Consider the following 54,745-nt stretch of genomic DNA (forward strand, 5'->3'; position numbering starts at 1 on the left):
CTCAGCCTGCAGCAGCTCGGCGCCACCGTGCACCAGGTCACGCTGCGCGAGGACGGCATCGACGTCGACGAGCTGCGTGCGCTGCTCGAGTCGGGCGTCCGCCCCAAGCTCGCCCACATCATCCCGAACTACCAGAACCCGGCCGGCCTCACGCTGTCCGAGGAGAAGCGGCGCGCCCTGGTCGCCCTGGCCGTCGAGTTCGAGTTCATCATCTTCGAGGACGACCCGTACGTCGACATCCGGTTCCGCGGCGAGGCGCTGCCCTCGATGTTGTCGATCGACACTGACAACGTCGTCGTGCACGCCTCCAGCTTCACCAAGACGGTGTGCCCCGGCGTCCGCGTCGGTTACCTGGTCGGCCCGGCCGCGCTGATCGACGCGATCGCAAAGAAGGCCACCAACCTCTACATCTCGCCCGGCATGGTGTCCGAGGCGATCGTGCACCAGTTCTGCATCTCCGGCGACATCGAGCGCTCGGTCCAGACGGTCAGCACCGCGCTCGCCGAGCGGTCCTCGCTGCTCGCCGACTCGCTGCGCAAGCACATCCCCGGCGCGGTCTTCACCGAGCCCGACGGCGGCTACTTCCTCTGGGTCGACCTGCCCGCCGACGTGGACGTGGACAAGCTCTTCCCGGCCGCGATGAAGAAGGGTGTGGCTATCGTCAAGGGAACGGACTTCCTACTCGAAGGCGGGAAGAACTCGGTGCGCCTGGCGTTCTCGGCGGTCACCGTCGACCAGATCGACGAGGGGGTCCGCCGCCTGGCCGAGGCCATCGACGAGGTCCGCGCCTGACGATTCTCGGCACGCCGGGCGGGTAATCCGATCCCGTCCGGCGTGCACCTTTCGGTGAGCTAGCCTGCTCCCCGTCGTGCGGTGAGTGGGGAGGTCATCATGAGCGAGCGTGAGTCCGGCACATGGAGCCGGAGCAAGCCGCTGTCCCGGGCCCTCGCCGCTCCGGTGCGGGCGATGAACCGGTTCCTGGGCACGGCCGACGGCCACGCCGACGGCGCCGGGCCGCGCAACACCGGCAACGCGGTGGTCGACTGCGGGGTCTACGCGGCCGGCGTCCGCCTGCCCGGCCATTTCACCCCCGACGAAGCGCTGCAGCTGGCCTGCTCCCGCGACGACGCCTTCGTCTGGCTGGGCCTGCACGAGCCCGGCGAGGAGGAGATGACCGCCATCGCGAAGACCTACGGCCTGCACGAACTGGCCGTGGAGGACGCGGTGAAGGCCGAGCAGCGCCCCAAGCTGGAGAACTTCGGCTCGGTGCACTTCTTGGCCATGCGCACGGCCAAATATGTGCCCCACGGCGAGCTGACCGAGACCTCGCAGGTGGTCGAGACCGGCCAGATGATGATCTTCATCGGCGAGCAGTTCGTGATCACCGTTCGGCACGGCGACGCCTCCGAGCTGGGCACGGTCCGGGCCGACCTGGAGAACGAGCGGGCCGTGCTGCTGGAGCAGGGTCCGTGGGCGGTGGCCTACGCGGTGACCGACCGGGTCGTCGACCACTATCTGGTCGTCGCCGACCAGGTCGAGGCCGACCTCGACATCATCGAGGAGGGCGTCTTCACCCGCGGCGCGGGCAGCCCGATTCAGGCCATCTACCAGATGAAGCGGGAACTGGTGGAGTTCCGCCGGGCCGTGGTGCCGCTTCAGCGCCCGCTCGCCACGATCGTCGCCATCGTGCCGAAGCGGATCGGGAAATACTTCCGAGACGTTCAAGACCATCTGACGCGTACGGTCGAGCAGGTCTCGTCTTTTGATGATCTTTTGAATTCGATCCTGCAGGCCCGGCTCGCCCAGGTCACGGTCGACCAGAACAACGACATGCGGAAGATCGCCGCGTGGGCGGCCATCGCCACGGTGTGGACGGCCGGCGCCGGCGTCTACGGCATGAATTTCCGGCACATGCCGGAATTGGACTGGCTCTACAGCTACCCGGCGTGGTGGGCGATCATCCTCGGCGTCTCGGTCCTGCTCTACCGGGCGCTGCGCCGTAACGGCTGGCTGTGAGGGCCTGCCCCCTGGATATCGACGCGCACCCCTAAAGTGATGGGGTGCCGTCGCGTCAGGATCAGCTGCATTCGTACCAGTACTCGCTCCAGCGGGTGGTGGCCGCGCTGGTCACGCATGACCCCGACCCGTCCAAGTCGCCCTTGCGCCGGGCCGGCACGACGGCTCTGGTCAGTCTGCTGATCGCGAGTCTCGCCGTGCTCGGCGCCACGATCTACGGCGTCCTCACCGGACACAGCAATGTGGAGCCCAACGATCCGAGCGTGGTGTTCCAGGAGAAGGGCTCCGGCGCTCGCTACGTCTATCTCGAGTCCGACGCCAAGCTGCACCCGGTGCTCAACTACACGTCCGGCCTGCTGCTTTCCAGCAGCGAGGAGCCGAAGCTCAAGAGCATCGCGGCCGACAAACTGGCCAAGATCCCGCTGGGCCCCCCGCTCGGCATCCCCGACGCCCCCGACTCGTTGCCGGGCACGGACGACCTGATCGAGCAGCGCTGGTCGGTCTGCACCGACAACAAGGGCGACCAGGGTGAGGCGCGCAGCACGCTGCTGGTCGGCGACAAGCTCACCGACGGCACGGTCGCGATGGGCGCCGGCGAGGCGCTGCTCGTCAAGGACGAGTGGGAGACCGACCTGGTTTATGAAAACCGCCGTTTCGTCATACCGCGTGACCGTCTGCTCGCGACCGCGCGCGCCTTCGACTGGGCCGGGCAGGACCCGTGGCCGGTCTCGACCGCCTGGCTCAACGCGATTCCGCGCGGCCCCGATTTCGTGGCGCCCGCGATCAAGGAGCTGGACACCGAGTCGCCGGTCGGCGATCTCAAGGTGGGCCAGTTGGTGACCGGCCCGAGCAAGGCGGTCTCGGTCCTCCTGCCGGACGGCTCGGCCGACCTCAGCCCGATGCTGACCAAGCTCATGCAGGCCGCCGGCCGCGGCACCCCGCTCGACATCGGCGACGAATACCTGACGATGAAGGCGTCGAAGACCAAGCTGATCGACTCGAACGCGCTGCCGTCCGCGGTGCCGACCCTGCACACCGGCACCCCGGGCGTCGCCTGCATGACGCTGCCGGTCGACAGCAAATCGGGCGATGGCCTGCGGATCGACCCGACCGTGCCGGCGGGTGAGGCGGTCGACACCACCGGCGCCGAGCCGAACCGGATGCTGGCTGACTTCGCGCACATCGCGCGTGGCCGGGGCGTGGTGGCCGAGGTCGCGGCCACACCGAGCGCGCCGGCCGGCACCGGGACGGTCATCATCGTGACCGACACCGGGCGCACCTATTCGCTCGCCGGCCGCGACCTGCTCAAGAAGCTGGGTTACGCCGATGCCAAGGTGCAGCGGATCCCGTCGGCGCTGATCTCGTTGCTCCCGGCGGGGCCGGCCCTCGACCCGGCGCGTGCCCGGGAGAGTGAAGCCAAGAAGCAGTGAGCGCACGACTCAGGGCGGGTCGCCAGATCGGCGCCCGCCCGAGTCGAAAAGTTGCGTTACCGGGGGCTTTGCTTGGCCGGATCCGGCACAGTGCCGTTCGGCGTGGTGTAGGTCGTCGTCGGCTCGACCGGCTCGAAGGCCGCGTCATCGGCCCCGCCAACCTGCGCGGCCGGGTCGTACTCGTCCCACTGGGCGGCCTTGCGGCGCTTGGCCACGTACGCGGCGCCGACACCGACTGCGGTGCCGAGCAGCGCGAATCCCAGCAGACGCGAACCGCGATGGCCCTGCTTGCGGCCGATCGCCTTGTTCGCCCGCTTCTGCAGCTTCTGCGCATTGCGCTTGTTCTGCTTGGCGGACTTCTTGGCCTGCCGCTTGCTCACCTTGCCGGCCTGCCGCACGTTGTCGCTCGCGGCCGCGACCAGCGGCGTGATCGTGGCGACAGCGCTGTCCCAGCCGCTCGACGCCTTGTCCTTTGCCTTGGCAGCGGCCGGCTGAACCCGGTCGACCGCCGCGGCGAGGGTCGGGCCCACGGTCGCGCTGGTCTCCTGAGCCGCGAGCGTGGCCGCACGCTTGAAGTGATCAACGCTCTGGCCGAGCTCGGTCTTCATCTGCCGGCTACGGCGCTTGCGGCGCATCGTTGCGAACACCAGTGCCCACCTCCCTGTGGTTCTCTCCCACGTCATGGTGCCCTCTATGGGTACCCCGGCGCTGCCGGATCAAGCACATGGGGGAGGATCCGAAATGCAAGAGAACTGTCCCATCGCCCCTTAGAGGTACCCGAGGGACGACCGCGACAACGACAGGAGTACCCGTGGCTGAGACTCTTTACGCCACCCTGCACACCAACCACGGCCCGATCCGGCTCCAGCTGTTCCCGGACCACGCCCCGGCGACCGTGCGCAACTTCGTGGAGCTCGCGGAGGGCACCAAGGACTACGAGGACCCGCGCACCGGCCAGAAGGGCAGCGGACCGTACTACGACGGCACGATCTCGCACCGGGTCATCGCCGGCTTCATGATCCAGCTGGGCGACCCGACCGGCACCGGCCGCGGCGGCCCGGGCTTCAAGTTCGCCGACGAGTTCCACCCGGCGCTGAGCTTCGACCGGCCCTACCTGCTGGCCATGGCGAACGCGGGCCCGGGCACCAACGGCTCGCAGTTCTTCATCACGGTGGCGCCGACCCCGCACCTCAACCGTCGGCACACCATCTTCGGCCAGGTCGCCGACGAGGCTTCGGCGAAGGTCGTCGACTCGATCGCGACCACCAAGACCGGCGCGGGCGACCGCCCGGTCGAGGACGTCGTCATCGAGCGCGTGGAAATCGAGCGCGTGCAGGACTGACGTACCTTTGTACGCATGAGTGAGGCTCCCTCGACGGCACCGGTCTGCTATCGCCACCCGTCGCGGGAGACCTACATTCGGTGCACCCGCTGTGACCGGCCGATCTGCCCGGACTGCATGAACGAGGCGTCGGTCGGCCACCAGTGCCCGGAGTGCGTGGCCGACGGCCGCAAGACCCAGCGGTCGGCGCGGACCGCCTTTGGCGGCAGCCGCGCCGGCCAGGCGGGTTATGCAACCCGGGCCCTGATCGGCATCAATGTCGCCGTGATGATCGTCTCGGCGCTAGCCGGGGGCGCCAAGGCGATCGCCGGCTCCGGTGGCTGGTTCGGCCTGCTCGGCTCCGCGACCTCGGTGACCCGCTGGGGCGAGGTGCTCGGTTACGCGCCGTACACCCTCGGTGGTGAGGTGCACGGTGTCGCGGCCGGCGAGTGGTGGCGGCTGGTCACCGCTATGTTCCTGCACTACGGCGTGTTGCACCTGCTGCTCAACATGATGCTGCTCTGGCAGTTGGGCCGCTATCTCGAGGCTCAGCTCGGCCCGGTTCGGTTCGCCGCGCTCTACCTCCTCGCCGGTCTCGGCGGCAACGTCGCGGCGTACGTGTTCACTCCGCAGAACCAGCCGGCCGCCGGCGCCTCCACCGCGGTCTTCGGTCTGGTCGCGGCCATGTTCGTGGTCAACCGGCGGCTCAAGCTCGACGTCACCGCGCTGATCCCGCTGCTGGTGGTGAACCTGCTCTTCACGTTCACCATCTCGAACATCTCGGTGGCCGGGCACCTCGGCGGTCTCGTCGCCGGCGCCATCGTGGCCGCCGTGCTCGCCTATGCGCCGGCTGCCCGCCGCACCCCGGTGCAGGCGATCGGCTGTGCCGCGTTCTTCCTGGTGTTGCTGGTCGCGGCGGTGGTCCGCACCCAGGCGTTGCTGGCCTAGGCTGGGGTCGCCCGAAGGTCAGCCAGGGCAGTGGCAACTTCATCCGGCAGAGCGCCCAGATCGTTCGCGCTGAAAACGTAGATCGCGTCGCCGGCGTCCAGTTCGAGCGTCTCGCTGCGCAGACCGCGGTGGGTGCGGCTGTCCACGCGTACCCTCTCGATGGCTGACCAGGGCAGATGCCGGCGGCGAGCGAATCCCGCCACCACCGTCACTCCGGACGGGTCCGCCGCCAGGCGGACCGGCGCCAGCAGGTCCCGCAGCGTCCAGACGAGAAGCCCGGCCGCGGCGACCGCGGCGATTCCCCAGCGGACCGGGTCGACGCCACCGAAAGCGGCGGCCAGCACCACGACCGCGACCGCACCCATCAGCTTGGTGACCGGCAGGACCGGCTTGATGCGCCACTGCATGCGACCACTATCCCAGTCGCAACCATGGAATGGCTTACGCAAAGATCGTCAAAATTCTGTAATTCGACATTCATCGGATAGGGGCCGCTGCTTCACTGCCGGAACCACCGTTGGGAACTATATGGACGTCTTCTCCCGTACGTTCCTCCCCGCGGCCGCCGAAGCCGGTGTGACCATCCCCACCGTCAGCCGGCACCTGCCGATCATCCGCCGCTGCATCGACCCGGACGACACAACCGTGCTGGTCAGCCGGTGTTACCGGCCGGAAGCACCGATGGCCGGCGAATTCATGATGGTGCTCACCCACCGGCGGCTCGTCGTGACCCAGGAAACGAAGGTCTTCCATCGGTTGCGGCTGCACCTCAACGCCCATCTCCGGCACCTGAGCAACGTCACCTGGAACCCGGATGTGAACCACTCCGCCGTCGAGGTGACAGCGACGGCGGTGGACGGGGTCCGTGAGCGTTTCCGGCTGCGGCTCGCCGAGCCGGCCGCGGTGCCGCACTGCGCCGAACTGTTGCAGCACGTGTTCCGGCCGGCCCGGGCAACCGTGGCCATCGCCGCCTGACCCTCACCACAGGAACTCGGCGATCCGCGCGCGGAGGCCGGCCGCATCCAGGCCGTGCGCCCGCGCATGGTCCTGCCACGTGCCGTAGCGGTGGATCTCGGTGCGGCCGACACCCAGGTGCAGCGCCCGGTGCGGCACGTCGCTGAGCGCCTCGGCCACCTGCCGGGCCGACGTGCCGGCCAGGTACGGCTCGACCATGACCAGCTCGCCCTCGGCGAGCAGGCGCAGTCCTTCGGCGTCCAGCGGGCGTGGCGTGTTCGTGTACGCCACCGTCACGTCCAATCCCTCGGTCGCCGCCAGCACCGGGTCGAGCATCGGCCCCACCGCCACGACCAGCGGCCCGCCCCGCCGGATCACCTGAAGCCGGCCACCGTCCGGGTGGGCCTGGCCGTTCTCCTGCTCGCTGAGCCGCACGTAGACCCGGTCGTCGTGCCGGGCCGCCGCCCGCAGCAGCGCCGGAACCTCGTCGTGGTGGCCGGGCACGTGCACGGTCCAGCCCTCGAGCGTGTCCAGCAGCTCCACGTCACCCGGCGACTGGTGGGTGTATCCCGCGGCCGAGGCGTCGAACGACGCGCCGATGCTGACCAGCACCGCGCCCGAGCCCTGATGCCCCAGATCGAGCTTGATCTGCTCGTACGCGCGGTCGATCAGGAACGGGGCGTACGAGTGCACGAACGGCCGCATCCCGGTCAGCGCGAGCCCACCGGCCACGCCGGTCATCAGCTGCTCGCGGATCCCGACGTTCAGCACCCGATCGGGGTGCCGGCGCATCGCGGGGGCGAAGGCGTCGGAGGAGATGTCGGCGAGCACCACCGCGGTCCGTGGATCCGCGGCCAGCAATTCAAGAGTTGTCTCGACGAACGTCTCGCGCATCATCAGTTGCTCCACTTCGGTTCGACGGCGGCCACGATCAGGTTGGGCCGGTCGTGGCGGCGGGACAGGGCGTCCTCGATCTGCTGGTGATCCCGCCCGTCGATCACGGACGTGATCCAGCCGGGGAATCGGGCGGCGATCCCGCCGGGCCAGCCGTGCGTGGCCGACTGGTTGTCGATCACGATGGCGGTCAGCGGCAGCTGGATGGCCCCGGCGTACGCGATCGCCTCATGGTTGGCGCCCTCGTCCAGCTCGGCGTCGCCGAGCAGCACGAACGTGCGGGTGTCGAGGAAGCCCTGGGCGCGCAGGCCGAGCGCGGTGCCGACGGCGAGACCGAGGCCGTGGCCGAGTGATCCGCTGCCGATCTCGACGCCCGGGATCCGGGTGCGGTCCGGGTGGTGGCCGAGCGGGCTGTCCCAGCCGCCGAGGTCGTCGAGCCACTCGGCCGGGATGAAACCCTTCGCGGCGAGTACGGCGTAGTAGGCGGCCGGCCCGTGCCCCTTGGAGAGCAGGAACCGGTCGCGGTCCGGCGCGTCGGCGGTGGCCGGGGTGTTCCGCAGCACACGGTCGTAGAGCACCCAGAGCACATCGAGCGTGGAGTACGAGCTCGGCGAGTGCTTTTCGTCACCGGCCAGCCGGCGGATCAGTGGCCGGAGCGAGTCGGCGGGCAGAGCGGTAAGAGTCATGGGGATAGGCTGCAACTTAAAGTTCACTTGAACTCAAGGGCCTTCGTTCTGGAGCACAGCATGGAGACTCTCGCCATCGGCGACTTCGCGGCGCGCAGCGGTGTGGCGCCGTCGGCCCTGCGCTATTACGAGCGCGAGGGCCTGATCAGTTCCACCCGAACCGGCGGCAACCAGCGGCGATACCAGCGCTCGGAGCTGCGGCGGGTGGCCTTCATCAAGATCGCGCAGCAGGTCGGCGTGTCCCTTGAGGAGATTCGCGAGGCCCTCGCCGAGCTGCCCGAGGGCCGCACGCCGACGAAGGCGGACTGGGCGCGGCTGTCGGCGCACTGGCGCGGCAAGCTCCAGGAGCGGATCACCATGATGGAGCGGCTGCGCGACCAGCTGACCGGCTGCATCGGCTGCGGCTGCCTCTCGCTGCAACGATGCAACCTGATCAACCCAGCCGACCGCTTGGCGGCGCGCGGCGCCGGCCCGCAGATGATCGTGAATCCGCCGTAGTCCATTCGGATGATCAACTTTTCGCCCGCCGACTCTAGGATTCCGACGTGCTGAAACGGGGATTGCTGATTGCCGCGGTCGTGCTCGGTGGAACGGCGGTAGTGCCGGCCGCGATGGCGTCGGCCGCCGTGACCCTGCACGGCTCGATCATGGTCGAGTCGAACCCGGTCCTGCCGGGCTCCACCTACGAGGTCATGGTCGGCTTCTCGACCGTCGAGGCGATCGGCCGCCCGGTGCAGATCGTCCGCTCGGACGGACTGCAGGTCGGGCCGACGACGATCCCCGACGGTGTCTTCGAGTTCCCCGACACGGCGCCCACGACCGAGGGATCGCTGACCTACACCCTGTCCATTCCGGCGGACGCGGACGTCGACGCCTTCACCAGCTCGATCACGGTGCAGGTGCAGGGCGCGCAGCCGACCACGCTGACGCTGAACCACAACGGCGCCTTCTACAACTACGGCACGACCGTCTCCTTCACGGCGCAGCTGGGCCGGGGCGCCTTCGCCCCGGTCGCGATCTATGCGGACCCGGCCGGCACGGACCCGAGGCGGCTGCTGGCGAGCCGCAACGTCGACGGCAACCGCAGCGTCACCACCTCGCTCAAGCTGACCCGCAACACGCTGGTCACCGCGGTGTTCGCGGGCGACAGCTACAGCAAGCCGGCGACGGCCTCGGTCATGGTCTACACCCGAGCGAGCGTGTCGACGGCGGTTTCGAAGCACTACAAGACCAAGGGCGCCTATTACGTTTTTCACAAGAAGGCCAACCCGGTTTTCGGTACGACGATGACCGCCTACCCGAAGCGCAAGCAGTACCTGGTGGTCGAGTCCTACTCGGGCGGCAAGTGGCGAGCGGTCAAGACCGGCTACTACGCGCTGACCGGTGCCGGAAAGTCGACGGTCACGTTCACGAACAGCCGCAAGACCGGCGTCCACTACCGGGTCCGGGCCGCCTACCTCAACGTCAAGTCCGGGGACACGGTCAACGCCACGACGTACGGCGCTTACCGCTACTTCACCTTTACGAAGTAGCCGACATTCCCGACTGGTCCGACGGGGCGACATGGCACCCGGGACGCGACTATCGTGCTTCCCTGTTGATCATCAACGGGGGAGCACGTATTCCATGAGATCTCAACTACGCCTGCTCGGCGCCGCCCTCCTGGCCGCCGGCCCGCTGTCCGACCCCAACGCCGACCCGGTCCGCTGCCGCAACCGCGCCGCCGAGGGCGCCCAGCCACCGAGACTCCAGCCGCGCTCGAACCGCCCCATCGGCGGGCCGGCCTGCCGGTAACCGCAATCCATGAAGGCCCCGCCATCAGGCGGGGCCTTTGCTTTGCGCGAAACCGCCCGCTCGGGCGGATGAGCTGCGGAGGGCGTGGGATTCGAACCCACGATGAGTTTCCAGTACCGGCCCACACGCATCCTTGATGTCGGTGCCTCCATTGCCACCTGAGACACCGACATCAAGGAAAAGGGAAACCGGCCTGACCCGCAGTGCCGACGGGCGGGAGCGATCATCGGGCCTGACTGCTAGACGCGGACTGGGATTGCTGAGGAGGCGCCCAGCAGCTTTCCCGAGGCGTCCAGGGCCTCGGCCACGACGTACTCGGGCGTGCCGTTGACTGTGATTGTTGTTTCGAAGCCGGACCGGGCCGCCTCGAGGTTGGTCGTCAGGGCTCCCGGCTGGGTGCCTGAGCGGGCTCGCCACTTGCTCACCTTGGTGGCGCCGTTCCAGCTGGCGCTGACCACCACGTTGCTGCCTACGACGGTCAGGCCCAGGGCCGGCTGGTCCAGCGGCGCGCCGGTCCAGTCCACCTTGTATGCGCGGTAGGACTGGTTGTCCAAGGGGATGTGGCCGGCCAGGCGGACGGTGCCGTCGGCATTGTGTTCGGTGAAGTACGGCATCTGGCCCCAGCCGATGAACGAGCCGCCGTCGGCCAGCTCGCGGAAGTTGCCCTGGGTCGGGGCGGAGATCTTGTCGGGGTGCAGGTATTCGGCCACGAACTTCGCCGTCTTCGCTGCCTCGTCCAAGCGGAGGACCAGGCCCCGGGAGTAGTCGCGGACCTTGGTCACGCCGGCGCCGTTGTCGAAGACGCTGTATGTGCCGTCCCGCCGCTGGCGGAAGTCGTGCTGCCAGGCGAAACTTGCCTTCTCCTCGATGGTGAAGTCGGTCTTCTTGCCGCCCAGCCGCCAGATCACCGCGCCGGTCGTTTTGTCCAATTTGTACGTGGTCCACGTGTGCCGGGACGAGATGATGATGTTGCCGTCGGCGGCTACCCCGACCGAGTTGGCGTGGAAGTAGTCGTAGGGCAGGTGCGCCGAGTTGCCCACCGGCAGGGGTGCGTAGGACTCGTCGAGGCCGACGTGGTCGCTGGCCCGCCACTCGAACAGCTTCTTGCCGGTGGCGATGTCGATCTCCTGGATCACGCCGTCGTGCAGGACGCCGTCGGTTGGGCCGCCTACCGGGCTCAGGTCGTACGGAATCGGGTCGTACACCCAGAACAGGGCCGAGTTCCGCGCCGTAATGACGAAGTCGTGCTGGTCGGCCTGTTCGGTGCCGGCCGCGCGCACCCGGGTGATCTCCCGGTACGAACTGTCGGCGAGCACGAACTCGCCCTGGCCGACGCCCTGCCCGCCGGTGCCGCCGATGGTCCCTTCCCACCAGGTCAGCACCGGCTGGTTGCGGTACTGCTGCACCTTGAAGTCGATCGCCACGGTCGCCGGGTCGGGCACCTTCTTGAACCAGATCGGCGAGCCGTTCTCGTCCACCATCAGCGGGCCCCACAGCCCGGTGCCGGAGGCCGGCGAAAGGCAGATGTAGCCACCCACGGTCCCGTTGGCCGGCGTCGTGATCGTGACGTCCGGCATGGTCCGCAGATCGGGCCGGGAACGGTACTTGGCGGGTGCGGCCGTCGTGGGGGCCGGCTCAGCCGAGGATTGGGGGGAGCGGATCGCGTAGCCCACCCCGCCGCCGGCGACCCCGACGAGGGCCGCACCACCCACGCCGAGCAGCAGATTTCTACGGTTCACTCGATTCAGCATTCCCCGGCGGCGGGCTTTCTACCTGTGCGTGCGCTCAGAGTTCGCTGTGACTTCCCGGTATATCTCGACCAGCCGGGCGGTCAGCACATCCGGATGGAATTCGCGCAGGTAGCGGCTCCGGGCAACCTTCGCGAGACCGGCTGCCTCGTCGCGGGCGACCGGCAGGGCGGCGGCCAGGGCCGCCGCATCGGGAGACACCAGCCAGCCGGCGCTCTCGCCCTCGTCCCCACCGATCAGGTACGGGATCCCGCCCACCGCCGTGCCGAGGACCGGCCGTCCGTCGGCCATCGCCTCCAGGATCACCGTGGGCAGCACGTCGTTCCAGGTCGGCACGGCCAGCACGACCGCCGCCGCACGGCGGGCCGTGGTCATCTGCGAACGGTCCAGGATCCCGGCGTAGGTGACGTCGGCACGCTCCGCGGCGGCCTGCTCGGCCAGCGGCCGCAGTTCGCCGTCCCCGGCGATCAGCAGCGGGCCCAGCGAGCCGTCCGGGTGCCGCCGCCACGCGTCGAGCAGCAGGCCGAGGCCTTTTTCCGGGGAGAGGCGGCCGCCGTACAGAAAGCCTTCGCCCGGCGCGGTCGGCTCGCCCGGGTCGGGGTACGCGTTCGGCTTCACCACGATGTGCTCGTCCGTGATGCCGTAGTCGCGCAGGTGGGCCGCGATCCGATCGGTGAGCGCAATGTACTTCTCCACCGACCGCCAGGTCGGCCGGTGCACGGCCAGGGTGGTGGCCATCAGCGCGCTCTGCGCGGCCGAGCCCCGGTAGCAGCGGTGCTTCACGGCCGGCCAGCCCAGCAGCTTGCCCCGGCAGTCCTGACAGTTGTGGCCGTCCCGGAAATACAGCCCGGAGGAGCACACCTGACGGTAGTTGTGCACGGTCTGGATCACCGGCACGCCGTGCGCATGAGCCGTGCGGATCACCCAGGGCGAGAGCAGGGGGTACGGGTTGTGCAGGTGCAGCACGTCCGGGCGCTGTTCGGCTAGCAACCGGGCCAGGTCACGCTGGGCCGGGCCGCCGTAGATCGGGGAGATCGGCAGCAGCGCCTTCTGCACGGCCGGCAGCTCACCGATCGAGTCCGAACTGCGCAGGAATGGCAGCACTTCGACACCGGCCGCCCGCAACTGGGCGATCTCGGTGTCCACGATGACGTTCTCGCCGGAGGGGATAGCTTCGCGATACCGGTTGTGCGCAACCACGACCTTCACGCGTAGAGACGCTACCGTTGATGCCGTGCCGGAACTTCCCGAGGTCGAGGCGCTCGCGGCCTACCTGCGCGAGCGGGCTGTCGGCCACACTGTCGAGCGCCTCGAGGTGTCCTCGTTCAGCGCGCTGAAGACCTATGACCCGCCTGCCTCCGCCGTCGCCGGGATGAAGGTCCGCGACGCCGGTCGGCACGGCAAATTCCTCGACCTCGGCCTCGGCGACGACCTGCACCTCGTGGTGCACCTCGCGCGGGCCGGCTGGCTGCACTACCGCGACGCGTTCAAGTCGCCGGCGCCGCTCAAGCCGGGCAGCGGGCCGATCGCGCTGCGGTTGCGGCTCGACGACGGTTCCGGGTTCGATCTGACCGAGGCCGGCACTCAGAAGTCGCTCGCCGCCTACCTGGTGCGCGACCCGGCCGAGGTGCCCGGCGTGTCCCGGCTCGGGCCCGACGCGCTGGCGGTCTCCGAGGGCGAGTTCGCCGAGCGGATCCGGTCGCGCAACGGCCAGATCAAGGGCGTGCTGGTCGACCAGGAGGTGCTGGCCGGCATCGGAAACGCGTACTCGGACGAGATCCTGCATGTCGCCAAGCTGTCGCCGTTCGCGCTCACCGGCAAGATCACCGACGAGCAGATGACCGTTCTCTATCAGGCGATGCGCGAGGTCGAGACGGACGCGGTGGCCCGCTCGGTCGGGCAGAAGGCGGCCACGCTCAAGGGCGAGAAGCGCGCCGGGATGCGAGTGCACGCCCGCACCGGCCTGCCGTGCCCGGTTTGCGGAGACACCGTGCGGGAAGTTTCCTTCGCCGACAAGAGCCTGCAGTACTGCGCTACGTGTCAGACCGGCGGAAAACCGCTGGCCGACCGCCGCCTGTCCAAGCTGATTCGATAGCGGTCTTTCGTAACGCTTTGTAATCGATTGACTCGGTGCGGTACTGCCTGCGCGACGCACGCTCCCTAACACACGTTCCATCGGTATAGTGGCCCGGTCCCAGGCAACCCGCGAGGGTCGACCGGGTCGTGGCCGAGGAGGCCGGGGCCCGACAGCTCGTGGCAGTGCGTAATCTTTTCCGGATGCGGGAGGACGTAGGCGAAGTGACTACCAGCCTGCATCGCCCGGTTACCGACAGCAGCCGGAGCAAACCCGTGCCGTACGACAGCTTCGAGTGGCAGCAGGAACAGCCGCCGAGCAACGGCGTACCCCGATCGGCCTGGAATCGGACGCACAAGCGCCTTTCTCGCTGGCACCGGCCGTACACCTTGGCCCTGGTCATTCTTGATCTTCTCGCCGTTCTGCTGGCGAGCTATCTCGCATCGACCCTGCTGGAGAAGTCGAAGTCCGGTTTCGACAACCGCAGCCTCGGCTTCCTGCACGGCGCCGATCTGTTCTCCTTCTTCGCGTACCTGGTGCTGCCGCTCGGCTGGCTGATCCTGCTCTGGGCGAACGGCACCTACGACCGCCGCTACCTGGGTCTGGGCAGCGAGGAGTTCAAGCGGATCGTGCGCACGTCGGTCACCGTGGTGGCCTGCGTCTCGCTGCTCGCGTTCGCCACCAAGACCGGCCTGTCCCGTGGCACGGTCGCGATGGCCTCGGTGAGCGCTCTCTTCTTCCTGCTGACCGATCGGGTCGCAGCCCGGCAGGTGCTGCACCTGGCCCGCCGCCGCTACGGCCACGGCGCGCACCGGATGATCCTGGTCGGCACGCTGCCCGAGGCGCTCGAGGTCTACACGGCCGTCACGCGCTCGCCGGCGGCCGGCCTGATTCCGGTCGCCATCCACCTGACCGACGGCTACGCGGCGGCCCGCGGCCTGGAGACCCCGGTCCCGGTCTATGCGACCCGTGACGTGATGTCGCTGGTGCGCGAGGTCGGCGCGGACACCATCGCGGTGTGCGGCTCGGCCAGCGCCGAGCCGGGCGAGCTGCGCCGGCTGGCCTGGCAGCTCGAGGGCACCGGCGTCGACCTGGTGGTCGCGCCGCAGCTCACCGACATCGCCGGCCCGCGCGTGCACATCCGCCCGATCGAGGGCCTGCCGCTGCTGCACGTGGAGGAGCCGACCCTCTCCGGCCCCGGCTGGCTCGCGAAGAACCTGCTGGACCGGGTGGCGGCCGGCCTCGGCCTGCTCGTGCTCAGCCCGTTCCTGGCGTTCATCGCGCTCGGCATCAAGCTCTCCGACCGCGGCCCGGTCTTCTTCCGGCAGCCCCGGGTCGGCCACGAGGGCCGTACGTTCCGGGTCTGGAAGTTCCGGACGATGTATGTCGATGCCGAGGAGCGCAAGGCCACGCTCGAGGAGCTCAACGAGTCCGACGGCATGATGTTCAAGATGAAGGAGGATCCGCGGATCTTCTCCTTCGGGCAGAAGCTGCGGGCCACCTCGATGGACGAGCTGCCCCAGCTGATCAACGTGCTCAAGGGCGAGATGTCGCTGGTCGGGCCGCGCCCGCTGCCCGCCGACGACGGTGACTACCTGGGCGACGTGCGCCGCCGGCTGCTCGTGCGCCCCGGCATGACCGGCCTGTGGCAGGTCTCCGGCCGCTCCGACCTGAGCTGGGACGAAGCGGTCCGCCTCGACCTCTACTACGTCGACAACTGGTCCCTGACGTACGACCTAGGCATTCTCTGGCGCACGATCTGGGTCGTCCTGAAGCGCAAGGGCGCTTACTGACCACAGGCGGGCGGCTTTCGCCGGGTCGAGGGCGTAACTCGCGACCCCACGGCGCACACCCGGGGTGTACGCCTCGGCCACCTGGCAATCCTCGAAATAGCGACCGGTCACCCCTTCGACCAAAGGCGAAGCAGCCAGCAGTACGGACGTGGCCGCACCCTGTTCGATGTTCTTGATCGACACACCGCTCGAGCCGGCCGGGTCGAAGGTGGCGGGCGGCGCGGCCAGGTGCCGGCCGAGGTTGGTCGAAGCGATCCGGCCCGGGTTGAGCGCGTTGACCGCGATGTGGTCGGCCGCCCAGCGCTTGGCCGCCTCGACCGCGAACAGGATGTTGGCCGTCTTGGACTGGCTGTAGGCGGCCCACGGGTCGTAGGGGTGCCGCTCGAAGTTGATGTCGTCGAACAGCACTTCGCCGTTGACGTGCCCGACCGAACTGACCGAGACCACCCGCGCGCCATGCGCCGCGGCGAGCGCGTCGTGCAGCCCGGTCGCGAGCGCGAAATGACCCAGGTGGTTCGTGCCGAACTGCAGCTCCCAGCCCTGCGCGGTGCGCATCTCGGGCGTCGCCATGACGCCGGCGTTGTTGACCAGGATGTGCAGCGGACCGGCCCACTCGTCGACGAACCGGCGCACCGAGGTCAGATCCGCGAGATCGAGGGTCAGCGCGCGCCCGCCGATCTCCGCGGCGACACGGCGGCCCGCATCGAGGTCGCGAACCGCCAGGGTGACCTCGGCGCCCACGCCGGCCAGGGCTCGCGCGGTCGCCACGCCGATCCCGGACGATCCGCCGGTGACGATCGCCCGGCGGCCGCGCAGGTCGACGCCGGCGATGACGTCCGCGGCGGTGGAGGTGGCGTTGAAAGGCGTCATGCTCCCACTCCCTTGCTATCGTTTAACCGGACCGAGGTCCGCTTAGCCCCGAGCTTAAGCGGACCCCGGTCCGTTTACCAGGGAGTGGCATGAGAGCTGACGCACAGGAAAACCACGAGCGAGTGCTGGAGGTGGCCGCCCGCGCCTTCGAGCGGGACGGAACCGGCGCGTCGCTGAAGGCGATCGCCCGGGAGGCCGGCGTCGGGATCGGGACGGTCTACCGGCGCTTCCCGACCCGCGAGGCGCTGGTCGAGGCCGTCTACCGGCAGGAGGTCGACCAGCTCTGCGCCGCGGCCGATGAGCTGACCCTGCGCGCATGGATGGAGCGGTTCATCGACTTCATGGCCACCAAGCGCGGCCTCGGCGAGACACTCCGGGCGGCGCTGACCTCGGAGGAGGATCGTCAGGACACGCGTGATCGGCTGCGCGCGGCGATCGCGACGCTGCTGACGAGCGACGACAGCGTGCGGCCCGGGGTGGATGCGAACGATCTGTTGATGTCCCTCGGCGGCATCACCTTGATCGCCGCCGAGGAACACCAGCGAGACCTAGCTTCCCGATTGCTCGACCTGCTTACTCACGGCTTGCGCCGTCAGCTGTAGTTACACGTGCTCTTGTAGGACGAAATCGTGGTGTCGGTCGGGTTCGGGCACAGGAACTGGTCGTAGCGGGTGTCGTTGTCGATGAACCGCTTGAACCAGGAAATGCTGTACTTCGCGATCGTCGTGTTCGCCGACGTGGGCGCGCTGTGGGTGGCGCCTTTCAGTTCCATGTAGGCCTTGTCGAGGGTGCTCGGCAGGCTGTTGTAGAACGCCAGACCGTGCGACGACGGCGGCGCGGTGGTGTCGTTCTGCCCGGTGACGATCAGGGTCGGCGTCTTGACCGTCGTCCAGGTCTTGGTGCTGTGGTAGGGCGCCATCGGCACGCTCGCCTTGATGGACGTGCGGGTCTTGGTGGCCGACAGGGCGCCACCGCCACCCATCGAGTAACCCATCACGCCGAGCCGGGTCGCGTCGATCCGGCTCTTCACCGTGCTGGTCGTGGTCAGGTAGTCCAGGGCCGCCAGCAGCTGCGTGCCACGCGAGTCGGGCGAGTCGTAAACGCTGTTCGTGTCGATGATGAACACGACGAAGCCCTGCGACGCGACGCGCGGGCCGAGCCACGCCACCGCCGACTGCACGTTGGTGAAGCCGGGCACGAGGGCGATCGCGCCGAACGTGCCGACGGTGGTGCTGGTCGGGTAGTAGATGGTGCCGCCGCCGAAGCCGCTGACGCTGGACTTGGCGACCGTGACCTTGGCGGTCGCGAACGAGCCCGTGGTGGCTTCGATGCTCGCCTTGGTCGGAGCGGGGCCGCGCTCGTACGGGTTGGCGGCCAGAACGGGTGCGGTGGGCGCCGCCACGAACGCGAGGATCATGGCGAACACCGCGATCAGGGCGTTACGGACGGCACCCCTTTTTCGCCGGGTCGGTGTGAACATCTAGCTCTCCCCAGGTTGTGGGCCATGCTGTGAGGAATCCACCGAGGCTTCTGGCCTCGCTGGATCGATGTTTCTCGATGCTGTTAAAGATTGTTACCACCTGGTAATCCCAATTGGCTCCCTGCCAACAAGTTATGGCTGTGTTTCGGGGCCATATCCTCTGGCGCATGGCGGGACAGGCAGGGAGCGCTCTCGCGGTCGTCGCGGTCATCGCCGCGCTGGCCGCCGCCGTCGTGGCCGTCGTGCGGCTGCGAGCCCGGCGCGGCATCGCCACCGCCATGCAGCGGGCCACCTACGACGTGCTGCACACCGCCGCCCTCGCCGCCGAGCCGTTGCGCGGCGGGCTCACCACCGCGACCGCCGGCAAGGCGGCCCGGCACCTGCGGGCGCTGGTCGGCGCGGTCGGCCTGGCCGTCGACGACGGCGAGCGCTGCCTGGCCTTCGACGGGCGTGGCAGCCACCACCGCGAGCAGTTCACCGCCGCCGCTCAGCGCGCCCTGACCACCCACCGCTCGGTCGTGCTCGCCGCCGCCGACCTGCCCTGCGACCGGGTCGACTGCGTGGTGCGCGGCGCCGTGGTGGCGCCGCTGTCCGGGCCGGACGGCCGGGCCACCGGCGCCCTGGTCGCGGTCGCCGACGACCACCCTGCGCCGGGGTTGGTGCAGGCCACCGCGGAGGCCGCCCGCTGGGCCGGTTCGCAGATCGCGCTGGCCGAGCTCGACTCGTCCCGCGAGCGGCTGGCCCGGGCCGAGGTGCGGGCGCTGCGGGCGCAGATCAGCCCGCACTTCATCTACAACGCGCTCACCGCGATCGCCTCGTTCGTGCGCACCGACCCGGAACGCGCCCGCGAGCTGATCCTCGAGTTCGCCGAGTTCACCCGCTATTCGTTCCGGGCGCACGGCGACTTCACCACGCTCGCCGAGGAGCTGCGGTCGATCGACCGCTATCTCACCATCGAACGGGCCCGCTTCGGCGACCGTCTCCAGGTGCGGTTGCAGATCGCGCCCGAGGTGCTGCCGGTCGGCCTGCCCTTCCTCTGCCTCCAGCCGCTGGTGGAGAACGCCGTGCGGCACGGCCTGTCCCGCAAGCCGGGCGTCGGTATGGTGAGCATCGAAGCTCGTGACGCGGGCGCCGAGTGCCACATCACGGTCGAGGACGACGGTGTCGGGATGGATCCGGCGGTGTTCGCCCCCGGCATCCCGGACACCGACGACGGGCAGCACGTCGGCCTCACCAATGTGGACGAGCGCCTGCGGTCGGTCTTCGGTGATCGCTTCGGGCTGGTGGTCGAGACCGCGCCCGGCGCGGGGACGAAGGTGAGCATGCGAGTGCCCAAATTCCATCCGGGGGTCCGAGCTTGAGCCTTGTCGTCCTGGCCGTCGATGACGAGCCGCCCGCCCTCGACGAGCTGGCCTATCTGCTCAACGCGGATGGGAGGGTGGCGCACGTGCACCGGGCCGGCGACGCCACCGAGGCGCTGCGGGTGCTGCGCGACACCGAGGTGGACGCGGTCTTCCTGGACATCCGGATGCCCGGCCTGGACGGCATGGAACTGGCCCGCATCCTGCGCCGCTTCGCCCGGCCGCCGGCGATCGTCTTCGTGACCGCCTACGACGACGGCGCGGTCGACGCCTTCGACCTCGGGGTGACCGACTACGTCCGCAAGCCGGTGCGCGCCGAGCGGCTGGGCGAATCCCTGCGCCGGGTGGCCGGACTGCGCCTGGCGCCCACCCCGGCCCCGGCGCCACCGTCGGACGAACCGGCCATCCCGGTCGAGCTGGCCGGCACCACCCGGATGCTGCCCCGCTCGTCGGTGCGCTGGGTGGAAGCCCAGGGCGACTACGCCCGCCTGCACACCTCGGACGCCTCCCACCTGGTCCGGGTCTCCCTGGCCACACTGGCCGAGCGCTGGGCGGACGCCGGTTTCGTCCGCATCCACCGCTCCTACCTGGTGCAGATCCGCCTGATCTCCGAGCTGCGCCTGACCGGCTCGGGCTACGTGGTGGCGGTCGACGGCATCGAGCTCCCGGTGAGCCGCCGGCACACCCGCGAACTCAAGGACAAGCTGATCAGGGCGGCCAAGCACGACTGGACCCGCTGATTTCCACCGCCAATCCACACCGTTGTCCACAGGCCCACCGGGTTCTCCACAGAGTTATCCACAGGCTGGAACTGACTGACACCACGACCCACGCGGAGTTGATACCGTCATCGCCATGACTCGGCCGGGTGCAGAACGGGACGTGCGATTCACCGCACCCCTTCTCACGGCGCACGCCGCCGGCATCCATATGGGCATCCCCGACAGCACTATCCGGCAGTGGGCCGGGCGCCGAGACCCGATCGTGCATGCCGTGCCCGCCGAGCGGAACGCGCCCACATTGCCTTTCATCGCGCTTGCCGAAGTTCAGATTCTCCGTGAGCTGCGGCGGGCTGGCCTGAGCATGGCTCACATCCGCGACAGCGTTGACAGCCTCCGCCGGATGACCAACGAAGATTTTGTACTGGCCAGAAACACGATCGCCACGGACGGCGGGGACCTGCTTTACAACGCAGCCAGTCGGGCCGCCCCGGAATGGGTGCGAGCCAAGGACCATCAGGGTGCCCTACGTGAGGTCGCCGAGCGGCTGATCACGTTCATTTCCTACGCCGACGACGGCTTTGCCCAGCGGCTGCGCCTACGTCCGTACGGTGAAGCCGACGTCATCATCGACTCGAGGTTCGGGTGGGGGCAGCCTGTGCTCGCCCACTCCAAGGTTCCGGTGGAAGCTATCGCGGACCTCTTCTACGGCGGTGAGTCGATCGGCGACATCGCCGAGGAGTACGGCATAACCACCCCGGAGGTCGAGGCGATCATCCGGGTGACGGCACGGCGTGCTGCCTGACTTTCTCGTTGACCGAAGCATCGGCCGAAGAGTCGTTGATCTTCTGCGAGAAGAAGGGTTGACCATCCACACTCTTGCTGACGTCTTCGGGGAAGAACGCGCTCAAGCCATGTTCGACCCAGAGTGGATCATGCACGCCGGCAAGCACGGGATGCTGGCCTTGACCAAAGACAAACACATCCGTCACCGCACCATTGAGCGTGATTCGGTAGCTGCTGCTCACGTTCATCTCTTCGCTCTGGCCGCTGGCAACCTAGGCTTTCAGGCCACGGCGGACGCGTTCATAGCCGCCGCTCCGAGGATGCAAGCCGAGGCCGCTACAGTGCAGGGCGGCGTTATCTGGGTTGTCCATCGCGATGGAAACATCTTCCGGCAATGGCCATGAGGGCCTCGGCAGACTTGCTGGCCGTTGCCACAACACCCCCTGGTTGGTCCCAACCGGTATAGCCATCGGCAAGAAACGCTCGTACCTCCACAGGTTGTTCACAAACTCACCTCCGGGTCTGCACGGGTGATCAATAAGCTCCCCCTCGCAAGTTCGGCCGGTCGGGGACGGGGGCTGACCGGCCGGGCTTGCGCATACTCGGTTAGATCGCAGGCAGGGTGGAGGTGGCATCGGTGGAAAAGAGGGTGCTCGTCGTCGAGGACGAGCGGACCATCGCCGACGCCGTCGCGGCCCGGCTGCGGGCCGAGGGCTTCGTCGTCGAGGTTGCCGGGGACGGGCCGGGCGCCGTCGCCGCGGCCCGGCGTACGCCGCCCGACGTGATCGTGCTCGACGTGATGCTGCCCGGCTTCGACGGTCTCGAGGTGTGCCGGCGGATCCAGGCCGAGCGGCCGGTGCCGATTCTCATGCTCACCGCCCGCGACGACGAGACTGATTTGCTGGTCGGGCTGGCGGTGGGCGCCGACGACTACATGGTCAAGCCGTTCTCGATGCGCGAGCTGGCCGCCCGGGTGCACGCGCTGCTGCGCCGGGCCGCGAAGGGCGCCGCGGTGCCGGCCGGGCCGCCGACGCTGCGGTTCGGCGATCTGGAGATCAACCAGGCCGAGCGGCGGGTGCTGCGCGCCGGGGTCGAGGCGCACCTCACGCCGACCGAGTTCGACCTGCTGGTGCACCTGGCCGGCAATCCGCGCACGGTGCTGCCCCGGGAACGCCTGCTCGCCGACGTGTGGGGCTGGGCCGACGCGTCCGGCACCCGCACGGTGGACAGCCACATCAAAGGGCTTCGCCGCAAACTCGGTCCGGACCTCATCCGTACCGTGCATGGGGTCGGTTATGCCCTTGAGGTCGAGCGATGAGGAGCCTGCCGCGGCCGCTCGACCCGGTTCAGTCCATCAAGATCAAGATCGGGATGATCCTGATCGGCGCGGGGGCGGCCGGGATGATCTGGTTCTGGCTGTGGCTCGGCTGGTTCCCGATCTGGACGTCGGTCACCGCGATGATCGTCGCGCTGACCACGCTGCAGTTCCTCGCGCACGGCATGACGTCGCCGCTGCGCGAGATGACCGCGGCGGCCCGGCGGATGGCGCAGGGCGACTACACCCGGCGGATCCGGGCCACCTCGCGGGACGAGGTGGGCCAGTTGGCCACCACCTTCAACCAGATGGCCGCCGACCTCGCGGCGGCGGACCAGCAGCGGCGAGAGCTGATCGCGAACGTCTCGCACGAATTGCGTACGCCGATCACCGCGCTCCACGGCCTCCTCGAGAACATCGTCGACGGCGTCGCCGAGGCCGAACCGGCGATGATGCAGACCGCCCTGGCCCAGACCGAGCGACTCGGCCGCCTGGTCACCGAGCTGCTCGATCTGTCCCGGGTGGAGGCCGGCGTGATTCCGCTGGTCCGCGCCCCGATCAACGTGCCCGACTTCCTCGACGACGTGGTTGCCGAGGCCCGGGTGAACGCGGCCGGCGCCGGCCGGGACGTGCGCTTCGAGATCGCCGCCCCGCGCGTGGTCGTGCCCGGCGACCGTGAGCGACTTCATCAGGTCTTCGCCAACCTGCTCGACAACGCGGTGCGGCACAGCCCGCCCGGCGGCACTGTGCTGGTGCGCGCCGAACGCCATGACGACCACCTGCTGATCGCGGTCGCCGATCAGGGCGAAGGCATCCCGGCGGCCGAGCGCGACCGGGTCTTCGAGCGCTTCACCCGCGGGGAGCGGCCGGCCGGCGGCGGCACCGGACTCGGCCTGGCCATCGCCCGCTGGGTGGTCCAGATGCACCAGGGGACGATCGCCGTGGTCGACCCCGAACGTGATCTTCGCGGTTGTCACATCCACGTGAAACTCCCGCTGCAACCCGTCTGATCTGCCTCTTCACCGAAGCCCGGGGGCTCCCCGGGCCATCCGACGCTGCCCTCCGGAGGTTCCGCCATGCCCGAAAACACCCCGCCGCTCGAAAACACCCCGCCGCTCGAAAACACCCCGCCGCTCGAAAACGTCCCGCCGCTCGAAAACGTCCCGCTGCCGAGGAACCAACCGCCCGGGAGCCAACCGCCCGGGAGCCAACCGCCCGGGAGCCAACCGCCCGGGAGCCAGCCGCCGAGGAATCCGCTGCAGGGGCGGCCGGCCGCCGACCCGGCCTGGTTCAACGCGCCGGTCGCCACCGCCACCAGGACCGCGCCGCCGCGGGCCGTCGGGCTGCCGCCAGGGGTCCCGCTCGCGCCGCACGGCCCCTGGCCGTCCGAGACGCTCTGGGCGCGGCAGTTGCCCGGCCCGGCGCGGACGGCGCCGGCCGCCACCATCGCCGCGGTCGTAGCGGCCGCCGTGATCGCCGCGATCAGCCTGCCCCTCGACCGGGCCGGTGTCGGGTGGCTGGTCACCGCCGTGTTCGGCGTCGCGGCGCTGATCGTCAGCGCGATCCTGCCGGGCCGGTCGGCCATCGGGCCACTCCCGCTGGTAATCCGGCCAAGCCCGAAACGGCCGCTGGACGCGTACGGCTGGGCGGCCGCGACCGTCGCCCTGGTCGCCGTCGGGACGTTCCGCTCGGCCGACTGGCTGTTCCAGCTGTGCCTGGTCACGGCCACGCTGACCGGGGCGCTCGCGCTGACCGGCGGCCGATCCATGCGCAGCATCGCGGCCGGTTACACGATGCCGGCGATCGCGATGATCCGGGCGCTGCCGTGGCTGAAGCAGGGCGCGACCCGGCTGCGCGGGCGGGTCGGCGGCGCCGCCAACGTGCGGGTCGCGGCCACCATCGCGGTCTCGATCGCGCTGCTCACCGTGTTCGGCGCGCTGTTCGCGTCGGCCGACGCCGCGTTCGCCCGAGCACTCTCCCACCTCGCCCCGGACGTCAGCGGGCCGTCGGTGTTCCGCTGGATCTTCGTGCTGGCCGTGGCGATCCCGCTGTTCGGCGGGGCCGCGTTCCTGCGGACCGCGCCGCCCGACCTGACCGGTCTCGACGGCACCGAAGGCCGCAAGGTCGCCCGATTCGAGTGGGCGGTGCCGCTGGGCCTGCTCGTGCTGCTGTTCGCCGGCTTCGTCGCGGTGCAGCTCACCGTCCTGTTCGGCGGCAACCGGCACGTGCTGGAGACCGACGGGCTCACCTACGCCCAATACGCCCGCGGCGGCTTCTGGCAGCTCTCCTTCGTCACCGGGCTGACCCTGGTGGTGCTCGCCGGCGCGGCCCGCTGGGCGCCGCGCGACAAGGCCGCCGACCGCCTGCTGCTGCGGATCCTGATGGGCGTCCTCGCCGGGCTCACCCTGGTCATCGTCGGGTCGGCACTGCACCGGATGAACGTGTACGCCGACACCTACGGCCTCACCCGGCTGCGGCTGCTGGTCGCCTGCTGCGAGGCCTGGTTCGGCCTGGTCCTGCTGTTGGTGCTGGTCGCCGGCCTGCGCATCCGGGCGCCCTGGCTGCCGCGGGTCGCGCTCGCGGCCGGCGTGCTGGCCCTGCTCGGCCTGGCCGCGGCCAACCCGGACCGGGTCATCGCCGAGCACAACGTCCGCCAGGCCCGCACCGTCGACCTCGTCTACCTGGGCCGGCTGTCGCCCGATGCGGTGCCCGGGTTGGCCGAGCTCGCCCCGCCGCTGCGCGACTGCGTGCTCCGGGCGATCAACCTGGATCTGCAATATCGGCCGGACGACTGGCGCGGCTGGAACCTCGGCCGCGAGCAGGCGCGCAACATCATCGCGCGCGATCTATCCCCGGTGGCCGGCGACTGCTCTTGACATCCAGGTCAGGACCGCAAGACTCCGGTCATGGACGGCGAGCAGGCTCCACGGCGTACCCGGGTGGTCCTGGGTGAGGTCGCCGCCCGTCGCCGCCCCACCGACCGCACCCACGCCGATCTCGCGGAGCAGACGCCGGTGGGTGAGGCGCTGGTGAAGGGCCTGGTCCGCGCTCAGCTCGCGCTCGCCCTCCGCCTCGCGCTGGTGGTGGTGACCGGGCTGGGCGCGCTGCCGTTGCTGTTCGCGGCGGCGCCCGGCCTCGGCACGGTGAAGGTGCTCGGGATCAACCTGCCGTGGCTGCTGCTCGGCGCGCTGTCGTTCCCATTCCTGGTCGGCGTGGGCTGGGCTTATGTTCGCTGGGCGGAACGCAACGAGCAGGACTTCATCGCGCTGATCCGAAAGCCGGAGCAGTGAACCCGTACACCATCCCGGGTTTGATCGTGGTGGTCCTGGTGACCGTCGGCATCGGCGCCTACGGGCTGCGGTTCGCCCGCACCACCTCGGATTTCCTGGTCGCCTCGCGCTCGGTGAGCCCGTCCTGGAACGCGGCGGCGATCAGTGGCGAATACCTCTCCGCGGCCTCCTTCCTCGGGGTGGCCGGGCTGGTCTTGCGGTACGGCGTGGACGTGCTGTGGTACCCGGTCGGATTCGCGGCCGGCTATCTGGCGCTGCTGATGTTCGTGGCGGCGCCGCTGCGGCGGTCGGGGGCGTTCACCCTGCCGGACTTCTGCGAGGTGCGGCTGCGGTCGGCCCCGTTGCGGCGGCTGGCCAGCGTGTTCGTGGTGTTCATCGGCTGCCTCTACCTGGTGCCGCAGCTGCAGGGGGCGGGGCTGACGTTCACGACCGTGACCGGCGGCTCCTACGTCTGGGGCGCGCTGCTCGTCGGGGTGGTGGTGACCGCGAACGTGGCCCTCGGCGGGATGCGGGCGATCACCTTCGTGCAGGCCTTTCAGTACTGGCTGAAGTTGACCGCCCTGGCCGTGCCGGTCATTTTCCTGATCCTGCAGTGGCAGTCGGACGGGCGGCCGCAGATCGATCCGCCGGCCGGGCCGACGTTTTCGGCCGCCACGTCGGTGGTCGTCTCGGACGACGCGGTGATCGACGGGCGGGTCGTCCACAAGGGAGATGAGCTGCACTTCGAGGCCGGCGCGCCGGTGCCGCGGGTGAGCACGGTCGACGCGACGTTCGGGCCGGACTGGCTGCTGCCCGGGGGCGACACCTCGCTCTTCGCCACCTATTCGCTGATCCTGGCGACGTTTCTCGGCACGATGGGGCTGCCGCACGTGCTCGTTCGGTTCTATACGAACCCGGACGGCGCGTCGGCCCGGCGGACCACTCTCGTCGTGCTCGGGCTGGTCGGGCTGTTCTACCTGCTGCCGACGCTGTACGGGGTGCTGGGGCGGGTCTATACGCCGCAGTTGCTGATGACCGGGCGGACCGACGCGGTCGTGCTGACCCTGCCCGAGGCGATGCTGGGTGGCGGGCATCTCGGGCGGCTGCTCGGGGCGCTGGTCACGGCGGGTGCGCTGGCCGCGTTCCTGTCCACCTCGTCGGGGCTGCTGACCAGCGTGGCCGGGGTGGTCTTCACCGACGTGCTGCACGCCGGGCGCACCGGGTCGGTGCGGGATTTCCGGGTGGCGACGATGCTGGCGGCGATCGTACCCATCACTTTGTCGCTTTATGTCTCTAATATGGATGTATCGCGGGTGGTGGGTTTGGCGTTCGCGGTGGCCGCCTCCAGCTTCTGCCCGCTGCTGGTGCTGGGCATCTGGTGGCGGGGGCTGACCGATTTCGGGGCGGCCGCCGGGGTGCTGATCGGCGGCGGGGCCGCGATGGCCGCCGTGCTGATCACCGTGCTGGGACCGCCGCTGAGCGGATGGCCGGCGCAACTCATCGAGCAACCGGCTGCGTGGACCGTGCCGCTCGCGTTCCTCGTGATGATCATCGGATCACTCGTGACCAGCCGCCGGATCCCGGCCGACGTCGGCGCCACCATGCTGCGGCTGCACGCTCCGGAGTCGCTGCGCATTTAAGGATGTTTAAGGTAAGACCCCCCATCCCCCGTTCGGGACGCTGCGTATTTCCCGGCAGCCACCGAGCAGAGGAGCGGGTCGATGAGGCGTTACCGGCGTAGCGGGAAGATCACCGGACGGACCCGGAAGCTGATGATCGGCGGGGTTGCCCTGGCGATCGCGGGCGGGGCGTTCGCGATCAGCACCGGGGTGAGCAGCGCCGGTGAGAACTGCGTCGGCCTCGACCAGGCGCTCCGGCAGAACCTGCAGTTCATCGCGGCTCAGCGGGCCACTCCGGATGCGCTGTCCGACGCCCGGATCGCCAACCGGCAGGCCGTCGTCGACCTGATCAATCAGCGTCGCCAGGTGGCCGGGTGCACCGCCAACGTGGCGGGTGAAGTGCCCGGCGCGGCAGCTCCCATCAAGACGACAAAGCCGGCGAAGCCAGCGAAGCCGACCAAGCGGCCCGCGACCACCGCGCCCGCGGCTCCGGCGACCACCGCCCCCGCAGCGCCGCCGGCCGCAGGGACCGGCACCGGCACCGACGAGGTCGTCTGCAAGGGCTCCACCGTCACGCTCTCCGGCGAGGGCGGCGCGCCCTTCGCATCGAGCGGAACCTTCCCCCTCGGCACCGTGCTCAAGGTGACGAACCTGGACAACAACCAGAGCATCACCGTCAAGGTCGAAACCACTTCGGGCAGCTGCGTGCTGCTCAACAACGCGGCGTTCGAGCAGGTCCGCGAGCCCGGCAAGTTCCTAATCCGGCGGGCGATCATCGAACGGGTGGGGTGATCCGGCGGCCCGGATCTCGCCACTCGACGGGGGTGGTCCGGGCTGGCCGCCTACCGCTACCGTCAGGCCCATGACGGTGCCGAGGCAACGCACGGATGACCAGGTCGCGGCCATGTCGCTGCACGGTTTGGTGAAGCACTTCGACACCAAGCTCGCGGTCGCCGGCGTCAGCCTCGAAGTCCCCGCCGGGTCCTTCTACGGCTTGCTCGGCCCCAACGGGGCCGGCAAGACCACCACGTTGTCCATGGCCGTCGGCCTCTTGCGCCCCGATCAGGGTCAGGCTTTCCTGCTGGGGTACGACGTCTGGGCCGACCCGGCGGCGGCGAAAGCACGGCTCGGAGTGCTCCCTGATGGCGTACGCCTTTTCGACCGTCTCACCGGCCCGGAACTCCTCGCCTACCACGGTCTGCTGCGCGGCATGGACGCCGCCACCGTCGACACGCGCGCCCGTGAGCTGCTCGAAGTCCTCGAGCTCGGGGCCGGCAACCGCACCCTGGTGGTCGACTACTCGGCCGGCATGAAGAAGAAGATCGGCCTGGCCTGCGCGCTCCTGCACGCGCCCCGGCTGCTGGTGCTTGACGAGCCGTTCGAGGCGGTCGACCCGGTCTCGGCCGCCACCATCCGCGACATCCTCCAGCGGTACGTGGCCGGCGGCGGCACGGTCGTCTTCTCCAGCCACGTCATGGAAGTCGTCGAACGCCTCTGCGACCACGTCGCGATCATGTCGTCGGGCGTCCTGCGCATGCACGGCACGCTTGCCCAGGTGCGCGGCGACCGTTCCCTGGAGGAGGTCTTCGTCCAGGTGGTCGGCGGCCGGGTGGCCACCGGCTCCGAGCTGGCGTGGCTGTGAGAGCCGGGTTTGCGAGCCCCGCAGCGCGAACGAAAGGCCGCGCTGTGAGCGCGAGGAGAGAGCCGGGTTTGCGAGCCCCGCAGCGCGAACGAAAGGCCGCGCTATGAAGCACCTCGGCGTCTGGCCGTTCGTGCGCCTCAAGCTCCGGCTGACCGCCAACGGCCTGCGCGGTCGCCCGACCCGGATCGTGTTGTTCGTGCTCGGCGCGCTGATGGCCGGCTTCTTCGCGATAGCCGGGTATTCGTCGTTCGCCGTGCCGGGCGTGCTCGACAGCGCCCGCTCCGCCGGCATGGCCCTGCCCCTGGGCGGCGCCGGCCTGATCCTGGGCTGGGTGTTCCTCCCGCTGGTCTTCTTCGGTGTGGACGAGTCACTGGACCCGGCCCGCTTCGCCCTGCTCCCGCTGACCCGCCGCACCCTGATCACCGGCCTGTTCACCGCGGCCCTGGTCGGCCTGCCGGCGCTGGCCACCCTGGCCGCGACGGCCGGGATGGTGGACACCGCAGCCCGGCTGGGCGGCCCGGTCGCCGCTTTCACGCAAGCGGTCGGCGTGCTCCTCGGCCTGCTCGTGTGCGTGGCCGTGAGCCGCGCCGTGACCAGCGCTTTCGCCACCGCGCTGAGGTCGCGCCGCTCCCGCGATCTGGCCGCCATCATGCTGGCCCTGCTCGCGGCGGCGATCGGCCCACTACAACTGGCCGCGTTGGCCGGCGCCCAGCGAGCCGACTGGGACACGGTCGGTTCGGTCGCGCACGTGGTGGCCTGGACACCGATGGGTGCGCCGTACTCCATCGGTCTTGATGTTGCCGAAGGCCGCGCGTGGCCGGTCCCGCTCAAGCTGCTGATCGTCCTGACGACGATCGTCGCCCTGCTGTGGTGGTGGAGCACCACGGTGGAGAGCGCGATGGTGGGCAGCGCATCCACGGGCGGCCGCCGGGTCACCGACACCACCCGTTCCCCGGTCGACCTGCTGCTGCTCCGGCGCCTGCCCCGCACCCGGTTCGGCGCCCTGGTGTCCCGCGAGATCCGCTACTGGTGGCGCGAGACGAAACGCCGGGCCAACCTGATCATCTTCGCGATGGCGGCCCTGTTCCTGCCGGTCTCGCTGGCCGTGAGCACCAGCTCGCCGGGCGGCATGACCATCTTCGTGGGCGCCCTGGCCTCGCTGGCCCTGGCCAACCAGTTCGGCTTCGACGGCACCGCCTACGCCGCCAACATCACCACCGGCGTCCCCGGCCGAGTCGAGATCAACTCCCGCGCCACCGCCCACGCGGTCTTCACGATCCCGGTGCTGATCGCCGCGGCCGTGCTGATCGGCCTGCTGTCCGCCGATCCCGCACGAATCCCGGCCACGCTGGGCCTGCTGATCGCCGCGTACGGCGTGGGCGTGGGCCTGGTGCTCCCGCTCTCGGTCCGGGCCGCCTACGCCCTGCCCGAGACAAGCAACCCGTTCGCGATGTCCTCGGGCGGCGGCGCCGGAAAGGGCTTGCTGACCTTCGCCGTCCTGGTGGCCGCCGTCCTGATCAGCCTGCCGCTGCAGCTGATCGCCCTGTTCATCGCCCCGATCTGGCTGTGGATAGGCCTACCGGTAGGCATCGCCTACGGCACCGCGGCCTTCCTGATCGGCTCCGGCATAGCCGCCGACCAACTGGACAAACGAATGCCCGAACTACTGACCGCCATCACCCCGAACCGCTCCTGACCGCGCTACGGCACCGGACGGCGGCCTTTTGTCAGGTCGAGGATGCCGTGTCGTCTCGCCACAGCTCGGTCAGGCCCAGGCGGTCGGTGTAGAAAGCCACGCCGGCGTCCAGATCCGCCACCCGCACCATGACGCAGTCGATTTTTCGGAGCACGGCTTCCTTCCTACCCGCTCGGCCGGATGGCCGGGGACGGCCCGGTGTTGCAGGTGGGCGGGCCCTGCGGCGGGGGCGGCGCCGGTGCGGTTGAGGGAGGGGCCGGCGCGTACCTCAGCTGCGTCTTTTTCTCAGGCCGTCCTGCCGGACGAAAATCACTCGGCGTTCGGTCGCTTCGCCGCCCGGGCCCAGGACGTAACCGTCGATCCACAACCAACCGTCATACGTGTGGCGGGGGTCGACCCGGATCACGCGGAAGGTCAGGGAGCGGCTGCCCTCGAACTGGACGCTGGCGGCGCCTCCCACGTAGAGCACGTCGCCAGGCTGCGGCAACGTCTCAGTCATCCGATCGGTTCCCCATATCGCCCAGTACGTACGCGTCCGCGGAGGGGATTAGGTTACACAGACAGTGTAATAAGTTGTATCCGAAAGTGGCAGTACGACAATGGCGACCGTGACCAGTGAGCTGCCGGGCGGCCGGATTCATATGAGCGACCCCTTCGCCACGCCGGAGGAGGCGAAGTCGGCGGTGCGCCGGCTGCGCGGGCGGCTCGCCGCGCCGGTCACGCTCTGGACCGCGCCGGGGCCGGCCGGGCTCACCGTGTCGTCGATGCTCGTTGCGGACGGTGAGCCGGGGCGGGTTCTCGGTCTCATCGACGAGGAGAGCGAGCTCTGGGATGCCATCGAATCGTCCGAAATGTTCGTTGTCGCGCCGCTCGGGCCGAATGATCAGCAGCTGGCCGACCGATTTGCCGGGTTGATGCCGGCGCCGGGCGGGCTGTTCGCGGGCGGGTCCTGGCAGCAGACCGAGTTCGGCCCGGTCTCCGGAAGCCTCTGGGCCGGCTGCCGCCTGGTCAGCAGCCGTCCGTGCGGCTGGGCCCGGCTCGTCGAGGGAGTCATCGAGACGATCTCCGGCGACGCCCCGCAGCCGCCGCTGATCCACTACCGCGGTCGATATCACAAGCTGGCCTGACCCCCACTCGGCGCAGTCAGACCACCACTCGGCGCAGGGTCCGACCGGGCCCTGCCGGACCGCCGCTGACCTTCGTACGTTCCCGGAAAAGTCCGCCCCCACGAAGGTGGTGAATCCCGGTGACGACAGAAGAAGTGCCTGCCCAGTCCTCCACCGAGAGATATCGGGCCGTCCAACAGTCCGAGGATTTCCAGCGCCTGCGCCGCAAGCTGCGCAACTTCATCTTCCCGATGACCGTTGCGTTCTTCCTCTGGTACCTGCTGTACGTCCTGCTCTCCGCATACGCCCGCGGTTTCATGAGTGCCAAGATCGTCGGAAACATCAACGTGGCCCTGATCTTCGGCCTGTTGCAGTTCGCGTCGACGTTCCTGATCGCCTGGTTCTACTCCCGCTACGCCAACCGGGAACTCGACCCGATCGCCGACAGCATCCGCAACAAGCTGAACGAGGGTGACGAGTAATGCAGAGCCACACCCTCGCCGCCGAGGCCTCGGCCTCCAGCTCCCGCGGACTCACCATCACGCTGTTCCTGATCTTCGTCGCGATCACGCTCGCGATCACGATCTGGGCCAGCCGGCAGACGAAGACCGCCACCGACTTCTACGCCGGCGGCCGCCAGTTCACCGGCTTCCAGAACGGCATGGCGATCGGCGGCGACTACATGTCGGCCGCGTCCTTCCTGGGCATCGCCGGCATCATCGCGCTGTACGGCTACGACGGCTTCCTCTACTCGATCGGCTTCCTGGTCGCGTGGCTGGTGGCGTTGCTGCTGGTCGCCGAGTTCCTGCGGAACTCGGGCCGCTACACGATGGCCGACGTGCTGGCGTTCCGGATGCGTCAGCGGCCGGTGCGGACCGCGGCGAGCGTCTCCACCATCGTGGTGTCGATCTTCTACCTGATTGCCCAGATGGTCGGCGCGGGCGCGCTGGTCTCGCTGCTGCTCGGGATCAAGCCCGGCACGACGTTCCTGGGCATGGACGCGGACACCGCCAAGGTCGCCACGATCATCCTGGTCGGCGCCCTGATGATCGTCTACGTGGTGGTCGGCGGCATGAAGGGCACCACGTACGTGCAGATCGTCAAGGCGATCATGCTGATGACCGGTGCGCTGCTGATGACGATCCTGGTGCTGGCGCACTACAAGTTCAACCTGTCGTCGCTGCTCGGGGACGCCGCCGCGCAGTCCGGCAAGGGCACGAAGTTCCTCGAACCGGGTCTGCGCTACGGCGTGGAGACGGCCGGCGACGCGACGAAGACGTTCTACAGCAAGATGGACCTGGTCTCGCTGGGCATCGCGCTGGTGCTCGGCACGGCCGGTCTGCCGCACATCCTGACCCGCTTCTACACGGTGCCGACCAGCCGGATCGCTCGCAAGAGCGTGCTCTGGGCGATCGGCATCATCGGCGTCTTCTACCTGTTCACCCTGGCCCTCGGCTTCGGCGCGGCGGCGATGGTGGGCGGCAAGGCGATCACCGCGCAGGACAAGGCCGGCAACACGGCCGCGCCACAGTTGGCGCAGGCGCTCGGCATCAAGTTCTTCGGCGGGGAAACCGGCGGCTCGATCCTGCTGGCGGTCATCGCGGCGGTCGCGTTCGCCACGATCCTCGCCGTGGTCGCCGGTCTCACCCTGGCGTCGTCGTCGAGCGTGGCGCACGACTTCTACGCCAGCGTGATCAAACGAGGTGCCGCCTCCGAGCGGGACGAGGTCCGGGTCGCCCGGTTCTCCGCGCTGGGCATCGGCGCCGTGGCGATCGCGCTGTCGATCTACGCGCAGAGCCTGAACGTGGCGTTCCTGGTGGCGCTGGCGTTCGCGGTGGCGGCGTCGGGCAACCTGCCGGCGATCCTCTACAGCCTGTTCTGGAAGCGGTTCAACACCTCCGGGGCGCTGTGGTCGATCTACGGCGGCCTGATCAGCGCCGTGGTTCTGGTCTTCTTCTCGCCGGTCGTCTCCGGCACGCCGACGGCCATGTTCCCGAACGACGACTGGCACTGGTTCCCACTGTCCAACCCGGGCATCATCTCCATCCCGATCGGCTTCCTGTGCGGCTGGATCGGCACGGTGATCTCGAAGGAGGATGACGCCGACAAGTACGCGGAGCTCGAGGTCCGGTCGCTGACCGGCCACGGCGCGCACTGAGGCTGGAAGGGGGGAGTTCGAAAGAACTCCCCCCTTTGTGCCGTTGGAGTGTCTTTCAACGGGCGGAACAGCACCTGGTACGTAACCTGGTTGCATGTCGACGACCACCGGAAGGGCTGCCGTTCCCGGTGGCTCGCAGCAGATCCCGCCGCGCGGCAACCCGTACAGCGGAAAAAAGAAGCTCCGGCCCCGCTGGGGCCGCATCGCCCTGCTGGCCGGCCTCGCCGTCCTGATCATCGCGACCATCGTCGGCATCTCGCTGTACGGCTACGCCAGCAACCTCGACCAGGACCTCAAGCGCACCGACGCGTTCGCCGGGATCACCGGCGACCGGCCGGGCAAGGCGGTCGACGGCGCGCAGAACATCCTGCTGGTCGGCAGCGACTCGCGTGACCCGGACGCCAAGGAGGACACGGCGAACGCCTGGCGCGCGGACACGCTGATCCTCATGCACGTGCCGGCCGACCACAAGTCCGCCCAGCTCATCTCGATCCCCCGGGACCTGTGGGTGGTCGTGCCCAAGAGCAACAGCGCGGCGTGCAGCGACGGCAGCCGGGCGAAGATCAACGCTTCGTTCGCGTTCGGTGGCCTGCCCCGCGCGGTGCACACCGTCGAGTGCCTCACCGACGTGAGGATCGATCACGTCCTGGCCATCGACTTCGGCGGCTTCAAGGAGGTCGTCGACGCGATCGGCGGCGTCGACCTCATGGTGGACAAGACCATCACCTCGATCCACAAGCCGCACCGGGTGTTCACCAAGGGCATGATGCACATGAACGGCGATCAGGCCCTCGACTGGGTGCGGCAGCGTTACCAGTTCCCCCGCGGCGACTTCGACCGTCAGCGCCACCAGCAGGAGTTCCTCAAGGCCCTGATGGAGAAGGCGACGACCAGCGGCATCATCACCAGCCCCAGCAAGCTCAACGACTTCCTCAAGGCCACCACGTCGGCCGTGACCGCGGACAACGACTTCTCGCTCACCGACGCCGCGGTCAACTTCCGCGACATCCGGGGCGGCAACCTCACCTTCATCACCAGCCCCAACAAGGGCAGCGAGACCATCTCCGGTCAGTCCGTGGTGGTGTCCGACCGGGAGAAGGCGCTCGCCCTCTACCAGGCGGTGGCCGCCGACAAGATGACGGACTGGATGTCTGCAAACGTAAAGAAGTGACGATCCCCTAGGCTGATTGCCGTGTTCGGACCACAAGTTCCCAGCGTGACGCCGGCCGAGGTGCCCGCGGACGCATACCTGCTCGACGTGCGTGAGCCCGAGGAGTGGGAGGCCGGGCATGCGCCCGGCGCCCACCACCTGCCGATGATGGAGGTCCCGCCGCGGATGGCCGAGGTGCCGGTCGACGTGGAGGTCGTGGTGGTCTGCCGCTCCGGCGGCCGCTCCGGCCAAGTCGTTTCCTACCTGATGAACAACGGGTGGGACAACGTGCGCAACCTCGACGGCGGCATGCAGATGTGGGCGGCGAGCGGTCGCGAAATGATCAGTGAGAACGGACAACCGGCCCAAGTTCTATGAGACGCCCATTGGTCTTCGCGCACCGCGGAGGCGCCGACGCACTACCGGAGCACACGCTCGGCGCCTATCTGCACGCACTCAAGGAGGGCGCCGACGGGCTCGAGTGCGATGTTCGGCTCACCCGGGACGGCCACCTGGTGTGCGTGCACGACCGCAACCTCAAGCGGACCAGCAACGGCCGGGGTCTGGTCAGCAGCAAGACCCTGGCCGAGCTGGAACCGCTGAACTTCGGCTCGTGGCATCCCAGCTACCCGTCCGATGAGATGCCCGAGCTCAGCCAGCTGCTCACCCTCGACCGGCTGCTGACCGCGATCCGCGAGTCCGGCCGCCAGGTTCGCCTGCTGATCGAGACGAAACACCCGTCCCGGCACGGCGCCGAGGTGGAGCGTCGGCTCGTCGAGATGCTGCGCCGGCACGGTCTGGCGGACAACCGGCCGGACAACCCCATCCACGTGACGGTGATGTCCTTCGCGGCGCTCGCGCTGCGCCGGATCCGGAACCTGGCGCCGGCGATCCCCACGGTCTATCTGCTGGAGATTCTGCCGCCCGGGGTGGGGCGCGGCCGGCTGCCGTTCGGCGCGGGCATCGCCGGGCCGGGCGTCGGCCTGGTGCGGGCGAAACCCACGCTGGTGCCGGCTCTGCGACAGGCCGGCCATCAGGTGTACGTGTGGACCGTCAACGAGCCCGACGAACTCGAAGTGGTGCTGGAGCACGCGGTCGACGGCGTGATCAGTGATCGGCCCAAATTCGTGCTGGATCGGCTCGCGAAAGTGTGACGTCGGCCACGGTACGGTGAATCCGAACAAGATCCGCGTCTACCCATCTGCCGAAAACGAAGGAAGCGAGGCAGACTCGCAGACATGCCGCTGCGCCCCGACTACGCCGCGCTGACCCGGGGTCAGATCGCGGTCTTCGAACGGCTCAACGCCGGCGAGACGGGTCTGCCCGTGGTGCAGCGGATCGTCCGTCTCGCCGAAGAGGTGCTGCGTGGCCTCGGCGCCGGCTTCGTGGAATATTCGGCCGGCCACGGCCGGGTGGTGGCCGCCAGCGGCGCCTACGCGCCCGCGGTCGGCCGCCGGGTCGACGGCGACGCGCTCAACGAGGTCTTCGGTGATCCGCAGCGGGTGCTCGGCGCCCGATGCAAGGCCGGCGAGACCGTCATCGGGTCGCTGCACGTCTACCTGGGCGATCAGGACAAGGCCGGCCCGGAGCAGCGCGACGTGCTGGAACTCCTCGGCGGGACGCTGGGGCGGCTCTACGCCGCCCAGACCAAGACCGACGGCGACCAAAGCCGCCGGCAGGAAAATCGCGACCTCTGGGTGGCGGTGACCAGCCACGAGCTGCGCACCCCGGTGACGGTGATCAAGGGGTACGCGGACACCCTCACCAACCACTGGGACACCCTCGGCGAGTCCGGCCGCCAGGAGGCGGTGCGAGTGATCGGCACCCGGGCCGGCGAGCTGGCCCGGCTGGTCGACCGCCTGCTCTCGGCCACCAGCGAGGACGGTGAGATCGGCGCCGCCGAGGCCGGCCCGTTCGACCTGACCGAGACGCTGCGCGGCGCCGTCGAGGAACTGCCCGCCGACCTGCGCCGACGCATCAAGCTGGGCAGTCTGCCGGCGGACCTGCCGAAGGCGTACGGGGATCGCGACTCGATCGCCACGATCCTGACCGAGCTGGCCACCAACGCCGAGAAGAACTCGCCACCGGACAGCGCGATCGAGCTGTGCGCCGCGTCCGACGGCGACACCCTGCGCTTCCGGCTCTCCGATCAGGGAGACGGCATCAGTCCCGAGCATGTCGAGCGCGCCTTCGAGCGTTACTGGCAGGCCGAGGGCGGCGAGAAACGCCGGCATCCCGGCGCCGGCCTGGGCCTTTACCTGGTTCGCCGACTGGTCGAGCGGCAACAGGGCTGGGTTTCGCTGCGCCCCCGCGAGGGCGGCGGCACCACGGCCGAGGTCCGCCTGCCGCGCGCCTGAATTTCTCTTTGCGGGCGTAACGCCTAGGCTGTCTCGCCGTGAGCAAGCGTCGCCAAACCGCACCCAAACGTGAGAAGGTCCGCGACATCTTCGTGGCCCGCCCGTTCGAGGGCCTCACTGACGAGCCCGAGTGGATTGCCCTGCGTGAGCTGGTCCCGGCCGCCTCGGCGCCGCTGACCCTCAAGCCCGAGATCATCGAGGAGTACGGCGACCGGCAGGTCACGTTGTCGACCGTGCTGCCGATGGCCTGGCCGGCGATGACCCGCACCGACGGCCGGGTGTTCATCGGCCTGCAGCGGCACGTGCAGTCCGGAGACGTCTCCCGCGACCTGTCGGTGGCGATCATGGCCGCGCTGGGCACTGAGCCCGGCGGCACGGTGTCGGTGCCGGCGCTGCCCGGTCAGGGCCCGCGTCTGCAGGACATCCTGGTCGACGGGCCGCTCGAGATCACCATGCAGGACGGCTTCGAGTACTGGCTGGACGCCGACCAGGCCGAGGACCCGAACGTGAAGGCGTCGCTCGAGCGGGCGAACGCGTCGATCTACCCGACCGTGCGGCTGGCGGCGGCGAAGGCGGCGTACTGGTGCCGGGTGGCCCCGGACAAGGGCCACGTGCGCTGGGTGCTGGCCGAGCCGGAGGACCAGGCGCTGGACGCGCTGGCCCGGCTCTCCGCGGCGGGTGAGCTGCTGCTGGGCGAGCAGACCAAGTTCGCCGGCATGTTCCGGGCGCACGGCCTTCTCGTGCCGGTCTGGGACATCCCCGGCGACCCGGAGGCGCCCGACTGGGAGGCCCCGCTCGCCGACTTCGCGAAGCGCTACGCCGACACCCTCGCCGAGACCGGCCCGCTGGACGCCGACGCCCGCCGCGCCAAGCAGGGCCTGATCGGCCGCCAGCTCACGTTGCGCTGATCCGACGATGCTCACGGAGCGGTTCGAGGCGGACGAGTTGGACCGCTCCGTCTGGGCGCCCTGGTACCTGCCGCACTGGAGTTCACGTGCCAAGTCGGCGGCCACCTACCAGGTCGGTGGCGGGGAGCTGCGGTTGAGCATCCCAGCTGACCAGGGATTATGGGCGGCGGGAGTGCACCCGACGCCGCTGCGGGTGTCCGGCATCCAGAGCGCCAACTTCGCCGGCCCGGTCGGCAGCACGATCGGCGGCCAGCCGTTCCTCGACGGCCAGACCGTCCAAGAGGAGCAGCCGGAGTTCTGGGGATGCACTCCGCGTTACGGGCACATCGAGATCCGGATGCGCGGAGTGATCACGCCGCGGTCGATGGTCGCGTTCTGGCTCTCCGGCGTCGAGGACGTGCCCGAACACTCCGGCGAGATCTGCGTGATGGAAGTCTTCGGCAGCCGCCCGCAGGGCATCGGGATGGGGTTGCACCGCTTCCGCGACCCGTCCTTGACCGAGGACTGGTCGGTGGTCGATCTTCCGATCGACGTTTCCGAGTTCCACGTGTACGCCGTGGAATGGCGCGCCGGTTCGCTGGACTTCACGGTCGACGGCGCACACGTGAAGCGCGTCGATCAGGCGCCCTCTTACCCCGTACAACTGGAGCTTGCGGTCTTTGATTTTCCGGACAAAGCCGACCTGGTGGACGGCGTGCCGGTGCCTTCGCTCGTCGTCTCCGAGGTGACCGTCAGCTGACCAGCGGCGCGCGCTCGATCGGGCAGCTCATGCACCGTGGACCGCCGCGGCCGCTGCCCAGCTCCGACCCGCTGATCCGCACGACTTCGATGCCGGCCCGTTCGAGCTGCGCGTTCGTCTCGATGTTGCGCTCGTAGGCGACGCACAGCCGCGGCGCGATCGCCAGGGTGTTGTTGCCGTCGTCCCACTGCTCGCGCTCGGCGGTGACCGGGTCGAGGCCGGTGTCGATCACGCGGAGCCGCTCGATGCCCATCGCCTCGGCGGCGGCCTCGAGGAACGGGCGCGGGGCCAGGGCCCGCGGCTCGCCGCCATCCGACTTGACGGTGTACGCCCGCAGCGTGTCGGCGACATTCGGGTACATCACCACCGCATCCTTGTCGACCATGGTGCACACGGTGTCGAGATGCATGGTGGCCCGCTCCTGGGCGATCGGCACCGCCAGGATGGTGTGCGCCAGCCCCGCCTCGAAGATCCGCCGGGCCAGCCGCTCGGCCCCGGCCGGAGTGGTGCGCTCGCCGACCCCGATGGCCAGCACCTCGGGCGCCAGCACCAGCACATCGCCGCCCTCGACGTGCTCGAGCGACGGGTCGTAGAGCAGTTCCACCCCGGCGAAGCGCGGGTGGTGGGAGTAGATGGCCCGGGTGAGCGTGGTCTCCCGCTGCCGGGCCGGCATGGCCAGGCTGGTCACCGCCACCCGGTCGCGCACCCACACCGACGAGTCGCGGGTGAACAGCAGGTTGGGCAGCGGGTCGATGATGAAGTCGTGGTCGTCCATCAGCTCGTAGACCAGGCCGCCCGGCCCGGGCTTCAGCTCCTGGTGAGCGAGCCCGGCCATCAGCACGTCGGCGAGCCGGCGCGGGTCCTGGTCGGCCAGGTAACGGCCGACCGAGTCGCGCAGGGTGTCGCCGAGCCGGCGGTCGTCGAGCACCGCCTGGGTGAGCTCCGCCCGGGCCTCCGGCACGGCCAGGGTCTCGGTGAGCAGCTCGGCGAGGTAGAGCACCTCGACGCCGCGCTCACGCAGAGCGTCGGCGAAGCGGTCGTGCTCGTCCTGCGCCCGGCCGACCCACGGGATACCGTCGAACAGGAGCGAGTCGTTGTTGCGCGGAGTCAGGCGGGCAAGTTCGGCGCCCGGCCGGTGCAGCAGGACCGTACGCAGTGGGCTGACCTCACTGTCGACGTAGTTCACCCCGGTACTCCTCGCATTCGAACGCTGACGTTCTGACTAGATCATGAGACATCGGTGCGCGAGAGCGTAGGCAAGGCTAACTTTGTCTTGAAGCTGCCTAAACCGGGGAGACGTTGCCGCGATGCACCATCCGCAAGAAAAATTGGTGCGTGAATGCGGCATTCATCCCCACTCACTCGCTCCTCTTTTGCCGCTATGTCTTGCCTCCGTGTGGGGTCGTACACGTACGGTAGTGAAAAGAGAGCCCGAAGAGACCTTTTGCCGGAGGTCGCAGTGACTGTCTTCCCGCGTCATGCTCTGCCCGTCCCTACGAAGGCGCTACCCACACTCGAACGTCCCGTTGCGCCACCACCATCCTCGCTCGACCCGGCGGCACGCCCGTCGCCCGCCGAGTGGGCCCGTCGTCGTCGCGCCGATCGTGACGCCCGCCGACTCGAAGCCGCCGGCGCTCGCGCGCTGACCCGCCTCGATCGTCTCGGCCCCAACTGGCACATCGTGGACTGGCCGCGCACCGACGCGCAGGGCGCCTACGAGCCCGACCTCGCCGACGATCGTGCCGGCTTCCTCGCCATCGGTCCCGGTGGCATCTACGCGGTGACCGTGGCTGATCACGGTCGCGCCCGAGTGCTCATCGCGGGCGACGTCGTGCAGATCAACGGCAAGCGCCCGGCGTACATCGCCGAGGCCCGCCGGGAAGCCCGCCGCGCCAGCAAGGCACTTTCCGCCGCGGTCGGCCTCAGCGTGCCGGTCACCCCCGTGCTGACATTCGTCGGCTCCGGCGTGATCAGCGTGCACGGTCTGCCGAAGGAGGTCCTCGTCTCGACGGACAAGGAGCTCGATCGGCTGCTCATCGCGGGGGGCGCGCGCATCTCGCCGGCGACCGCCAGCAAGCTTTCAGCTGTCGCCCATCACCCGGGGACCTGGGCAAACGCGCCCTATCGCCCGGCCGGCGACTACCGGTGGCACCCAGACGGACAAACGGCCGCTGACAAGCGTCCGGCACGCCGGTAACGTTCCTTCTGTGCAGTCGGGAAGTTGACGTCGCGCTCCGGCGCGGCGTCGACTTCCTGATCCGAAGGAGCGAGGAGGACCGGGTGGGTCACATCGAGCTCTCCCTCTCGGGAGCGTTCGTGCCCCAGGCGCGGACACCGGCCGAGGCCGAGTTCGTCCCGAGTGTCGACCGCTGGACGTCGACGGTGGCCGAGGCCGCCGAGCCGTGCCTGGTGATCGACACCGACGCGAACATCCTGGCGCTGTCAGCCTCGTGCAGCGAGCTGTTCGGGCTCGGCAAACCGGTCGAGGTGATCGGGCAGCCGCTCAACACCATCCGCCTCATCGACTTCACGGCCGGGGCGGCCGAGCTCGACGAGACCGATGCCGACAAGATCCCGCCGCTGCTGGCCATCCGCAGCGAGCGCCTGGCCCGCGGCCTGATGCGCGTGGTGCCCGGCCCCGACGAACCTCCGCTGACCATCGATGCGATCTCGACGCCGCTGCTGCACAACGACCGGGTGGCCGGTTCGCTGACGTTCTTCTCACCCGTGCGCTGACGTGTGGCGTTTGCCGCACCCGCAGACGTTGGGCAAGGACTGATCCGGAAACGTAGTCTGCCCTCATGCTTGATCTAGATCTGCTACCGGAGGAGTACGCGGTGTGTCGGCTGCCGGCCGGCTCACCGATCCCGGCTTCGCTGGCCGCGGGTCCGGACGACAAGGGCGTCATCTCGCTCAGCTGGGCGCCCGACGAGCTGTCGATCATCTGCCCGGCCGACCGGGTGCCGGAAGACGCGACGGTCGACACGGCCTGGCGTTGTCTGCGCGTGGTCGGCCCGCTCGACCTGGCCCTGACCGGCGTGCTGGCCTCGCTGATCGGGCCCCTCGCGGATGCCCGGGTCAACATCGTGACCTTCTCCACCTACACGACGGACTATCTGCTCGTGCCGGCCGTGCGGCTGAGCGAAGCGGTGGACACCCTCACCGCCGCCGGACACCGCATCGCCTCCTGAGCCGGACACGCCTACCATGTCCGCGTGTCCCCCCGCACACTGCTGATTCCCCTTGGCGCTCTGCTGCTGCTCAGCGCCTGCGGCACGCCGCCCAAGCCGCCGCTCAAATCGCCGCCGCTCTATGCGAGCCCCAGCGCGGCGCCCATTTCGCTCGCCCCGACGGTGATCGGTCTGCCCACCCAGCAGCCGCTGCCCGGGGGCACCGTTGCCCCACCGGCGGCATACCCGACCTATACGTTTCCGACGGCGGTCGTCACCACGCTCGGCCCGGAGACCGTTCCGGCGACACCGACGCCGTCGCATGCGAGCCGGTGCGTCGGCTCGCCCACCAACGCCGAGATCCTCGCCAAGATCAAGGGGAGCGCCGGCGTGCCGAACAAGACCATGAAGGTCGCCGACGGGCCGTACTGCTCCGGTGACTGGTCGTTCAGCACGGTCGAGGTCGTCGGGGAGAGCGCCGACCAGCTCGAGCCGCTGATGGTGGTGACCACCGGCAAGGGCACCACGCTCGCGGTGGTCGCGGCCGGCTCCGAGGTGTGCATCGACGTCGTGGTGACCTCGGCGCCACCCGGCATCCGGGTGCTGGCCTGCGGCTCCTGACCCGGCCGACGCCTACAATCGCGGAATGCCGGGAACGCCGCCGACCCGTTTCGTCTACCTCGGTCCCGAGGGAACCTTCACCGAGGCCGCATTGCGCACGCTGCCTGCCGCCGAGCGCGGCCTGCGCATGCCGGCCCGCAGCGTGCCCGAAGCGCTCGAGGCGGTGCGCAGCGGTGACGCCGACGCGGCGCTCGTCCCGCTGGAGAACTCGGTAGGCGGTGCCATCCCGGTCACCCTGGACGAGCTGGCCAGCGGCAGCCCGCTGACGATCACCCGGGAGATCCTGCTGCCGGTCGAGTTCGTGCTGGCTGCCCGTTCGCGCACACCGCTTGCCCAGATCCGCACCGTTGCCGCGCACCCGCAGGCGTCCGCTCAGTGCCGCAACTGGCTGCTCGCGCACCTGCCCGACGCCGTGGTGGTCGACGTGCTCTCCAACGCGGCCGCCGCCATCGCCGCGGCCGCCGGCGAGTTCGACGCGGCGCTGTGCGCGCCGATCGGGGTGCCGCGCAACGGCCTGACCGTGCTGGCCGACAAGGTCGCCGACCACGCCGACGCGGTCACCCGGTTCGCCCTGCTGACCCGGCCCGGCCCGGCGACCGAGCCGACCGGCGACGACGTCACGTCGCTGGCCCTCTCCATCCGGCACGACCAGGTCGGGGCGCTGCTGTCGGTGCTCACCGAGCTGTCCGTCCGCGGGATCAACCTCTCCCGCATCGAGTCCCGGCCGACCGGCGAGCAGCTCGGAACCTACGTCTTCTTCCTCGACTGCACCGGCCACGTGGCCGAGACCAGGATGGGCGAGGCCCTGAAGGGTCTGCGCCGGGTCTGCGCCGTGGTGCGCTTCCTCGGCAGCTATCCCCGGCACCGGCTGACCCGGGAGGAACCGGTCGCGTCCCCGCCGGGCCTCTCCGACGCCGACTTCGCCGACTCGGCCGCGTGGCTGGCACGCCTCCGAGCCGGCGAGGTCTGAGTCTTAATTCCCGAGCAGGTTGCCCAGCAGGCCGCCGCCCTGGCCGGACTGCTGGCCGCCGCCGGCGCCGGCCAGGCCGCCCGGGGGCTCCTCGGACGGCTGCACGACCACGAAGCCCTGGCCGGCGAAGCTCATCGTGAAACGCTCGCCGGTGGTGCGGCCCAGCAGCGTGCCCAGGCCGAGCTGCTCGGCCCGGTGGTAACCGGTCTGCAGGTTCGCCGACCAGCAGATCGCGGCCTGCGGGTCGACATAAGTCGGCTGGTCGACCGAGAGCACCACCGGGGTGCCCTTGGTGGTGACCGCGATCCGGCCGTGACCGCTGAAGACGCAGTTGAACAGGCCGGAGTTGGACATCATGCCCGCGCCGCCGACCATCTTGATGTCGTAGTCGAGGGTCGAGTCGAACGCCAGCACGTTCGTCCCGTTGATGGAGAGGGCGTCGCCCGGCTCCAGGTCGATGAGGTGGACGTCGGCGGCCTTGTCGGCGAGGAAGACATCGCCGGTGCCGCGGACCTTCATCAGCGGCACGCCCTCGCCGGTGAGCTTCGACTTGATGAACTTGCCGATGCCACCGGAACCGAGCGCCTCGAACTGAACATTCCCCTGGTACGCGACCATCGAGCCCTGGCGAGCCATGAACTCGCCGTTCAGCTCGGCCTTGAGCAGCTTGGAATTCTGCAACCGCAACCCGGGCTGGGCCGACTCCTTCTCGAGGTTCTCGGCCGAAAAGAGCTCGCTGCGCATGTGAATGTCCTCCTGTGTGCGGTGTGGCATCAGGGTAGGACCACTCACCAAGGGTTTGCGTGAGCTGTTAGCCCCAGCCCAGCTCGTGCAAACGGTGGTCGTCGATGCCGAAGTGGTGGGCGATCTCGTGCACGACGGTGATCGCGACCTCGTCGATGACGTCCGTCTCGGTGTCGCAGACCTTCAGCGTCGCCAGGCGATAGATAGTGATCCGGTCGGGCAGCACGCCGGCATAATCCCAGCCCCGGTCGGTCAGCGCCGTGCCCTCATAGAGTCCGAGCAGGTCATCGCTGCCGTCCGGGGGCGCGTCCTCGACCATGAAGACCACGTTGTTCATCATCGACAGCAACTCGACCGGCACCTCGTCGAGCGCCTCGCCGACGAGTTCTTCGAAACGCTCGCGACTCATCTCGACCGGCACAACGACCATTGTGCGTCACGTGCGCGGGCTTGTCGGTGCTGCCGATGCGGTCAGGGATCCGACAGCTACCCCTGCCCGCATCGGCGAGTTGATCGTGAAATCAGGCGAGCTTCGCGGAGAGCGTGATCTCGGTGCCCGGGGCGAGCAGCCGCGAGATCGGGCAGCCCTCCTTCGCGGCCACCGCGATCTTCTGGAACTCGGAGTCGTCGATGCCGGGCACGGTGCCGACGGTCTCCAGGTCGATGCGGGTGACGCTGAAACCGGCGTCGGTCTTGTCGAAGTGGAGCTTGGCCACGGTCTCCACCGAGGTGCCGGTGTAGCCCGCGTCGGCGAGCGCCTTCGAGAACGCCATCGAGAAGCAGCCGGAGTGCGCGGCGGCGATCAGCTCCTCCGGGTTCGTCCCCTCGCCCTCTTCGAAGCGCGACTTTAACGAGTAGTTCCCCTGGTAACCGCCCTTACCGGTCTTGATCGTGCCGGAACCGTCGGTGAGGTTCCCATCCCAGTGGGCCGTAGCAGTACGAATAGGCATGCTGGAAACGCTAGTCCATCGGACGGCCGGTGGCCGGGCGACCGGGCACGGGCCATCATGGTTCACATGCCCCCCGAGCATCAGCCGATCGATCTCGACCCGTCGCCGGCCGAGACGGTGGTCGAGTTCGGCCCCTCCCGCCTGCGCCGCTGGATGGTGTCCGGCTTCGGCCGGAACCTGATCGCCGACCGGCGGGTGGTCCCGCTGACCGCGGCGCTCGCCGCGGTCGCCCTGCTCGCGTCGATCGTCTCCGAGTGGCAGGTCACCACGGTGGACGCCGCCATGCTGGGCTCGGGTGACGAGTTCGGCGATCGCGTGGTCCCGACCAACGTCACCGACGTCGGCGAGCTCGGCGGCGCCTTCCTGGTCGGCCTGTTTCCGCTGGTCGCCGCCGTGGTGCTGACCATGTTCGGCCCACCGGCGGCCCGCCGGTGGATGCGGCTCAGCGGGCTCAGCGTCGGCGGCACCCTGGCCGGGATGCTCTTCGCGATCTCGGTCTCGCTCGGCGGTCAGAGCCGGGTGGTGCCCGAGCTCTACACCGAGCCCAGCCAGGTCGACTTCGGTTACGGCCGCGGTCTCTGGTGCGCGGCGGCCGGCGTGCTTCTCGCGATGCTCGCGCTCTACCTGGCTTCGTCGCCTTCGCCGGACGCCTGGGCCTGGCGCCGGGCCACCACCGACGATGAGCCGCAGGCGGTCGACGAGCCGCTCGAGCTCACCGTCGGGCCGGCCAAGCCGTTCACACCACTCACCGCCAACCTCGACAAGTCCAGCCGATCGGGACCCGAAGGGCCAATCTCCAGATAAGGACGGCCGGGTGAAGACCGGGCGGGCTCGCCGGTAGGCTCGACAATCGTGATTGACCTGCGCCTGCTCCGCGAGGACCCCGAGCTGATCCGAGCCAGCCAGCGACTGCGCGGCGAGTCCACCGAGTTGGTGGACTCGTTGCTGCGTGCCGACGAGGAGCGCCGGGCCTCGACCCAGCGGTTCGAGGCGCTCCGGGCCGAGCAGAATTCGCTGAGCAAGCAGGTGCCGAGGGCCTCCGGCGACGAGAAGGCCGCGCTGCTGACGCGCACCAAGGAGCTGGCCGGCGAGGTCAAGGCGGCCTCGGCCGCGAACTCGGCCGCCGACGACGCGTTGCGCCAGGCCCAGCTCGCGGTGCCCAACATCGTGCAGGACGGCGTGCCGCCGGGCGGCGAGGACGACTTCGTGGTGATCCGCGAGGTCGGCGACCGCCCGGTCATCGAGAACCCGAAGGACCACCTCGAGATCGGTGAGGCGCTCCGGGCGATCGACACCGAGCGCGGCGCCAAGGTGTCGGGCTCGCGGTTCTACTTCCTCACCGGGGTGGGCGCGCTGCTCCAGCTCGGCATGCTGCAGATGGCGATCAACCAGGCGGTGGAGCACGGCTTCACCCCGTCGATCACGCCGGCCATGGTGAAGCCGGAGTCGATGGAGGGCACCGGCTTCCTCGGCGCCCACGCCAGCGAGGTCTACCGTCTCGAGGCCGACGATCTCTATCTGGTCGGCACGTCGGAGGTCGCGCTCGCGGCGTACCACTCGGGCGAGATCCTGGATCTCGAAGCCGGACCGGCGCGCTATGCCGGCTGGTCGTCGTGTTTCCGCCGGGAGGCCGGGTCGTACGGCAAGGACGTGCGCGGCATCCTACGGGTGCACCAGTTCGACAAGGTCGAGATGTTCTCGTTCTGCAAGCCGGAGCAGGCTCTCGAGGAGCACCAGAAGCTGCTGGCCATGGAGGAGGAGATGCTCGCCAAGGTCGAGATCCCCTACCGGGTCATCGACGTGGCGGCCGGCGACCTCGGTTCAAGCGCGTCGCGGAAGTTCGACTGCGAGGCCTGGGTGCCGTCGCAGGAGCGCTACCGCGAGGTCACCTCGACGTCGAACTGCACGACGTTCCAGGCGCGGCGGCTCAACATCCGTTACCGCGACGCCGACGGCAAACCGCAGACCGCGGCCACGCTGAACGGGACGCTCGCCACCACCCGCTGGCTGATTCCGATCCTCGAGAACCACCAGCAGCCGGACGGTTCGGTGCGGGTGCCGAAGGCGCTTCAGCCGTACCTCGGCGGTCGTGATGTCTTCGAACCCGCCCGCTAACGGCTAATACACCAGCCGGTCACCAGAAGTCATAGTCGCAGCTAGCTGCGCGGGTGTAACGTTTTCCTTCCGCCCTCCGCGGGGGTAAGCCCCACCCCCGGAGGTGACCGATGGTCAAGCCTGGACTCCCCAAGCTGATCGCGACGGATCTCGACGGCACACTGGTGCGCAGCGATGACGCCGTGTCCGCGTACACCCATGAGGTTCTCGAACGCGTCCGGGCGGCCGGCATCCGGATCGTCGGCGCCACCGGCCGTGGGCCGCGCCTGACGTCGCTCACCCGCAACGACATCCGGGTGGCCGACTTCCTGGTGCTGGCCCAGGGCGGCTGGGTGCTCGACCAGGCCGAGTCGACCTATCTGCTCCGTTCCCGGCTCCCCGGACCGACCCTGGCCAAGGTGCTGACCGACATCGAGGCCGAGGTCGGCCGGCTGTCGGTGATGGTGGAGGCGCTCGAGCACGATGATTCCCCGCTGTGGGGCGATTACGACCCGACCTGGCGCTACCCGGTGGTGGTGGAGCGGCGGGAGCGGGCCGAGTGTCTCGGCGGCGACGTGATCAAGGCGTTCGCCCGGTCGTTCGACTACCACGTGGACGACCTCCTCGCGGTGGCCCGGCGGATCGTGCCGCCGCACGTGGCATCGGTCACTCAGGCCGGGCTCGACTACGTGGAGATCTGCCCGGCCAACGTCGACAAGGGCACCGGGTTGTCGGTGGTCGCCGAGGCGGTCGGCGTCGACCCGAGTGACGTGCTGGTCTTCGGTGACATGCCCAACGACCTGCCGATGTTCGCCTGGGCCGGGTGGAGCCGGGTCGCGGTCGCCAACGCCCATCCGACTCTGATGGCAGTGGCCGACGAGGTGACCTTGTCCAACGATGAGGACGGGGTCGCGGTCTATCTCGACAAGTTACTGTCGAGGTGATGCACCAATATCGACTTGTCGCCTCAGATATCGACGGCACCCTGATCCGCACCGACGGCACGCTGAGCAAGCGCACCCTCGACGTGATCCACGCCCTGCCCGTGCCTTTCGTGCTGGTGACCGGCCGCCCGGTCCGCTGGCTCCGGCAGCTCTACGACCAGATGCCGGAGCCGATGCCGGCGATCTGCGCCAACGGCGCGGTCGTCTACGACCCCGGCACCGACCAGGTGCTGCGGGCCTCGTCGTTCGAGCCGGAAATCCTGATCGGCGTGACCAAGAAGCTTCGCGAGGCCGTTCCCGACATCACGCTGGCCGTCGAGGTCGACGAGGGCCGGTCCTTCTGGCACGAAGAGGCGTGGCCGCTGCGCTGGGCGACGAAAGATCACTCCGTCCGCGCCATCGCCACACCGGAGGAGCTGACCTCGGTGCCGGCGGTGAAGCTGCTGGTGCGCTCGGCCAACCACGGGGCGGACGAGTTCTATGAGCTGGTCAGCGGCCTGCTCGGCGAGATGGCCACGGTCACGCACTCGTCGAGCAGCGCGTTGGTGGAGATCTCCGCCGCCGGGGTGACCAAGGCGGCCGGGCTGGCCTGGCTGTGCGGCCTTTCCGACGTCGAGGCGAGCGACGTGCTGGCCTTCGGCGACATGCCCAACGACATCCCGATGCTGGCCTGGGTCGGTCACGGGGTGGCGATGGGCAACGCCCACCCCGCCGTCCGCGCGGTGGCCGACGAGGTGGGACTCACGAACGACGAGGACGGGGTCGCGCGCTATCTGAGCGACACCTTCGACCTCTAGATCTAGAGATATTGCCCGGTCGGGCCGGCGTCGGGGTTCTGCGGCTGCCCGGGCATGCCCGGCATGCGACCCATCGGGAGCGCCGGCCGGCCGCTGCCACCGCCGCGCATCTGCTCGAGCTGGAGCCGGGCCGCCATCTGCTGGGCGACCAGCGCGGCCTGGATGCCGTGGAAGAGACCCTCGAGCCAACCCACCAGCTGGGCCTGGGCGATCCGCAGCTCGGACTCGCTCGGCGGGGTCTCGCCCTCGAACGGCAACGACAACCGCTCCAGCTCATCACGCAGCTCGGGGGCGAGGCCGTCTTCGAGCTCGACGATCGACCGCTTGTGAATCTCGCGGAGCCGGCCGCGGCTCGCCTCGTCCAGCGGGGCGGCGCGCACCTCCTCGAGCAGCTGCTTGATCATGCTGCCGATCCGCATGACCTTGGCGGGCTGCTCGATCAGGTTGCCCGGCTCCTCCGGGGTGAGCGTGCCGTCCGGCTCGACCGTGCCCATGGGGCGGCCATCGGGCCCGACCACGATGACGGAGCCGTCTTCCTGACTCTCCGCGGTGCGATTGTCGTCGGTCATGCGTTCCATCTTCCCGCACGCGTCCCAGTGGGTGCCTCAGGGGCGCAGTTCCGCCACCGCGCACTTGACGCTGCCGCCGCCGCGCTTGAGCTCGGTCAGCTCGACGTGCACCGGGTGGTAGCCGGCCGCGCGCACCTTCTCGCCCATGGCGAGCGCCTCGGTGTTCAGGACGACGTGACGACCATCACTGACCAGATTGAGCCCGAACGCCTCGGCATCGGCCCGGTCGGCGAGCACCGCGTCCGGGAAGAGCTGGGCGAGCACCCGCCGCGAGGACGCCGAGAACGCCTCCGGGTAGTAGGTGACGTTGTGGTCGTCGAGCGGGGCCAGGGCCGTGTCCAGGTGGTAGAAGGCCGGGTCGATCAGGCGGAGCGAGACGACCGGGCGACCGAGCATCTCCTGGGCCTCGGCGTGCGCCTTTGTATCTGTCCGGAAGCCGTAGCCGGCCAGGATCAAGCCGCCGTGCGCTGCAGGGAGGTAGGCGAAGTCGCCCTCACCCTCATTGACGTGTTCTGCGGCCTGATAGCGCCAGTCCGACATTTCGTAAAAATCACGATGAGCTAGCGCTTCGTCGGCGCGCTGCGGGTAGCGGAACCGCGCGCCGTAGACGGTGCCGTCGACCGAGAACGCGCCGTTGGCCGCGTAGACCATGTCGGGCAGGCCGGCCACCGGGTCGAGCACGTGCACGGTGTGCCCGAGATCGACAAGAGTGGTGCGCAGGAGGTCCCATTGCTTGACGGCCAGCGTCGCATCGACCGGGACGGTGGTGTCCATCCACGGGTTGATGGCGTACTCGACCGTGAAATGCTCCGGTGGACACATGAGATATGTCCGGTTTCGCGGCAAGCGCTCCGTCTGGCTCATGAGGTAAAGCGTAGGTAGGCTCGGCCGTACGAAACAGCGATAAATCTTGTGCGGTAGGAGCGAATCGTTGCAGATGGACGCCGTTGATCAGCGAATCATTGCGTTGCTGGTCGCCGATGCACGTGCGTCGTACGCGGAGATAGGGTCCAAGGTCGCGCTCTCCGCCCCGGCGGTGAAGCGGCGGGTCGATCGGCTCCGGTCCGTCGGGATCATCAAGGGATTCACCGCGGTCATCGACCCGGCTGCGGTGGGCTGGACCACCGAGGCGTTCGTCGAGCTGTTCTGCACCGGGCGCACCACTCCGGCCCAGATCACGGTGGCCACCCGGCGGCATCCGGAGGTGGTCGGCGCCTACACGGTGTCCGGGCAGGCCGACGCGCTCGTGCACCTGCGGGCCGCCGACATCGGGCACCTCGAGCAGGCCTTGGAACGACTGCGGGCGGAATCGTTCGTCACCTCCACCCGCAGCATGATCGTGCTGTCCCGGCTGGTCGAGACCCCGACCGTCGCGCCCGCACCGGAACCGACCATCCCGGGATAGCGTCCAAGCGCACATGCGCCGTCGCAACCTGCTCTCCGCCGTTGCCTTCACTCTCGCGGGCTGCACCGCCTTGACTCTCGCGGGCTGCACCGCCGCCACGCCCACCGAGCTTCCCGCCCCGACCGCCCCGCCGGCTCGGCCGCAGCTCAGCCTCGTCGCGTTCGACTCCTGCGATCGCCTGCTGTCCGAGTTGCGGGCCGCGACCCAGCGCAGCGTCGCCACCTATGGGCTGACCGCGCCGGTTCCCGAGGCGGCGTCGATGACCGGGCGGGCCGAGGTGTCCATCGCCCCCGTGCCGTACTCCGGCACCAACGTGCACGAGCAGGGCGCCGACGAGCCGGACATCGTCAAGACCGACGGGCGACGGATCGTCACCGTCGACCGCGGGATGCTGCGGGTGATCGACCCGGCAACCCGATCACTGACCGGCAGCCTCGCGCTCGGTGCCCCCGGCTCCCAACTGTTGCTGTCCGGCGATCATGCGCTGGTTCTCACCACCGGGCGGACGTACGCGGGCCGGATCCGTCCCGGGCTCCTACCGGCGAGCGGGGACGTCGACCTGGTCCTGGTCGATCTGGCCGGGCCGCCGAAGATTCTCAGCCGATACCGGAGCATCGGGCGGGTTGTCGACGCCCGGCAGACCGGCAGCATCGCCCGGATAGTGCTCAGCTCCATCCCGTCGATCAAGTTCCCGATGACGGCGACCGGCGACGACGCACTGCTGCGCGAGAACAAGAAGGCGGTGGGCGCCGCCCCGATCGACGCCTGGTTGCCGTCGTGGCAGGTCACCACCGGCACGGCCGTCTCCGAGGGACGGCTCGACTGCGGCGCGGTCCGCCGGCCCAAGTCGTTCTCCGGGGCCGCCATGCTTTCCCTGCTCACCTTCGATCTGGGCGCGTCGGCGCTCACCGATGGTGATCCGGTCGGGGTGGTCGCCGACGGCGAGATCGTCTACGGGACGCCGTCCACTCTCTACATCGCCAATGACCCGAGCCGGCGGTTCAATGCGCTGCCCGGGGCCGAGGCGCTGGGCACCGAAATCTTCCAGTTCTCCCTGCCGAACACCGGCAAGCCGGTCCTCATCGGCGCCGGCACGATTGCGGGGACGCTGCTCAACCAGTACTCGATGTCCGAATGGGACGGCCGGCTGCGGGTCGCCACCACCGCGAAGAACGATTCGGCGGTACGCATTCTGGAGAACCACGGCGGCGATCTGGTGCAGGCCGGGAAGGTCGGCGGGCTCGGCCGAGGGGAGCGGATCTACGCCGTACGGTTCATCGGGGACCGTGGCTATGTGGTGACCTTCCGCCAGACCGATCCGCTCTACAGCCTCGACCTCAGCGACTGGACCGCCCCTCGTGTCACCGGCGAACTGAAGATCACCGGCTATTCGGCACACCTTCAACCGGTCGGCGACAACCTGCTGATCGGCATCGGCCAAGAGGCCAGCACCCAGGGCGTACGGCAAGGAATGCTGGTTTCGCTCTTTGATGTCGAAGATCCGGCGAACCCGCGGCGGCTGGCTTCGCAGGTGGTCGCGAACTCGGTGTCGGCGGCCGAATGGGATCCGCACGCGCTTCTGTGGTGGCCGGCGGCGAAGCTGCTCGTCGTGCCGGTCAAGGGCTCGGCCCAGGGCGCGCTCGCCTATCGCGTCGAAGACGGCCAGTTGCAGGCCGCCGGCCGGATCAGCGGCGACGTGAGCCGATCGCTGGTCATCGGCGACGACCTGTGGACGCTGCGCGAGAACGGCCTTCAGGTCGCCAGCGTGTCCACCCTGGACACCCTGGCGACCGTGAGTTTCTAGAGGTACATGCCCGTGCGGGGGTGATCGTCGTCCGGCTGCTTCGCCGGGGTCGGCTTGTCACCCTCACCGAAGAAGCGCTTGCCGCCGAACTCGCCGTGCAACCGGTCGTCCAGCTCGTCGGCCAGGCCGGTCATCACCTGCACGGCGAGCATCAGGTGGGTGGCCTGGAAATTCCGGCCGAAGACCGGGATCGACGCCCACACCGTGTCTTTAGCGCAGTAGAGACGGCCGATCGGCATGCGGTTGGTCAGCTCGGACAGCTTGACGTAGAGATCCTCGGTCGGCTCGACCTCGGTCAGAATCGGCGAGAAGACATCCACGAGCGGCGGGTTCTCCCGCACCCGGACGAACACCATCGCCGATCCGGCCCGGATGCCGACATCACCGTCCGCATCCACCTGCAGCTGGTCGACCGGCGTCTTCGTCATGGTGGCCACCACCGTGCGCACCCGCTCCTCGAGCGGCACCACCTCGTCGGCCGCCGACGCCAGCGCCGCCGACAACGCCCCGTCCTCATCGAGATCGTCGAGGTCGAGCCCTTCGCCGATGCCCGGCTCGTGCCGCGCGGAGCCCAGCGGCGCCGTCTCGATCGGCTCGTCCTCCTCGTCGTGCGCGAGGTAGACCAGGAAGGCCGGATGCGGCGCCCCATGGACGTCACGCAGCGTGCGGGTGACGATCGTGGCCAGGGTGGCCGCCTTGTCCTGCGACGAGCGCAGGCCGAACGAGTCGCCCGAGCCCGGCAGCACTCCCGGCGGTGACCAGCCGAGCGCGACCAGGTCGGCGACCGCGGCGCGATCCATCCGATAGCCGTCGGGCAGCTCGGCGTTGCCGACGGCGAGCGCTTCGATCACGCCGTCCGGCAGCACCCGGATGCTCACCGAATAGACGGCAAGCCCCGTGCCCGAAGCGGTCGGGTCGAGTGTCAGGTCGATATGCGAGCCCGGCGCGAGCGTCGGCAGCAACGCGGCCAGCGCGCCCGCAAACTCCCGCCAGGCCTCGGTCACCTTCCCCCGCAGGTCGGCCGTGGTCGGCTCGTCGAGCAGGATGCTGTTGTCGTTCGACTCGCCCGCGGCGCTGTCTACCGTCATGATCGCACCTCCATCCCCGCCACCCTATCGAGAGACTTCAGGGGGTGGGTTTCGACCACGAGACCGCAAGCCGAGAAAGACGTTCGGCGACCTCCGCGGCGTCCGCTCCGCGTCCCACCGCGAGCCCCATGAGGTACGCCGTGACCGGCGCCCCCGGGCGCACCACACCGTGCGCGACATCACGGGCCATGTCGAGCACCGCCTTGACCGGCACGTCGGACGCGTCCAGGCCCAACTCCGCGCCGGCCGCCTCGACCCAGGCGTCCAGATCGCTCATCGCTTGATCCTCCGGCGCCGGTCGATCATCAGCCTCGGCCCGGCCCCGGGGCGGTCATCGAGCCCACTCCTCGGCGGTCCTGAGGTCGTCGTCGGTGTCGCAGTCGAACCACGGCGGCGGGCCCGGCCGGCGCCACGACACCTCGGCCACCCGCAGATGGTTCATCAGTTCCCGGATGGAGGCCCCGTTCAGATCGCCGCGCTCCTCCTCGAGCCGGGCCAGCGCGGAACGCAACGCCGCGGTCCGCCACACCCCGCACAGCATCTGCCGCCGGCCCTCGGCGTCGCGATAGACCGCGCCCTGCATCGGCGCCGACTCGGCGGTCAGCCGCAGCACGTCGATCGCCTCGCCGGTCAGCAGTGGCAGATCGGCGGCGAGCAGCGCGGTGAACGTGACGTGCTCGGGCACCAGCGCGAGACCGGCCGCAGTGGCCGCGACCGGGCCGCTGCCGGGCGGCTGCTCCCGGGTCGAGTGCACGG

Annotated in this window: 63 protein-coding genes (2 of these 63 only partly in view); 44 read left to right on the forward strand and 19 right to left on the reverse strand. The window is 69.4% G+C overall.

All coding sequences use genetic code 11. The annotated features are described in order from the left end of the window. The 3 genes from AB0E90_RS37120 to eccB all read left to right on the forward strand — a co-directional run. Nucleotides 1–792, forward strand: partial view of a PLP-dependent aminotransferase family protein gene (locus tag AB0E90_RS37120; protein WP_360416374.1) — the 3' portion only. Its footprint begins 303 nt before the window's first position; 792 of the gene's 1,095 nt are visible here — the last part of the coding sequence; its start codon lies beyond the left edge, outside the window; the stop codon is at nt 790–792. A gap of 99 nt (nt 793–891) precedes the next feature. Next, on the forward strand, nt 892–2,016 hold the full coding sequence (locus AB0E90_RS37125) for a magnesium and cobalt transport protein CorA (protein ID WP_360416376.1): 1,125 nt from the start codon (nt 892–894) through the stop codon (nt 2,014–2,016). 44 nt (nt 2,017–2,060) lie between these two features. Next, the gene (eccB, locus tag AB0E90_RS37130) at nt 2,061–3,446 is read left to right on the forward strand and encodes a type VII secretion protein EccB (RefSeq protein WP_360416378.1); all 1,386 of its coding nucleotides are present in this window, start codon (nt 2,061–2,063) and stop codon (nt 3,444–3,446) included. A 56-nt stretch (nt 3,447–3,502) separates the two neighbouring features. Here the strand turns inward: eccB and AB0E90_RS37135 are convergent, their stop codons facing one another. Further along, a complete protein-coding gene (locus AB0E90_RS37135) occupies nt 3,503–4,093 on the reverse strand; it encodes a hypothetical protein (RefSeq protein ID WP_360416380.1) in 591 nt (196 codons plus the stop codon). 164 nt (nt 4,094–4,257) lie between these two features. Between AB0E90_RS37135 and AB0E90_RS37140 the strand changes: the two genes are divergently transcribed. After that, nucleotides 4,258–4,788 carry a peptidylprolyl isomerase gene (locus tag AB0E90_RS37140; protein ID WP_360416382.1) on the forward strand — a complete coding sequence of 177 codons (531 nt, stop codon included), beginning with the start codon at nt 4,258–4,260 and terminating at the stop codon, nt 4,786–4,788. Between the two features lie 15 nt (nt 4,789–4,803). After that, nucleotides 4,804–5,715: a rhomboid family intramembrane serine protease gene (locus AB0E90_RS37145; protein ID WP_360416384.1), complete on the forward strand. Its 912-nt coding sequence runs from the start codon at nt 4,804–4,806 to the stop codon at nt 5,713–5,715. Here AB0E90_RS37145 and AB0E90_RS37150 read toward each other — a convergent pair. Next, nucleotides 5,712–6,122: a PH domain-containing protein gene (locus tag AB0E90_RS37150; RefSeq protein ID WP_360416386.1), complete on the reverse strand. Its 411-nt coding sequence runs from the start codon at nt 6,120–6,122 to the stop codon at nt 5,712–5,714. The two genes, AB0E90_RS37145 and AB0E90_RS37150, sit on opposite strands and share 4 nt — an antisense overlap. A 121-nt stretch (nt 6,123–6,243) precedes the next feature. On the opposite strand from AB0E90_RS37150, the gene AB0E90_RS37155 reads away from it, so the two are divergent. Next, complete coding sequence (locus AB0E90_RS37155) at nt 6,244–6,690, forward strand: hypothetical protein (RefSeq protein ID WP_360416388.1); 447 nt, start codon at nt 6,244–6,246, stop codon at nt 6,688–6,690. Nucleotides 6,691–6,693: 3 nt separating this feature from the next. Here AB0E90_RS37155 and AB0E90_RS37160 read toward each other — a convergent pair whose 3' ends face one another. Both AB0E90_RS37160 and AB0E90_RS37165 read right to left on the reverse strand, forming a co-directional pair. Then, entirely contained in the window at nt 6,694–7,563 is an 870-nt protein-coding gene (locus AB0E90_RS37160; RefSeq protein ID WP_360416611.1) for a transketolase, read from the reverse strand. Between the two features lie 2 nt (nt 7,564–7,565). Beyond that, the gene (locus AB0E90_RS37165) at nt 7,566–8,249 is read right to left on the reverse strand and encodes a transketolase (protein ID WP_360416390.1); all 684 of its coding nucleotides are present in this window, start codon (nt 8,247–8,249) and stop codon (nt 7,566–7,568) included. Between the two features lie 60 nt (nt 8,250–8,309). Here AB0E90_RS37165 and soxR point away from each other — a divergent pair, with 60 nt between their 5' ends. The 3 genes from soxR (at nt 8,310) to AB0E90_RS37180 (ending at nt 10,043) form a co-directional block, all read left to right on the forward strand. After that, nucleotides 8,310–8,747 carry a redox-sensitive transcriptional activator SoxR gene (gene soxR / locus AB0E90_RS37170; protein ID WP_360416392.1) on the forward strand — a complete coding sequence of 146 codons (438 nt, stop codon included), beginning with the start codon at nt 8,310–8,312 and terminating at the stop codon, nt 8,745–8,747. Nucleotides 8,748–8,794: 47 nt separating this feature from the next. After that, on the forward strand, nt 8,795–9,781 hold the full coding sequence (locus AB0E90_RS37175) for a hypothetical protein (RefSeq protein ID WP_360416394.1): 987 nt from the start codon (nt 8,795–8,797) through the stop codon (nt 9,779–9,781). A 94-nt stretch (nt 9,782–9,875) separates the two neighbouring features. Further along, entirely contained in the window at nt 9,876–10,043 is a 168-nt protein-coding gene (locus AB0E90_RS37180) for a hypothetical protein (protein WP_360416396.1), read from the forward strand. 239 nt (nt 10,044–10,282) lie between these two features. Here AB0E90_RS37180 and AB0E90_RS37185 read toward each other — a convergent pair whose 3' ends face one another. Continuing rightward, nucleotides 10,283–11,782 (reverse strand): arylsulfotransferase family protein, encoded by a 1,500-nt coding sequence (locus AB0E90_RS37185; protein ID WP_360416398.1) that lies wholly within the window; start codon nt 11,780–11,782, stop codon nt 10,283–10,285. Between the two features lie 30 nt (nt 11,783–11,812). Then, nucleotides 11,813–13,000 carry a glycosyltransferase gene (locus tag AB0E90_RS37190; RefSeq protein WP_360416400.1) on the reverse strand — a complete coding sequence of 396 codons (1,188 nt, stop codon included), beginning with the start codon at nt 12,998–13,000 and terminating at the stop codon, nt 11,813–11,815. A gap of 25 nt (nt 13,001–13,025) precedes the next feature. Here AB0E90_RS37190 and AB0E90_RS37195 point away from each other — a divergent pair, with 25 nt between their 5' ends. Both AB0E90_RS37195 and AB0E90_RS37200 read left to right on the forward strand, forming a co-directional pair. Further along, entirely contained in the window at nt 13,026–13,886 is an 861-nt protein-coding gene (locus AB0E90_RS37195) for a DNA-formamidopyrimidine glycosylase family protein (protein ID WP_360416402.1), read from the forward strand. Between the two features lie 182 nt (nt 13,887–14,068). Then, nucleotides 14,069–15,658 (forward strand): sugar transferase, encoded by a 1,590-nt coding sequence (locus AB0E90_RS37200; RefSeq protein WP_360416404.1) that lies wholly within the window; start codon nt 14,069–14,071, stop codon nt 15,656–15,658. Here AB0E90_RS37200 and AB0E90_RS37205 read toward each other — a convergent pair. Then, nucleotides 15,602–16,528, reverse strand: a complete 927-nt coding sequence (locus tag AB0E90_RS37205; RefSeq protein WP_360416406.1) for an SDR family NAD(P)-dependent oxidoreductase — start codon at nt 16,526–16,528, stop codon at nt 15,602–15,604. The two genes, AB0E90_RS37200 and AB0E90_RS37205, sit on opposite strands and share 57 nt — an antisense overlap. A gap of 89 nt (nt 16,529–16,617) precedes the next feature. Between AB0E90_RS37205 and AB0E90_RS37210 the strand changes: the two genes are divergently transcribed. Continuing rightward, nucleotides 16,618–17,130 (forward strand): helix-turn-helix domain-containing protein, encoded by a 513-nt coding sequence (locus AB0E90_RS37210; protein ID WP_360416408.1) that lies wholly within the window; start codon nt 16,618–16,620, stop codon nt 17,128–17,130. On the opposite strand, the gene AB0E90_RS37215 is transcribed toward AB0E90_RS37210, so the two are convergent. Continuing rightward, nucleotides 17,121–18,008: a dienelactone hydrolase family protein gene (locus AB0E90_RS37215; protein ID WP_360416410.1), complete on the reverse strand. Its 888-nt coding sequence runs from the start codon at nt 18,006–18,008 to the stop codon at nt 17,121–17,123. The two genes, AB0E90_RS37210 and AB0E90_RS37215, sit on opposite strands and share 10 nt — an antisense overlap. Before the next feature lie 167 nt (nt 18,009–18,175). On the opposite strand from AB0E90_RS37215, the gene AB0E90_RS37220 reads away from it, so the two are divergent. From AB0E90_RS37220 to AB0E90_RS37275, 12 genes are all read left to right on the forward strand, one after another. Further along, nucleotides 18,176–19,369, forward strand: coding sequence for a histidine kinase (locus AB0E90_RS37220; protein WP_360416412.1), 1,194 nt, complete (start codon nt 18,176–18,178; stop codon nt 19,367–19,369). Then, on the forward strand, nt 19,366–20,109 hold the full coding sequence (locus tag AB0E90_RS37225) for a LytTR family DNA-binding domain-containing protein (RefSeq protein WP_360416414.1): 744 nt from the start codon (nt 19,366–19,368) through the stop codon (nt 20,107–20,109). Before AB0E90_RS37220 ends, AB0E90_RS37225 begins: the two co-directional genes overlap by 4 nt. Before the next feature lie 115 nt (nt 20,110–20,224). Next, nucleotides 20,225–20,893: a DUF433 domain-containing protein gene (locus AB0E90_RS37230; RefSeq protein ID WP_360416416.1), complete on the forward strand. Its 669-nt coding sequence runs from the start codon at nt 20,225–20,227 to the stop codon at nt 20,891–20,893. Then, nucleotides 20,883–21,278 carry a hypothetical protein gene (locus AB0E90_RS37235; protein WP_360416418.1) on the forward strand — a complete coding sequence of 132 codons (396 nt, stop codon included), beginning with the start codon at nt 20,883–20,885 and terminating at the stop codon, nt 21,276–21,278. The genes AB0E90_RS37230 and AB0E90_RS37235 overlap by 11 nt, the downstream gene beginning before the upstream one ends. 233 nt (nt 21,279–21,511) lie before the next feature. Then, nucleotides 21,512–22,192, forward strand: coding sequence for a response regulator transcription factor (locus AB0E90_RS37240; RefSeq protein ID WP_360416420.1), 681 nt, complete (start codon nt 21,512–21,514; stop codon nt 22,190–22,192). Beyond that, entirely contained in the window at nt 22,189–23,199 is a 1,011-nt protein-coding gene (locus AB0E90_RS37245) for a HAMP domain-containing sensor histidine kinase (protein ID WP_360416422.1), read from the forward strand. The genes AB0E90_RS37240 and AB0E90_RS37245 overlap by 4 nt, the downstream gene beginning before the upstream one ends. 66 nt (nt 23,200–23,265) lie before the next feature. After that, on the forward strand, nt 23,266–25,065 hold the full coding sequence (locus AB0E90_RS37250; protein ID WP_360416424.1) for a DUF4153 domain-containing protein: 1,800 nt from the start codon (nt 23,266–23,268) through the stop codon (nt 25,063–25,065). A gap of 30 nt (nt 25,066–25,095) precedes the next feature. Next, nucleotides 25,096–25,479 (forward strand): hypothetical protein, encoded by a 384-nt coding sequence (locus tag AB0E90_RS37255; RefSeq protein ID WP_360416426.1) that lies wholly within the window; start codon nt 25,096–25,098, stop codon nt 25,477–25,479. Then, entirely contained in the window at nt 25,476–27,098 is a 1,623-nt protein-coding gene (locus AB0E90_RS37260) for a cation acetate symporter (protein WP_360416428.1), read from the forward strand. Before AB0E90_RS37255 ends, AB0E90_RS37260 begins: the two co-directional genes overlap by 4 nt. 81 nt (nt 27,099–27,179) lie before the next feature. Further along, nucleotides 27,180–27,869, forward strand: coding sequence for a hypothetical protein (locus AB0E90_RS37265; RefSeq protein ID WP_360416430.1), 690 nt, complete (start codon nt 27,180–27,182; stop codon nt 27,867–27,869). 70 nt (nt 27,870–27,939) lie between these two features. Beyond that, nucleotides 27,940–28,719 (forward strand): ABC transporter ATP-binding protein, encoded by a 780-nt coding sequence (locus tag AB0E90_RS37270; protein WP_360416432.1) that lies wholly within the window; start codon nt 27,940–27,942, stop codon nt 28,717–28,719. Between the two features lie 103 nt (nt 28,720–28,822). Further along, nucleotides 28,823–30,415 (forward strand): ABC transporter permease, encoded by a 1,593-nt coding sequence (locus AB0E90_RS37275; RefSeq protein ID WP_360416434.1) that lies wholly within the window; start codon nt 28,823–28,825, stop codon nt 30,413–30,415. Between the two features lie 31 nt (nt 30,416–30,446). Here the strand turns inward: AB0E90_RS37275 and AB0E90_RS37280 are convergent, their stop codons facing one another. Together AB0E90_RS37280 and AB0E90_RS37285 are read right to left on the reverse strand one after the other, a co-directional pair. Next, complete coding sequence (locus tag AB0E90_RS37280) at nt 30,447–30,569, reverse strand: VOC family protein (RefSeq protein WP_360416436.1); 123 nt, start codon at nt 30,567–30,569, stop codon at nt 30,447–30,449. A 114-nt stretch (nt 30,570–30,683) separates the two neighbouring features. Then, on the reverse strand, nt 30,684–30,914 hold the full coding sequence (locus tag AB0E90_RS37285; RefSeq protein WP_360416438.1) for a hypothetical protein: 231 nt from the start codon (nt 30,912–30,914) through the stop codon (nt 30,684–30,686). 142 nt (nt 30,915–31,056) lie between these two features. Here AB0E90_RS37285 and AB0E90_RS37290 point away from each other — a divergent pair, with 142 nt between their 5' ends. From AB0E90_RS37290 to AB0E90_RS37330, 9 genes are all read left to right on the forward strand, one after another. Further along, nucleotides 31,057–31,542: a flavin reductase family protein gene (locus tag AB0E90_RS37290; RefSeq protein WP_360416613.1), complete on the forward strand. Its 486-nt coding sequence runs from the start codon at nt 31,057–31,059 to the stop codon at nt 31,540–31,542. A gap of 119 nt (nt 31,543–31,661) precedes the next feature. Then, entirely contained in the window at nt 31,662–32,003 is a 342-nt protein-coding gene (locus tag AB0E90_RS37295) for a DUF485 domain-containing protein (RefSeq protein WP_360416440.1), read from the forward strand. Next, on the forward strand, nt 32,003–33,679 hold the full coding sequence (locus tag AB0E90_RS37300) for a cation acetate symporter (protein ID WP_360416442.1): 1,677 nt from the start codon (nt 32,003–32,005) through the stop codon (nt 33,677–33,679). The genes AB0E90_RS37295 and AB0E90_RS37300 overlap by 1 nt, the downstream gene beginning before the upstream one ends. A 94-nt stretch (nt 33,680–33,773) precedes the next feature. Continuing rightward, nucleotides 33,774–34,850 carry an LCP family protein gene (locus AB0E90_RS37305; protein WP_360416443.1) on the forward strand — a complete coding sequence of 359 codons (1,077 nt, stop codon included), beginning with the start codon at nt 33,774–33,776 and terminating at the stop codon, nt 34,848–34,850. Nucleotides 34,851–34,871: 21 nt separating this feature from the next. Next, a complete protein-coding gene (locus AB0E90_RS37310) occupies nt 34,872–35,207 on the forward strand; it encodes a rhodanese-like domain-containing protein (protein WP_360416445.1) in 336 nt (111 codons plus the stop codon). After that, on the forward strand, nt 35,204–35,983 hold the full coding sequence (locus AB0E90_RS37315) for a glycerophosphodiester phosphodiesterase family protein (protein ID WP_360416447.1): 780 nt from the start codon (nt 35,204–35,206) through the stop codon (nt 35,981–35,983). Before AB0E90_RS37310 ends, AB0E90_RS37315 begins: the two co-directional genes overlap by 4 nt. 84 nt (nt 35,984–36,067) lie before the next feature. After that, a complete protein-coding gene (locus tag AB0E90_RS37320; protein ID WP_360416449.1) occupies nt 36,068–37,186 on the forward strand; it encodes a HAMP domain-containing sensor histidine kinase in 1,119 nt (372 codons plus the stop codon). A 38-nt stretch (nt 37,187–37,224) separates the two neighbouring features. Next, a complete protein-coding gene (locus AB0E90_RS37325) occupies nt 37,225–38,094 on the forward strand; it encodes a DUF5926 family protein (RefSeq protein WP_360416451.1) in 870 nt (289 codons plus the stop codon). Nucleotides 38,095–38,101: 7 nt separating this feature from the next. Next, nucleotides 38,102–38,833 (forward strand): glycoside hydrolase family 16 protein, encoded by a 732-nt coding sequence (locus tag AB0E90_RS37330; protein WP_360416453.1) that lies wholly within the window; start codon nt 38,102–38,104, stop codon nt 38,831–38,833. Here AB0E90_RS37330 and AB0E90_RS37335 read toward each other — a convergent pair. Continuing rightward, nucleotides 38,826–40,019, reverse strand: a complete 1,194-nt coding sequence (locus AB0E90_RS37335; RefSeq protein WP_360416455.1) for an arginine deiminase — start codon at nt 40,017–40,019, stop codon at nt 38,826–38,828. The genes AB0E90_RS37330 and AB0E90_RS37335 overlap by 8 nt on opposite strands. A gap of 273 nt (nt 40,020–40,292) precedes the next feature. Here AB0E90_RS37335 and AB0E90_RS37340 point away from each other — a divergent pair, with 273 nt between their 5' ends. The 5 genes from AB0E90_RS37340 to pheA all read left to right on the forward strand — a co-directional run bounded on the left by AB0E90_RS37340 (nt 40,293) and on the right by pheA (nt 43,594). Next, nucleotides 40,293–41,030, forward strand: coding sequence for a hypothetical protein (locus AB0E90_RS37340; RefSeq protein WP_360416457.1), 738 nt, complete (start codon nt 40,293–40,295; stop codon nt 41,028–41,030). Between the two features lie 83 nt (nt 41,031–41,113). Next, complete coding sequence (locus tag AB0E90_RS37345) at nt 41,114–41,569, forward strand: hypothetical protein (RefSeq protein WP_360416459.1); 456 nt, start codon at nt 41,114–41,116, stop codon at nt 41,567–41,569. Nucleotides 41,570–41,634: 65 nt separating this feature from the next. Then, nucleotides 41,635–42,024, forward strand: a complete 390-nt coding sequence (locus tag AB0E90_RS37350) for an ACT domain-containing protein (protein WP_360416461.1) — start codon at nt 41,635–41,637, stop codon at nt 42,022–42,024. A gap of 24 nt (nt 42,025–42,048) precedes the next feature. Further along, nucleotides 42,049–42,624: a hypothetical protein gene (locus AB0E90_RS37355; protein ID WP_360416463.1), complete on the forward strand. Its 576-nt coding sequence runs from the start codon at nt 42,049–42,051 to the stop codon at nt 42,622–42,624. A 25-nt stretch (nt 42,625–42,649) separates the two neighbouring features. Further along, on the forward strand, nt 42,650–43,594 hold the full coding sequence (gene pheA, locus AB0E90_RS37360) for a prephenate dehydratase (RefSeq protein ID WP_360416465.1): 945 nt from the start codon (nt 42,650–42,652) through the stop codon (nt 43,592–43,594). A 3-nt stretch (nt 43,595–43,597) separates the two neighbouring features. On the opposite strand, the gene AB0E90_RS37365 is transcribed toward pheA, so the two are convergent. The 3 genes from AB0E90_RS37365 to AB0E90_RS37375 all read right to left on the reverse strand — a co-directional run bounded on the left by AB0E90_RS37365 (nt 43,598) and on the right by AB0E90_RS37375 (nt 45,288). Further along, nucleotides 43,598–44,338: an AIM24 family protein gene (locus AB0E90_RS37365; protein WP_360416467.1), complete on the reverse strand. Its 741-nt coding sequence runs from the start codon at nt 44,336–44,338 to the stop codon at nt 43,598–43,600. 67 nt (nt 44,339–44,405) lie between these two features. Beyond that, the gene (locus tag AB0E90_RS37370; protein WP_360416469.1) at nt 44,406–44,768 is read right to left on the reverse strand and encodes a metallopeptidase family protein; all 363 of its coding nucleotides are present in this window, start codon (nt 44,766–44,768) and stop codon (nt 44,406–44,408) included. Between the two features lie 91 nt (nt 44,769–44,859). Continuing rightward, a complete protein-coding gene (locus AB0E90_RS37375; protein ID WP_360416471.1) occupies nt 44,860–45,288 on the reverse strand; it encodes an OsmC family protein in 429 nt (142 codons plus the stop codon). 66 nt (nt 45,289–45,354) lie between these two features. Here AB0E90_RS37375 and AB0E90_RS37380 point away from each other — a divergent pair, with 66 nt between their 5' ends. The 4 genes from AB0E90_RS37380 to AB0E90_RS37395 all read left to right on the forward strand — a co-directional run bounded on the left by AB0E90_RS37380 (nt 45,355) and on the right by AB0E90_RS37395 (nt 49,123). Then, nucleotides 45,355–46,092, forward strand: a complete 738-nt coding sequence (locus tag AB0E90_RS37380) for a hypothetical protein (protein ID WP_360416473.1) — start codon at nt 45,355–45,357, stop codon at nt 46,090–46,092. Between the two features lie 48 nt (nt 46,093–46,140). Next, the gene (serS, locus tag AB0E90_RS37385) at nt 46,141–47,403 is read left to right on the forward strand and encodes a serine--tRNA ligase (protein ID WP_360416475.1); all 1,263 of its coding nucleotides are present in this window, start codon (nt 46,141–46,143) and stop codon (nt 47,401–47,403) included. Between the two features lie 110 nt (nt 47,404–47,513). Next, on the forward strand, nt 47,514–48,326 hold the full coding sequence (locus AB0E90_RS37390; protein ID WP_360416477.1) for an HAD-IIB family hydrolase: 813 nt from the start codon (nt 47,514–47,516) through the stop codon (nt 48,324–48,326). Next, nucleotides 48,326–49,123 (forward strand): HAD family hydrolase, encoded by a 798-nt coding sequence (locus tag AB0E90_RS37395; protein WP_360416479.1) that lies wholly within the window; start codon nt 48,326–48,328, stop codon nt 49,121–49,123. The genes AB0E90_RS37390 and AB0E90_RS37395 overlap by 1 nt, the downstream gene beginning before the upstream one ends. A 2-nt stretch (nt 49,124–49,125) precedes the next feature. Here the strand turns inward: AB0E90_RS37395 and AB0E90_RS37400 are convergent, their stop codons facing one another. Together AB0E90_RS37400 and ddaH are read right to left on the reverse strand one after the other, a co-directional pair. After that, complete coding sequence (locus AB0E90_RS37400; RefSeq protein WP_360416481.1) at nt 49,126–49,692, reverse strand: bacterial proteasome activator family protein; 567 nt, start codon at nt 49,690–49,692, stop codon at nt 49,126–49,128. 36 nt (nt 49,693–49,728) lie between these two features. Further along, entirely contained in the window at nt 49,729–50,556 is an 828-nt protein-coding gene (gene ddaH / locus AB0E90_RS37405) for a dimethylargininase (protein ID WP_360416483.1), read from the reverse strand. Between the two features lie 67 nt (nt 50,557–50,623). Between ddaH and AB0E90_RS37410 the strand changes: the two genes are divergently transcribed. After that, nucleotides 50,624–51,097: an Lrp/AsnC family transcriptional regulator gene (locus AB0E90_RS37410; RefSeq protein ID WP_360416485.1), complete on the forward strand. Its 474-nt coding sequence runs from the start codon at nt 50,624–50,626 to the stop codon at nt 51,095–51,097. A 13-nt stretch (nt 51,098–51,110) separates the two neighbouring features. Then, nucleotides 51,111–52,901 (forward strand): beta-propeller domain-containing protein, encoded by a 1,791-nt coding sequence (locus tag AB0E90_RS37415; RefSeq protein ID WP_360416487.1) that lies wholly within the window; start codon nt 51,111–51,113, stop codon nt 52,899–52,901. Here AB0E90_RS37415 and AB0E90_RS37420 read toward each other — a convergent pair. The 3 genes in view from AB0E90_RS37420 to AB0E90_RS37430 are tightly spaced (at most 54 nt apart) and all read right to left on the reverse strand, a layout consistent with a single transcriptional unit that may run on beyond the window. Further along, complete coding sequence (locus tag AB0E90_RS37420) at nt 52,898–53,989, reverse strand: hypothetical protein (protein WP_360416489.1); 1,092 nt, start codon at nt 53,987–53,989, stop codon at nt 52,898–52,900. The two genes, AB0E90_RS37415 and AB0E90_RS37420, sit on opposite strands and share 4 nt — an antisense overlap. A gap of 37 nt (nt 53,990–54,026) precedes the next feature. Further along, nucleotides 54,027–54,266, reverse strand: coding sequence for a DUF6457 domain-containing protein (locus AB0E90_RS37425; protein ID WP_360416491.1), 240 nt, complete (start codon nt 54,264–54,266; stop codon nt 54,027–54,029). A gap of 54 nt (nt 54,267–54,320) precedes the next feature. Then, nucleotides 54,321–54,745, reverse strand: partial view of an NTP transferase domain-containing protein gene (locus tag AB0E90_RS37430; protein ID WP_360416493.1) — the 3' portion only. Its footprint extends 175 nt past the window's final position; only the last 425 of its 600 coding nucleotides appear in the window; its start codon lies off the right edge, out of view; the stop codon is at nt 54,321–54,323.

It is taken from the genome of Actinoplanes sp. NPDC026619 (genome assembly GCF_040638295.1).
Taxonomy (GTDB): Bacteria; Actinomycetota; Actinomycetes; order Mycobacteriales; family Micromonosporaceae; genus Actinoplanes.

Coding starts and splice junctions, on each gene's coding strand:
- AB0E90_RS37125 (WP_360416376.1), top strand. CDS start 892: ATGAGCGAGCGTGAGTCCGGCACATGGAGCCGGAGCAAGCCGCTGTCC.
- AB0E90_RS37145 (WP_360416384.1), top strand. CDS start 4,804: ATGAGTGAGGCTCCCTCGACGGCACCGGTCTGCTATCGCCACCCGTCG.
- AB0E90_RS37150 (WP_360416386.1), bottom strand. CDS start 6,122: ATGCAGTGGCGCATCAAGCCGGTCCTGCCGGTCACCAAGCTGATGGGT.
- AB0E90_RS37155 (WP_360416388.1), top strand. CDS start 6,244: ATGGACGTCTTCTCCCGTACGTTCCTCCCCGCGGCCGCCGAAGCCGGT.
- AB0E90_RS37160 (WP_360416611.1), bottom strand. CDS start 7,563: ATGCGCGAGACGTTCGTCGAGACAACTCTTGAATTGCTGGCCGCGGAT.
- AB0E90_RS37165 (WP_360416390.1), bottom strand. CDS start 8,249: ATGACTCTTACCGCTCTGCCCGCCGACTCGCTCCGGCCACTGATCCGC.
- soxR (WP_360416392.1), top strand. CDS start 8,310: ATGGAGACTCTCGCCATCGGCGACTTCGCGGCGCGCAGCGGTGTGGCG.
- AB0E90_RS37180 (WP_360416396.1), top strand. CDS start 9,876: ATGAGATCTCAACTACGCCTGCTCGGCGCCGCCCTCCTGGCCGCCGGC.
- AB0E90_RS37200 (WP_360416404.1), top strand. CDS start 14,069: ATGCGGGAGGACGTAGGCGAAGTGACTACCAGCCTGCATCGCCCGGTT.
- AB0E90_RS37205 (WP_360416406.1), bottom strand. CDS start 16,528: ATGACGCCTTTCAACGCCACCTCCACCGCCGCGGACGTCATCGCCGGC.
- AB0E90_RS37210 (WP_360416408.1), top strand. CDS start 16,618: ATGAGAGCTGACGCACAGGAAAACCACGAGCGAGTGCTGGAGGTGGCC.
- AB0E90_RS37215 (WP_360416410.1), bottom strand. CDS start 18,008: ATGTTCACACCGACCCGGCGAAAAAGGGGTGCCGTCCGTAACGCCCTG.
- AB0E90_RS37220 (WP_360416412.1), top strand. CDS start 18,176: ATGGCGGGACAGGCAGGGAGCGCTCTCGCGGTCGTCGCGGTCATCGCC.
- AB0E90_RS37230 (WP_360416416.1), top strand. CDS start 20,225: ATGACTCGGCCGGGTGCAGAACGGGACGTGCGATTCACCGCACCCCTT.
- AB0E90_RS37245 (WP_360416422.1), top strand. CDS start 22,189: ATGAGGAGCCTGCCGCGGCCGCTCGACCCGGTTCAGTCCATCAAGATC.
- AB0E90_RS37250 (WP_360416424.1), top strand. CDS start 23,266: ATGCCCGAAAACACCCCGCCGCTCGAAAACACCCCGCCGCTCGAAAAC.
- AB0E90_RS37255 (WP_360416426.1), top strand. CDS start 25,096: ATGGACGGCGAGCAGGCTCCACGGCGTACCCGGGTGGTCCTGGGTGAG.
- AB0E90_RS37265 (WP_360416430.1), top strand. CDS start 27,180: ATGAGGCGTTACCGGCGTAGCGGGAAGATCACCGGACGGACCCGGAAG.
- AB0E90_RS37270 (WP_360416432.1), top strand. CDS start 27,940: ATGACGGTGCCGAGGCAACGCACGGATGACCAGGTCGCGGCCATGTCG.
- AB0E90_RS37275 (WP_360416434.1), top strand. CDS start 28,823: ATGAAGCACCTCGGCGTCTGGCCGTTCGTGCGCCTCAAGCTCCGGCTG.
- AB0E90_RS37285 (WP_360416438.1), bottom strand. CDS start 30,914: ATGACTGAGACGTTGCCGCAGCCTGGCGACGTGCTCTACGTGGGAGGC.
- AB0E90_RS37290 (WP_360416613.1), top strand. CDS start 31,057: ATGAGCGACCCCTTCGCCACGCCGGAGGAGGCGAAGTCGGCGGTGCGC.
- AB0E90_RS37300 (WP_360416442.1), top strand. CDS start 32,003: ATGCAGAGCCACACCCTCGCCGCCGAGGCCTCGGCCTCCAGCTCCCGC.
- AB0E90_RS37305 (WP_360416443.1), top strand. CDS start 33,774: ATGTCGACGACCACCGGAAGGGCTGCCGTTCCCGGTGGCTCGCAGCAG.
- AB0E90_RS37315 (WP_360416447.1), top strand. CDS start 35,204: ATGAGACGCCCATTGGTCTTCGCGCACCGCGGAGGCGCCGACGCACTA.
- AB0E90_RS37320 (WP_360416449.1), top strand. CDS start 36,068: ATGCCGCTGCGCCCCGACTACGCCGCGCTGACCCGGGGTCAGATCGCG.
- AB0E90_RS37330 (WP_360416453.1), top strand. CDS start 38,102: ATGCTCACGGAGCGGTTCGAGGCGGACGAGTTGGACCGCTCCGTCTGG.
- AB0E90_RS37350 (WP_360416461.1), top strand. CDS start 41,635: ATGCTTGATCTAGATCTGCTACCGGAGGAGTACGCGGTGTGTCGGCTG.
- pheA (WP_360416465.1), top strand. CDS start 42,650: ATGCCGGGAACGCCGCCGACCCGTTTCGTCTACCTCGGTCCCGAGGGA.
- AB0E90_RS37365 (WP_360416467.1), bottom strand. CDS start 44,338: ATGCGCAGCGAGCTCTTTTCGGCCGAGAACCTCGAGAAGGAGTCGGCC.
- AB0E90_RS37370 (WP_360416469.1), bottom strand. CDS start 44,768: ATGGTCGTTGTGCCGGTCGAGATGAGTCGCGAGCGTTTCGAAGAACTC.
- AB0E90_RS37375 (WP_360416471.1), bottom strand. CDS start 45,288: ATGCCTATTCGTACTGCTACGGCCCACTGGGATGGGAACCTCACCGAC.
- AB0E90_RS37380 (WP_360416473.1), top strand. CDS start 45,355: ATGCCCCCCGAGCATCAGCCGATCGATCTCGACCCGTCGCCGGCCGAG.
- AB0E90_RS37390 (WP_360416477.1), top strand. CDS start 47,514: ATGGTCAAGCCTGGACTCCCCAAGCTGATCGCGACGGATCTCGACGGC.
- AB0E90_RS37395 (WP_360416479.1), top strand. CDS start 48,326: ATGCACCAATATCGACTTGTCGCCTCAGATATCGACGGCACCCTGATC.
- AB0E90_RS37400 (WP_360416481.1), bottom strand. CDS start 49,692: ATGACCGACGACAATCGCACCGCGGAGAGTCAGGAAGACGGCTCCGTC.
- ddaH (WP_360416483.1), bottom strand. CDS start 50,556: ATGAGCCAGACGGAGCGCTTGCCGCGAAACCGGACATATCTCATGTGT.
- AB0E90_RS37415 (WP_360416487.1), top strand. CDS start 51,111: ATGCGCCGTCGCAACCTGCTCTCCGCCGTTGCCTTCACTCTCGCGGGC.
- AB0E90_RS37420 (WP_360416489.1), bottom strand. CDS start 53,989: ATGACGGTAGACAGCGCCGCGGGCGAGTCGAACGACAACAGCATCCTG.
- AB0E90_RS37425 (WP_360416491.1), bottom strand. CDS start 54,266: ATGAGCGATCTGGACGCCTGGGTCGAGGCGGCCGGCGCGGAGTTGGGC.